Source organism: Photorhabdus sp. RM323S, assembly GCF_042879375.1.
Taxonomy (GTDB): domain Bacteria; phylum Pseudomonadota; class Gammaproteobacteria; order Enterobacterales; family Enterobacteriaceae; genus Photorhabdus; species Photorhabdus tasmaniensis.
In genome coordinates, this window is record NZ_JBHFKZ010000028.1 from 1 (window position 1) to 57671 (window position 57671).

Consider the following 57671-nt stretch of genomic DNA (forward strand, 5'->3'; position numbering starts at 1 on the left):
TTTTCTTTAGACACGACTCTATTCCTTAATATCGCTCCCTCGTTATATGAGGAGGGAGCTAAATCTAGATATTAAACCCGAAAAGCTTATTTAGCTTTACGAGCTTCGATAATAGCCTGAGCGACGTTGCTCGGCGCTTCATTGTACTTCAGGAACTCCATGGAGTAAGAAGCACGACCTTGGGTCTGAGAACGCAGATCAGTAGCATAACCAAACATTTCAGATAATGGTACCTGAGCACGTACGATTTTACCGGTAGCAAGATCTTCCATACCGTCGATCATACCACGGCGACGGTTCAGGTCACCGATAACGTCACCCATGTAGTCTTCTGGAGTTTCAACTTCAACTTTCATGATAGGTTCCAGCAGAACTGGTTTCGCTTTCATGAAGCCTTCTTTGAAGCCCATAGAACCTGCGATTTTGAACGCCATTTCAGAGGAGTCAACTTCGTGGTAAGAACCATCGAACACTGCTACTTTAACGTCAACAATCGGGTAACCGGCCAGAACACCATTCTTCATTTGTTCCTGAATACCCTTGTCTACAGCAGGGATATATTCTTTAGGAATAACACCACCAACGATTTCGTTAGCGAATTGGTAGCCTGGGCCACCTGCTTCCATTGGCTCAATACGCAGCCATACGTGACCAAACTGACCACGACCACCAGACTGACGAACAAATTTACCTTCTTGTTCAACAGTAGTACGGATGGTTTCACGGTAAGCAACCTGAGGTTTACCGACGTTCGCTTCAACTTTGAACTCACGACGCATACGGTCAACCAGAACGTCCAGGTGAAGCTCACCCATGCCCGCGATAATAGTCTGGCCGGATTCTTCATCGGTAGACACGCGGAATGATGGGTCTTCCTGAGCCAGACGACCTAAAGCGATACCCATTTTTTCTTGGTCGACTTTAGTTTTTGGCTCAATCGCAACAGAGATTACCGGCTCTGGGAATTCCATACGCTCCAGAATGATTGGAGAACTGATATCACACAGAGTATCACCAGTAGTCACGTCTTTCAGACCGATCGCAGCTGCGATGTCGCCTGCGCGAACTTCTTTGATTTCTTCACGCTTGTTAGCATGCATCTGAACGATACGGCCAAAACGCTCTTTTTTGTCTTTCACTGGGTTAAGAACGGTATCACCGGAATTAACCACGCCAGAGTAGACACGGAAGAAGGTCAAGTTACCAACGAATGGGTCAGTAGCGATTTTAAACGCCAGTGCCGAGAACGGTTCGTTATCGTCAGAATGACGCTCTGCCGGGGTATCTTTACCATCTGGCAGAAGACCTTTAATGGATTCAACGTCAGTTGGTGCTGGCAGGTACTCAATAACGGCATCCAGCATTGCCTGAACACCTTTGTTCTTAAATGCAGAACCACAGGTAACCAGGATGATTTCGTTAGTCATAACACGATGACGCAGACCCGCTTTGATCTCTTCTTCGGTCAGCTCTTCACCGCCGAGGTATTTTTCCATCAACTCTTCTGATGCTTCCGCAGCGGCTTCAACTAGGTTGTTACGCCATTCTTCAGCCAGATCTTGCATATCAGCTGGAATATCTTCATAAGTGAAGGTCGTTCCCTGATCTGCCTCGTTCCAGTTGATAGCTTTCATTTTCACCAGGTCAACAACACCGGTGAAAACATCTTCTGCACCAATTGCCAATTGCAGAGGAACTGGATTTGCAGCCAAACGGCTTTTGATCTGCTCAACAACGCGTAAGAAATTCGCTCCCATACGGTCCATTTTATTAACGAACGCGATACGTGGAACTTTATATTTATTCGCTTGACGCCATACGGTTTCAGACTGTGGCTGAACACCACCAACCGCACAGTAAACCATGACCGCACCGTCAAGGACACGCATAGAACGTTCTACTTCGATAGTGAAGTCAACGTGGCCTGGGGTGTCGATGATATTGATACGGTGCGCATCAAACTGCTTAGCCATACCTGACCAGAAAGCAGTTGTTGCTGCGGAGGTGATGGTAATACCACGCTCCTGCTCCTGTTCCATCCAGTCCATAGTAGCAGCGCCATCATGAACTTCACCGATCTTATGGTTTACACCAGTGTAGAACAGAATACGTTCGGTAGTGGTGGTTTTACCGGCGTCGATGTGTGCACTGATACCGATGTTACGGTAGCGTGCAATAGGTGTTGTACGAGCCATTTGATTCCTCTATTCCTAGGACGTTCAATTTAAATCTGGGTGGCAGAGCTGCCACCCAGGGCATCATCACTACAATGGAATTACCAACGGTAGTGTGCGAACGCCTTGTTAGCTTCTGCCATACGGTGAACGTCTTCACGTTTCTTAACAGCAGAGCCTTTATTCTCGGCTGCGTCAGATAGTTCGTTCGCCAGGCGCAGGGCCATAGACTTATCACCGCGTTTACGAGCAGCTTCAACGATCCAGCGCATTGCCAGAGCATTGCGACGAACCGGACGAACTTCAACTGGAACCTGATAAGTAGAACCACCAACACGACGGGATTTAACTTCCACGGTTGGACGCACGTTATCCAGTGCGAGTTCAAAGGCTTCCAGATGTTCTTTACCAGAACGCTGAGCCAGGGTCTCAAGCGCACTATATACAATTGCTTCCGCAGTAGATTTTTTACCATCTACCATCAGGATATTGACAAATTTGGCCAGTAATTCAGATCCGAACTTTGGATCTGGCAAAATTTTACGCTGACCAATTACACGACGACGTGGCATGGAAATACTCCGTTTCGAATTCAGGGTTGTCCAAAACTCTACGAGTTTATTTTGACATTAAAGTGAAAATGTTTGGCCTTACTTAACGGAGAACCATTAAGCCTTTGGCTTCTTCGCACCGTACTTGGAACGACCTTGTTTACGGTCTTTAACACCGGAACAGTCCAGTGCACCGCGCACAGTGTGGTAACGCACACCTGGCAAGTCTTTAACACGACCGCCACGGATCAAAATTACGGAGTGTTCCTGCAAGTTGTGGCCTTCACCACCGATGTAGGAAGAAACTTCGTAACCGTTAGTCAAACGCACACGACATACTTTACGCAGTGCGGAGTTTGGTTTTTTAGGGGTGGTGGTATATACGCGAGTACATACGCCACGCTTCTGTGGGCAAGCTTCCAGAGCAGGAACGTTGCTTTTTGCAACCTTCATGCTGCGGGGTTTGCGCACCAGCTGGTTAATAGTTGCCATTATTAAAAAAACTCCTGGTTTTTTTGCTTCGTAAACACGGATAAAATCTCTTGTCTGCCTTGACGGCAAAACACGAGGACGCGGAATTTTATGGCTGACTCGCCGGGGTGTCAAGAAATATACATTTTCTCTGACTACCAAGCGAATTGTTGATGGTGTTTTACCGTCAGGTTAACAAAGTCAGTATAGTCGATAACTTGCACTTTGTCCGAAATCCGACCTGCCAATCCCCGCGCCTCAATATCTTCTTTCAGAACATACAATGTAACGCCATGATCAATTAAAGCCGGAAGACAGTAATTACCATCAATGCTTGCCAATACACCATCCTGCATAAACAGTATGTCATCACCACTGGCAAGCAGATTGAATATCACCTTGAAATCACATTGATAAGGGGATCGGCCAACAGTATATAGCATATCATCGTCCTTCCAATCGCTCAGAATGTCAGCACCACATCATAGCCAGCCAGTTTTTCACGAATCGCTTTTGCGGATATCACTTGCGCATCCAGAATACAACTGCGGACTGCGCTTAACCCACGCATGATAAGGTCTTCCTGGCACAAATAATATTTTTCAATATCGTACAGAGGCAAGACCTTAAACGTAGCAATATAGTTTCTGGCGAGGATCCTATCAGGTTGCTGATCCGGCAGGAGTTGCAGCACACCATCAGAAATAAAAAATACACCAATCTCTTCTGTTAATGCCGAGGTTGCCAATAATGCATCCAAACCTTCTCTGCCACCAGAATCACCATGAGGTGCTTTTGTAAAGACAAAAGCAATTCTTTTCATTTTTGCCTCTCAGAATTGCACCACACGATCACAAGTCAACATGGCTTCAGCGAGAGTTCCCAATCCACTTAATTCAAACCCTTCAGCCAGGTTTGCAACAGGTAAATTCAATTCATTCGCCTGCTGCGTATCAAGGACACCACGGCGAAGAGCGGCGGCAATACAAATATGCATACCAAACCGATGCTCTGTTGCCATCATCTGCCACGCGTTAACCAAATTAAACTCATCACTGGCTGGCGTGGTCAAGTGATTACCGTTATAAACCCCTTCCCGATAAAAAAATACGGTATTCAGTTTATGTCCCATCGCAATCAAAGTTTGCGCGAATTGGTAAGCACTGCTGGCTTGCTGGGTGCCATACGCAGGCCCCGTTACCAGCAGACAATAAGACAGCGAAGACATTACCGTTCGGGCCCTAAGCATTCCCCATTTTTAAACTGGCGAATATAGAGGTAAACAGTATGTTTAGAAATATTTAAACGCTCAGCAACCTGATTAATAGCGTCTTTAATATCAAAAATGCCTTTCTCATAGAGATTCAGAACCACCTGCCTGTTCTTCGCATTATTAGATACATTGCGATCAACATTAACTTCCTCAATAGTATATTCCAGCGTTTGCGCAACCAAATCATCCACGGATGATGCAAAGTTTACATTTGTTGGTGCAACGTCATGGGTTTCCTCCGGAATAAATGTCTGAATTATTTCAGAGAAAGGGACATCAAGATTCATATTAATGCACAGGAGGCCGATCACTCTGCGATTCCGGTTGCGGATCGCAATAGTGACAGATTTCATCAATGAGCCGCTTTTCGCTCGGGTAAAATAGGCTTTGGATACACTACAGTCTTCATCTGTAATGTCATGTAACATACGCAACGCAAGATCAGTGATAGGTGAACCTATTTTACGACCTGTATGTTCTCCATTAGCTATTCTGACCGCTGAACATTTAAGATCTTCCAGTGAATGAAGGACAATCTCGCAATGCCCACCAATCAGCATAGCTAAGCCATCAACTGCGGCTTCATAAGATTTTAAAATTTCGCGATCCGTTTCAGTAAACGGTTGGTTTTCCAATAAATCGATATCATTGATATCACCAGATAATAACGGGTTAGACATTAAATACACCATCCTTCAAACGCAGAAAACGTCTTGCTAAAAACACAACGTGATAAACGTATAAAAATTTCTTGTGAAAATTCAACTATTGCAGCTTAACAGAGATCTCAGTCAAAGATCTTTTCATTCACATCAAATATTGACGTTAAAACCACATGACATCATCGTCAAGCCATAACGACTCAGACATTTGGCCTCTATCACAGCTTTCAGTAACAAAAAACCGTTGACAGAATCTCTACCAACGGTTTTATCCACATTCATCAAAGATACTTAGTGAATAGATTACTTAGCTTTGGTATCCGCTTTCACATCCAGCAGCTCAATATCAAACACTAATGTAGAGTTTGCAGGAATGCCTGGAACACCAGCCTTACCATAAGCCAACTCTGGTGGAATAACCAGTTTGATTTTTCCGCCTTTTTTCACATTTTGCAAACCTTCTGTCCAACCAGGGATAACGCCGTCCAGACGAATAGAAAGTGGTTCATTACGTTTATATGAACTGTCGAACTCTTTACCGTCAATCAATGCTCCCTTATAGTTTACGACGACAGTGTCACTCGCCGCAGGCTTTTTACCACTGCCTTCCTGTTCTATTTTATACAAAAGGCCGGTTTTGCTTTTAACGACGCCTTTTTCCTTGGCAAATGCCTCGCGATATTTAGCCCCTTTAGCTTCACTCTCGTTGGCTTCTTTTTCCATCTTGGCTTCAGCCGCAGACTTTACTTTGCCTTCAAATGCACGCAGCGTATTTTCAATTTCGCTGTCAGTCAGTTTGCTCTTGTTATTAAAAGCATCCTGCACACCCGCCAACAATTGATCTTTATCCAATGGGATACCCAGAGATTTCTGCTCTTTCAGGGTGTTTTCCATATAACGCCCTAAAGATGCGCCCAGAGCATAAGCATTTTGCTGATCTTCTGTTTTAAATGCGCTGTTCAATTCTGTACTGCTTTGATTATCTACTTTGGCAGCCAGCGCCTGAGAGGCATTGAAAGCCATTGCCAATGTTGTGGCAAGCAAAGTGATTTTAAACAATGATTTCATCTGTTTCTCCAATAGCTTTGGGGGATATTTACTGTCAGCAAAAGTTATGCAATCAAGCCACTATAACTGTCTACAGGAGCACAACACAATTATTTGCTGCCTTAGTGCCCCAAAACTGTTGAGACAACACAAATAAAAAGAGGTTTCATAATAATCGTATTTCGCAGAATATTCTGGGCATAATCGGTTACTCTAATTAACATGAGACGTCTAATACAGATAATACATAGTCTGGAAGGGGAGAAAAATCATGGATCTATCAGAGTTTGAACAGCGGCTTGAACACTTGGAAAGCCGAGCTGCTTTTCAGGAAATGACTATCGAAGAGTTGAATCAGGTGGTGACTGAACAGCAAATGGAAATGACGAAATTAAGAGAACATTTGCGGTTGATGACAGAACGATTGAAAGCCACTCAACCATCAATGGTCGCTTCACAGTCTGAAGAAACGCCACCGCCTCATTATTGATTTTTACTAAGTAAAAAGACAACCAATCACTATACACAGGGCAAGTAAGAGAAACCGGCTCTCCCAATCTTGCCCCGCTTTTTTAAATATTAAAGCCTGACAATCCGCTTTAATCTATCAATGGCAGCTACCACCACCGCAGCACCCATTCCCTTCATTATGGTGATGATGATGACCATCGTCATGGCCGTGACCACCACAGCAACCACCTTCGCCATGTTCGTGACCATGCGCGCCGTGAACATGACCATGAGCCAGCTCTTCTTCGGTTGCTTCGCGGATAGCAATAACTTCAACATTGAATTTCAAATTCTGACCAGCCAGCATATGGTTACCATCAACCACAACGTGCTCATCTTCAACCGCAGTGATTTCTACAGGTACCGGCCCCATGTCGGTGTCAGCCAAGAAACGCATACCCACTTCCAGTTCATCAACACCAACAAATACATCTTTTGGCACACGCTGAACCAAATTGTCATCATACTGACCATAGGCATCATCAGCCTGTACGCTGACATCAAAACTCTCACCAGCCTCACGGCCTTCCAGCGCTTTTTCCAAACCGCTAATCAATGAACCACGGCCATGCAGATAGTCCAACGGCGCACTCACCGGTGACTCATCAACTAAAACACCATCTTCTGTTCTTACTTGATAAGCCAGGCTGACTACCAAGTCTTTTGCTACTTTCATGACATCTCCTACCCGTGGGTCTAAAAATTTTTACCGATTGTAGCGGAATTCCAAGCCTCTGTACCCACCGGCATTAAAATTCACACAATTATTGTGGTGTAAAAATACCAATCACCTGCTCCTGTTTTCTCACATGAGAGGCGGCTTTTTCATCAGCTTGACGTTGTTGATGACCACAATGGACACATTCCACCACATCCACCTGATCTTCCCGCCACATTGCCAGTGTGTCCTGAGAATGACATTCAGGGCAGGCAGCACCAGCAATAAATCTTTTACGGCTTACTGTCATTGTTTGCTCCGCTACTATTCATATGTTCGTGTTCATTCCAACCATCCGGTTGGAGACGCTCATTCAGCATTTCCCGCTCAAACAACTCTTCCAGTTCCCGTCGCGCCTCTTTTATACGGGATATGTGAGCCACATCACCCTGTAACTGTGGCATCAATTCTCTCAGCATCCGCATATCCAACCGCTGAAAATGTTGTTTTGCACGATAAGCTTTATGTGGATGCATTCCCAATCCGACCAACGTCTTACGGCCCAATTCCAATGCGCTGGAGAAAGTTTCGCGGGTGAAATTTTCCACCCCATTCTGTAACAATTCATGCGCTTCCAGGCGTCCTCTGGCCCGCGCCATAATATGCAGATTCGGGAAATGTTTTTGACATAAATGAACGATCATCATGGTATCTTCCGGCTCATTACAGGTAATAACAATCGCTTTGGCTTTCTCCGCCCCTGCCGCACGCAGCAATTCCAATTCAACCGCATCACCATAATAAACTTTGTAGCCATAACGCCGCGTGGTACTCACAACACTGACATCACGCTCCAGTACCGTTATGTGGATTTTATTCACCATCAGAAGACGGCCTATTACCTGCCCAAACCGGCCAAAACCAACTAAAATCACCTGCGGATCATTATCTTCCACAAATGGCTGTTCTGCCGTCTCATCCGAGGCATTATAACGGCGCGCCAAAATAGCATCGATCAATTGCATCACAAGCGGTGTTGTCATCATTGAGATCGTCACCACAACCAGTAACAAAGCCATCTGTCCGCTATTGAGTACATTCTGGCTCAGTGCGGCAGAAAACAGAACAAAGGCAAATTCTCCGCCCTGGCTGAGAACACCGGAAAATTGCAAGCAGGATGAACCCCGCAAGCCCGCAGTCCATGCGATGAGATAAAGAACAACACCTTTCACAATGACCAAAGCCAGTACGCCGAGTAATACATCGGACAGATGTATCAATAGCACCCCCAGATTCAGGGACATCCCTACCGAAATAAAAAACAGTCCTAACAATAATCCCTTGAACGGTTCTATGGAGATTTCCAGTTCATGGCGATATTCACTATCTGCCAGCAATACCCCGGCGATAAAGGTTCCCAGTGCCATAGAAAAACCCAGCGCTTCCATAAACAATGCTGAACTGAGCACCACCAATAATGCCGCCGCCGTAAACACCTCACGCACGCCAGCTCTGACAACTAAACGAAACAACGGACGTAACAGATAACGGCCACCCAGCAACATAACGGCAAAGGCAGCTATTTTTAACACTATCCGGTACCAGTCACTGGATGCTGTTTCACCTGCCAGAAGTGGGATCAACGCCAAAGCCGGGATCACTGCCATATCCTGAAACAGCAAAACAGAGAAACCAAGCTGCCCGCCTTCATTGCGGTTCATGCCCTTCTCTTTCATCAGTTGCAGCGCCATTGCTGTTGAGGACATCGCCATCCCGATACCACCGATAACTGCCGCCTGCCACGAAAAATCTGTCAGATATAACAGCCCAGCCAGCACACCTGCGGTGAAAATAACCTGGGCCGCACCGACACCAAAAATCGATCGCCTGAGTTGCCAGAGTTTAGACGGGTTAAGTTCAAGACCGATGATAAACATCAGGAAAACGATCCCCAGCTCAGAGAAATGAAGAATATCATCAACATCTCTGATAAAGCTTAACCCCCACGGGCCAAGGACAATCCCGGCGAACAAATAACCTAATACTGCCCCAATCCTAAATTTCTGTGCGATAGGCACTGCCACCACAGCAGCAAATAAAAATAGTACCCCGGCGCTGAGTTGCGCTGAATGCTCCATAGCTATAGCCCTCCTAATGATAATGGCGATTTGAGCCACTCACGATAAGCATTAGCATGGATGGCAAGAAGTTCAGGTTTTTGACGACGTGCCCAATAAATAATTATCGGTGATAACCAATGCATACGGCACATGGATGCTGTCAGTTCAAAAGGGCGAAGAATCTCTTCCATTGGATAGCAGTTATAACCATCAGCCCGGAAAGCACCTTCTGGCTCTCCGGTTGTGATCACTGAACCCCAATATTTCCCCTGTAATGCAAACCCGGTGGCACCACTGGCAAACCCCCGTGTCAGTACGCGATCCATCCACTCCTTTAACAAAGCTGGACAACTGTAGGTATATAATGGATGTTGAAAGACAATCACCTGATGTTCACGAAGCAGTTGTTGCTCATGGTGAACATCAATAAAAAAATCTGGATAAGCTCGATATAAGTCGTGAACCGTAACATGCTCTAAATCCAGCACAGGTTGCAACAAAACGCGATTTGCTACTGAATCCTGTGGCTCAGGATGGGCATACAGCAGCAGGACTTTAGGCGGCTGTAACATCGTTCCCTCCTCAAGAACGTGTCAGGACACGTATTTTCCGTTACCATGCATACAAAGTGACAAAATCAGGGCGCTTATTGCCCCATTACTTTCTAATAATTTAACATACTCTATACAAACGACACCTATGATTGTTTTCTCTTCATTACAAATTCGTCGCGGAATCCGTGTCTTGCTGGATAATGCCAGCGCCACTATCAATCCCGGACAGAAAGTGGGTCTGGTAGGGAAAAATGGCTGTGGTAAATCTACCTTACTTGCACTATTAAAAAATGAACTTCAGGCTGAAGCAGGAACATTCACTTTTCCCGCTAACTGGGCGCTGGCTTGGGTGAATCAAGAAACACCGGCTCTGGAAATACCGGCTCTGGAATATGTCATTGATGGTGATAGTGAATTCCGTCAACTGGAACGGCAACTACAGTTAGCCAATGAAAAGAATGACGGTAATTTGATCGCTCATCTACACAACCAACTGGACACGATTCAAGCCTGGACCGTCCGCTCAAGAGCATCAAGTTTACTTCACGGTCTAGGCTTTTCTCAGGATCAACTGGATCAACCAGTACGTGCGTTTTCCGGTGGATGGCGTATGCGCCTCAATCTGGCGCAAGCCTTGCTCTGCCGTTCTGATTTGTTGTTACTTGACGAACCAACCAACCATCTTGATCTGGATGCGGTGATCTGGCTGGAAAAATGGCTAAAAAACTACCCCGGCACATTAATCCTCATCTCCCATGACCGGGATTTTCTGGACCCGATTGCCGATAAGATCCTTCATATCGAGCACCAATCCCTGTTTGAATACAGCGGCAACTACTCCTCTTTCGAACGTCAGCGTGCAACCAAACTGGCACAACAACAGGCGCTCTATAAAAGTCAGCAAGAGAAAGTGGCACATCTACAAAGCTATATTGACCGTTTCCGGGCCAAGGCCAGTAAAGCCAAACAAGCTCAGAGCCGTATCAAGATGCTAGAGCGGATGGAGTTGATAGCGCCTGCCCATGTTGATAACCCGTTCCATTTCAGTTTCCGCAAACCGGAGAGTCTGCCAAACCCACTGCTGAAAATGGAAAAAGTCAGCGCAGGCTATGGCGAGCGGACGGTTTTAGGTTCCATCAAACTGAATTTAGTGCCTGGCTCGCGCATTGGCTTGCTTGGCCGCAACGGCGCAGGTAAATCCACGTTAATAAAATTACTGGCTGGTGAACTGCAATCCCAGAGTGGAAACATCGAGTTAGCCAAAGGGATCAAACTGGGATATTTCGCCCAGCATCAATTGGAATATCTGCGTGCTGATGAATCACCATTACAGCATATAGCACGCCTTGCGCCACAGGAAACAGAGCAGCAACTCAGGGATTATCTGGGCGGTTTTGGTTTCAAAGGTGATCAAGTCACTGACCCAAGCGGGCGTTTCTCCGGGGGAGAAAAAGCACGTCTGGTTTTAGCATTGATGGTTTGGCAACGCCCTAATCTTCTGTTGCTTGATGAGCCAACCAACCACCTCGACTTGGATATGCGTCAGGCACTGACAGAAGCGCTGATCGATTTTGATGGTGCATTAGTTGTGGTTTCCCATGACAGGCATCTATTACGTTCGACAACCGATGAGTTGTATCTGGTTCACGATGGCCGGGTAGAATCTTTCAATGGCGATTTGGAAGATTATCAACAATGGCTGACAGATCAGCAGCGTCAACAAAATCAGCAATTACGTGAGAACAACGATAAGGAAAAAGAGTCTTCCGGCCAAAGTGCTCAGGAAAGAAAAGATCAAAAACGGCGTCAAGCTGACTTCCGTAACCAAACGCAGCCATTGCGCAAACAACTGACCAATCTGGAAAAACAGATGGAAAAGTTAGGTGATGAACTGACCACATTGGAAAAACAACTTTCTGACAGTACTCTCTACGATAGCAGCCGTAAAACCGAATTGGCTGAATATCTGCAAAAACAAGTTCAGACCAAATCAAAATTGGAAGAAACTGAATTAGTATGGATGGAGATTCAAGAACAACTTGAACAAATGACCCAAGAATTTAATGGGTAAATATTTTCATAAGTGAGACTTAATAAAAAATAAAGCGGCGGAAATAACCCGCTTTATTATCAATATAAAACTATCATATGAAATATTCACATTATTAACTAAACCACCAACCTTAACACCATCCAATATCAGCGTATTTTCATAGAATAATGAATCATCATATCACTAACATTTCATTTCTGGTGATCAATTTTCTTCTGATTGTATATTCCCACGCATTCGTCATAATCAATTTAATCTATAACAACATCTAAGATAAATAACATTTTTACTTTACAAATTGCGAGCTATTAATAAATTATTTTATAAATAAAACAATATTATATTTACTTCCCTCTACTCACATATTATAAACCATCGAAGAAAATAGTTCTGCGGCATTTATTAAATTATAATCTATCATTGGACTCCACAAGATACCAAAATCAATCTCTATATTGGTTTCTAAAACCTCAATTCCATCCCAATATTGGGATGGAATTGAACGAATAACCTTTTGCGGGACTAAAGAAAAGCCATTATATTTAATTATCAATTCAATCATTGCAATAATATCATTAGTCTTTAACATTAAATTCATACTATTATTATAAATAGAAAATGCGCTGATACCATTGGTAGAATCAATCGATATATCATTTTCATTAGCATTAATAAGCTGATGTAATGATGCTATTTTAGCATTTAATTCTGTTAAGCTCTGATCCCAATCACTGCCTTTTTTAAAAAGATAAACAAGTTTCTCAGTAAAAATCTTTTTCGGCGTAAGTGATGAAATTAATGGCAAAGGGACAATGGCGATATGTAATAAACCAGAGTTTAACAGACTCATTTGCTGCTCAAATGGCAAACCGGTAATTAGCACTAACGCAACTTTCTCCCGTCTACTTAAGAAAAGCTGCTCTTCCATTTTTCTGGAATCATAAATCGGGAAACAGGAGCTGGCATAAAGATAATGTGGGGAATCGTCTTTCAAATCATGGTGAACCTGAATCTTAAATTGCTCAAAATGACCCAGTAATTTCTGCGCATTCTCAAGTGTTTTTTGGCCGAAATCAGTCAACCTTGTACCATGTGGTCCTCTGGAAAACAGAAGAGTACCAAATAAAGCTTCTAGTGCATTAATTTTCTTGGTCAATGCAGGTTGCGAAATATGTAGTATTTGAGAAGCCTTATGATAATTAAGTGTTTCAGCTAAGACGATAAAAGCCTTGAGATTACGCATATCCATACTTTCACCATTCAGGTTTATTTTAAGTGCTTTCATTGCGTTACTATTTCAGTAATAAACTAAATCTCTATAACTTTAATTAATTAAATAGAGAGTAAACAACAACTATAAAATGATCAATTAATTTATGATAAAAACATTGGCAATATATATAACGATACTTTTAACAATAACTTACTCACGTTCTCTAGATGAATAGGTAAATAATAAAACTAAATAAAATCAGTTAGAAGATAATAGATACGCTAATTTTTATGGGTATTTCCATATCAACTTTTCTGAATTATGAAATATGTATTTCTAGCTATAACAAGATAAAGGTTTTTTCAAAAATCGTTATTGCTAAAATATAAAAAATCAATTATTTCGGTAAAATAATTAGCATTAGCCAAATTAAAAGATATAAATTAAAATCATTAATTTTCAATATGATAAATATAACATTCAAATGGAAAAATTTAATTTCATATATAAAAAACAATGAAAATATATATTTAACACACAATCAAGCCAATCTAAAACAGAATGTTCATTATAAAATGGAAATTTAAAAAATATAATTATCAATATTTACCAATAAACCACATAGCAAAAAAAATAACAAGAATACCAACCAAGGTTAAACTAAACCATATGTCTGGAAAAAAGATATTAGCTACAAATGCCCAAATGACAATAATCCCAAAAGGAATGACCTCCCACAAGAAATCCTTAAACCATATTAAAAAAAGATCCTTAAACCATTCCTTACTAAAAAATTTTTTACTCATATACTAATCGCACTCGATAAACAATAATAAAATGATACAGCATGAAAAAGTCCTTAAAAAATACAAATCTATATCCTAGGATCACATAACAGCAGGCACATCAGCCATATAGTATATAGGATGATAGAATTTATTAAAAATAAGCCAAAGCTAAGCATATAAATAAGATTCCAAAATGGTGCTACATCTTATACCACTCATAATTCTATGTATAACAATGGGTTGAAGAAGGTCATGTGTAGCAGAATTATGAAACGTTATTTACATGCTTAGCTTTTACGCTTATCATTTATACGTTTCTCACTTATATATGAAAAAATAAAAAGACAAATAAAAACAACAATAACACCAAACAATGCTAACCATCCCCATATATCTGGAAAAAAGACTACAGCCATCATTGACCAAACAAAAATAATTATTACAGGTATAGTTGACCACAAAAGATCCTTAAACCATATTAAAAAAAGATCCCTAAACCACTCTCGGCTAAAAAATTTTTTTACTTTATTCATGATTAATTATTCCAATAATCTCAGAAACAATATCATCTTCGCTACACTTTTTCCCAATAAGGCTAACACCCTTTGACAATACAGGTTCAAATATAAAATACAACATTTCCAATTTCAGGTTGTATAACGCCCAGTAAAAAGGTGGACATTCTCTTTTTAGTTTATCGGCTGATACAGTAGCTTTATCAAAGTAACCATATGCTTGAAAAGCAAATAAAGCACCATTTGCAAATTTTCGAATAGCGTTCCTTATAACAACATTACGAATTAAAGAAAGATATATAGCATCTGCTATCACAATAGATATAGAGTATTTTGTAGCTTTAGATGTTGATAAATTAGCAAAAAACTTTAATAACTTAAGATATATTATTTTTTTCGCTTCCTCATTCTGGTTCTTTAATAACTCGTCAGTAAATACCTTTGCCATTTCCTTTATGAAACTAAAATTCGTTCCGTTGACTATATTCCATATAGCCAAAATCATTCTCTTATCTTCACTATTTATTTTAGTATTTACATCTTCATAGCCATCAAAGAAATATGATGTTCTCCAAATTGCTCGCGTTGCCCCTCTCTCTATCAGATCTACTGTATCTTCTGTTACATCTTTTAGCTCACTACCTATCTCCTCTGCCTTTAGGGCTAACACTCGGTTGGCCTCTTGTGTCATTTTTATGTAATGTTCAATATAGTTTGCCATTTTTTATCTCCCTAAAAAATGAATTAGTCAAAAAGTGCCACACTAGTGTTTAACGGATGGAGTTTCTAGTTTAAGTGAAAGAATATGACCATCCGAAACTCTCATATTAATCAGATTAGCTTCAATTGACGACAACAGCTGAAAACATAGCATCATCACCAATGCCAGTTTCTCCTCTGAAACTAACAGACTATTCTCTAATGCATCATTGAGTTGTTGTAATAACTGCGCTCTATCGTCCATACGGCTAACCCCATTAATGATTGAAAATTCGAGTATAGCACCATTATATAAAAAACAGCCACATTGATCACTCAATAATCATATCGACGATGTAATAGTAAAGCTATATATAAAGAGTAGAGCTTCTAAGAGAAAAAATTTTCAAAGTGCCTATGTCATCATGACGAAGGCACTATCATTCAAACCTCCTAAAGAATTTCATAAAAGGGTAAATCCCTGATATCCAGATCCAATTTAACCTGACGAAGTTGGAATGAAAATGATAAGGATAGACCATTAAAACAAAAGTTACTTCATACAATAAGTAAATAAAGTGTTGACAAGATTCTTCAGGAAATAAATTCGGTATTGAACTATTATTTTTTTATATTTTAATGCTAAGGTTGTACTTCAACAGACTAAGGCATACAGCTTTAGGTTCTTTAAACAAAGAACTCATATGGTAATTATTTATGTCACATATCATTTATTTATCGCTAAATGGTAAGAAACAGGGTTTAATTTCTGCCGGTTGCTCAATACTAGATTCATCACCCAGTACAATTCCTCAAGCCAATAGATAAATCATCGCCATTATTAGCAATGGCAATCTCTTCAAACGAATTACTGAATGCGGTTTTCTTCTTTTATAGAATAAACCCTGCTGGACAATTAGAGCTTTTTTATGAGGTTAAATTAACAGAAACGAGTATCGTTGACGTTTCTTGCACCTATCCGCATTCGATAAATGATGCCGTATGAGAAAGTCCTTCTCAAATACAGATCCATAACCTGGAATCACGTAACAGCAGGCACATCAGCCTATAGTATATGGGATGATAGAATCTATTAATCACAAACTAAGTTAAGCATATATAAAGATATATGCTTAACAACGTTTACTAATAAACCACATAGCAATAAAAACAACAAGAATACCAACCAAGGTTAAACTAAACCATATGTCTGGAAAAAAGATATTAGCTACAAATGCCCAAATGACAATAATCCCAAAAGGAATGACCTCCCACAAAAGATCTTTAAGCCATATAAAAAAAAGCTCTTTGAACCACTCTTTGCTAAAAAGTTTCTTACTCATATCCGCACTCATATATTAATTAGTTTAATAATTGTAGGAACAATCGCATATTCACTATTTTTACCCCGATAGATACAGGATGACTATAAATCCATGTTCCAAAATCTCTCTATACGACTCATATTAATTACATAATTTAATGTCTTTTACATAGGTATTAGGCGACATCCAGGATATTCTTTCACATACCAAATAATGATTGTTCTTTAATTTATAACTCACATATAAAGATGTGGGAAAGCTTAAAAAAAATGAAATAATGGCTATCGAACCAAAATATTTATTAAAGCTATCATGATGTTTAGGATAACGACCAGTTATATTAACAAAAACAACTAAAAACATATAATATGAAACAAAAGGAAAAGAAAAAAATATCATAAAAACACTACTTGAAAATGTTATTTCATCATTTATTTTAACTAAAGAAATTAAATTCTCTCCTGTCAAAAAGAAAGTGAATGACGCTAAAATAAGAATATTAACGGCGATTGTTATATGAACAATCTTTCTTTTATTTTCCATAATCCCCTCAGTTATGAATAAATCAATTGAAATTAAACACAATAACATCAATTACAGAGTTTAATATCTTTTACATATTTATTCGGTGATGACCATGATATCTTCGGGCATATCAAATAATTTCCACTTTTCAGTTTGTAGTTCACATAAAAAGATGTAGGGAAACTTAAGAAAAATGCAACAATAGCTATCATACCAAGATAATTAACACAAGTATCGTGATACTTTGGAATACGAGCCGTCAAATTAAAATAAATAATAAAGCTCAAGAAATAGAAAACCAATGGGAAGAAAAAAAATGCAATTATCATCCCATTAGAAAAAAATATTATCTCAGCCATTGTCATCAATGAAAAAAAACTATCAACAACAACAAACACCCCCAAAGACATCAAAAACAATATAAAAATCGCCCCAATAATATTCATTATTTTTCTTTTATTATCCACAACCCTATCTCGCATATTAATTACATAGTTTAATGTCTTTTACATAGATATTATCGGACATCCAAGATATTCTTTCACATACCAAATAGCTATCACTCTTAAGTTTATAGTCCACATAGAAAGAGACAGGAAAACTCAAAAAAACTGCAACAACTGCTGTCTTTGCCAAGTCTACAGCAATATTACCTAAAAAATCAGCCAGCGTGTATTCGTCCTTAAAGATATATTCAACAGCTCTATAAGCTACAGAAAATAATATACAGAATTTCATTCCTTTAACTATTCCACTATTTATTCCCTGCTGGCCTATCCCCATGGATATCATCTTCATGTTAGAAGCACCATATCTTGACGCAGTAATAAACTTTCTAACCCCGGCATAACCTGAAATTTTAATATATTTTTCACCATTCTTGCCAACATACTCTGTGGCTTTAATTCCTAATCTTTTAAATTCTCTTACTACATTTGTAAAGCCAAAAGCATCACGTATATTACCTGCATAGGATGATATTGGATCAGCAACTGAAAACATTTTCTTCATCAATGGACTTTTGGGTTTTGGAGAATCAATATCCTCTAAAACACCTTTTCGCTTCTTCTAATGATAGCAGTGCAATATACGTTGTGTTCTCTCTTAACTGCTCTTCAAGACCAATAGCATCAAAGAACTCATGCTGGGGTTTTAATTGATTATCCCCAACATTACCTCTTAGGAAATCCCCTATATAACCTTCCAAAGAGGGGTTGTATTTTTTATATGTCATCGTGAAATTTCCTCTAATATTCTCAACATCAACAGTCGTCACATTAATGTTTAACAGGCGGCGTTTCCAATTTCAGCGAAAGAATACTACCATCTGAAACCTTCATATCGATCGCACTGGCTTGAGTTGACGACAACAACCGAAAACATAGCATCATCATCATTGCCAATTTTTCCTCTGGAATTAACGGACTATTCACTAATACATCCGTGAGCTGTTGTAATAACTGTTGTCTATCTCTATCGTCCATACGGCTAACCCCATTAATGATTGAAAATTCGAGTATAGCACCATTATATAAAAAATAGCCACATTGATCACTCAATAATCATATCGACGATGTAATAGTGAAGCTATATATAAAGAGTAGAGCTTCTAATATAAAAAATTTTAAAGTGCCTATGTCATCATGACGAAGGCACTATCATTCAAACCTCCTAAAGAATTTCATAAAAGGGTAAAGCCATGATATCCAGATCCGATTTAACCTGACGAAACTGGAATGAAAATGATAGGGATAGACGATTAAAAAAAAAGTTACTTCATACAATAAGTAAATAAAGTGTTAATAAGATTCTTCAGGAAATAAATTCGGTATTGAGCTATTAATTTTTTTATATTTTAATGCTAAGGTTGTACTTCAACAGCCTAAGGCATACAGCTTTAGGTTATTTAAACAAAGAACTTATATGGTAATTATTTATGTCACATATCATTTATTTATCGCTAAATGGTAAGAAACAGGGTTTAATTTCTGCCGGTTGTTCAACACTAGACTCTATAGGAAACCGATACCAGAAGGGGCACGAAGATCAAATACAGGTATTGAGTTTAAGTCATATGATGACTCGCGAACAAAATGTAGAGCATCACCCAGTACAATTCCTCAAGCCAATAGATAAATCATCGCCATTATTAGCAATGGCAATCTCTTCAAACGAGCTGCTGAATGCGGTTTTTCTCTTTTATAGAACAAACACCGCTGGGCAGTTAGAGCTTTTTTATGAGGTTAAATTAACAGAAGCGAGTATTGTTGACGTTTCTTGCACCTACCCGAATTCGATAAATAATAATGAAATGATGCCGTATGAGAAAATCCTTCTCAAATACAGATCCATAACCTGGAATCACATAACAGCAGGCACATCAGCCTATAGTATATGGGATGATAGAATTTATTGAAAACAAGCTAAGCATATGTAATATATATGCTTAGCATTTACGTTTCTCACTTATATAAAAAATAAAAATTTTCTCAAATCTATTCACAGCACTTTGTTCTATAACCGATAAAATACATTCACTCTACAAAGCTATCGCTTCTGTCGAAACACCGACCAGATTTGCACTTTATTACAAAGAAGAGTAAATAACTCTTTATCATTTTAAAAACATTCCCATTAGGAAAGCAATATGCAACTCAATCTCATTAATATGGTCACCGAAAGCCGTAATCCTGCCAGTACTTGTATTGATACTTTGCCAACCCTTGAAATGCTACGCATTATTAATAACGAAGATAAAAAAGTTGCATTGGCTGTTGAGCAAACGTTGCCACAAGTTGCTAAAACAGTAGATAAAATTGCCGAAGCATTTCGTCAAGGGGGACGTTTAATTTATATCGGTGCAGGTACATCAGGCCGGTTAGGGATTTTGGATGCCAGTGAATGTCCACCCACTTATGGCACCAGACCGGAACAGGTGGTTGGGTTGATTGCAGGAGGGCATCAAGCCATCTTGAGGGCCGTTGAAAATGCAGAAGATAACCGGCAATTAGGCAAAAATGATCTTCAAGCGCTAAACTTTAACTCTAAAGATGTATTGGTTGGTATTGCCGCCAGTGGTCGTACACCTTATGTATTGGGAGCCATGGAATACGCGAAATCAGTGGGTGCAACCGTCGCTTGCATCAGCTGTAACCCTGACAGCCCGATGGTACAAGCAGCCGATATTGCCATGACACCTGTCGTTGGGCCAGAAATCATCACCGGTTCATCACGTATGAAAGCCGGTACGGCACAAAAACTGATCCTGAATATGCTGACCACCGGTGCCATGATCCGTACCGGCAAAGTTTATGGCAATCTGATGGTGGATGTAGAAGCAACAAATGCCAAGCTGGTTGAAAGGCAGAAAAATATCGTCATGGCCGCCACAGAATGCAACCGTGAACAAGCGGAACAAGCACTGGCTGAATGTGATGGGCATTGTAAAACCGCCATTGTGATGATTCTGGCAGGAATAAATGCTCAACAGGCAAAGGCGTTACTGGAAAAGAATCACGGTTTTATTCACTCGGCAATCTCAACTATCCGGTAACGGTTTCCCTTCTGAGAAGGAGTCAATAACATGGCTAAAATTAATCAGGAAATGATCGTTCAAATTCTTAACGCTATCGGCAATGCCGGTAATGTAGCCCAATGTGGCAATTGTATGACTCGCCTGCGATTAACTCTGCACAATGATAGCAAAGTAGACAGAACAGGATTGAAGCAGATCCCTGGCGTATTAGGTGTTATTGAAAACGATAATCAGCTGCAAATCGTACTTGGACCGGGAAAAGCCCAGGCTGTGGCAGAGATTATGAATAAACTACTGGCATCTTCTGACCATACAGAACCACCAAAACAGAGCAGCGATGATTTAACCGATATTGCCTCTACCAATAAAAAACAGCTTAAAGAGAAGCAGGTTAGTGCCGTACATAAGTTTTTGGCAAAATTCGCAACTATTTTTACACCACTGATCCCCGGCTTTATTGCCGTTGGTCTGCTTTTAGGCTTTGCCACCTTACTTGAACAGATAGCCGTCCAAGGAGTTGAGCAGCCTAATGCCACGTTGATTGAAATTATCGGTTATATGAAAGTGTTCAGTAAGGGCATGTTCAGCTTCCTGAGTATTCTGATTGGCTATAACGCGCAAAAAGCCTTTGGCGGATCGGGCATCAACGGTGCGATTATCGCTTCGCTGTTTGTGCTCGGTTATAACCCAGATGCCACCAGCGGTTTTTACGCGGGTATTTCCACTTTCTTTGGTTACAGCATCGATCCACGCGGCAATATTATCGGCGTTCTAATCGCCGCCATTCTGGGTGCATGGGTAGAGCGGCAGGTGCGTAAAATCATTCCAGACAATTTGGATATGATCCTCACCTCAGCTGTGACTTTGCTGATCATGGGAGCGATCGCTTTTATTATTATCATGCCATTGGGAAGTTATCTGTTTAGCGGTATGTCATGGCTGTTCCTTCATCTTAATGGTAATCCTTTTGGTACTGCAATTCTGGCGGGATTGTTTCTACTCGCCGTCATGTTCGGTGTTCATCAAGGCTTTGTTCCGGTCTATTTTGCGTTAATGGATGCACAAGGCTTTAACTCGCTGTTCCCCATTCTTGCAATGGCAGGAGGCGGACAGGTTGGCGCAGCACTGGCACTGTATATCAAAGCTAAACAAGGCTCGCTGCTGCGCACTCAAATAAAAGGTGCCATTATCCCCGGCTTTCTCGGCATTGGGGAGCCGTTGATTTACGGAGTAACACTGCCACGAATCAAACCCTTTATCACTGCCTGTTTGGGCGGTGCCGCCGGGGGTTTCTTTATCGGTCTGGTCGCTTATTCAGGTTTGCCCGTTGGACTGAATACGGTTTTCGGCCCATCTGGATTGGTCGCACTGCCACTGATGACCTCCAACAGCGGTATTTTTATCGGAATGGCAGTGTACGCAGCCGGGCTGGTAGTTGCTTATCTCAGTGGTTTTGTATTGACTCTGCTGTTCGGCAGTAAAAATATTGATTTGACTTGATATTGCCGATTCGCACATTACCGGAAGTCAATGCTCGCAGCACAGCAGAACCACTGTCAAATTTGCGCCACTGAACATCAGCACCAAATTGCCAGGCAAAATCATCGTTATATTGGGCGACTTTTGCCGGCTTCTGGCGAAATTTGGTAAGCGATCGTCACTTAAAGAATGAATAAATATGCTTTATAACCAAAATGGAATTAATGAATTAAATTACCCAATCCAGATCAATGGCACACAAGTTGCAGTTAATATTCCCATCATAATATTGAAAATAAACCAGGCATTGCGACTACGGAGCAACGTTCCAATCAATGAACCAAAACCAGTCCACATGATGCTACTCAGGAAACTTATCAATATTGTTGCAACACTAATCATTGTGATGGAATAGAGATACTGTTCACCGGCAATACTGTAGCTGCCAACCGATCCCAATCCCATTAGCCAGGCTTTCGGATTCAAGAACTGTAGTAACCAGCCCTGGTACCACCGCACGGGCTTTATGACAGCGCTGCCTTTGGTATCCAAACGCCGGTAACTGGCTGTTGCTGTTTTCCATGCTAACCACAGTAAATAGAGGCTACCTGCTATTTTCATTATCGTGTGAATAGTAGGATAAACCAGCAGTAATGCTGCCACACCGAAAGCGGACAGATATAAAATCGTCTGCATTCCCAGAAGAATGCCAAATATCAACCCCAAAGAGCGGATAAAACCAAAGTTGGCGCCAGATGAGGTCAGCAACATGTTGTTTGGACCTGGGGTAATGGCAGAAATAAACAAAAAAGTTGTTAATGAAAAAATCAGGCTTGCTGTCATGAATGGTTCCTTTCATCCTGAATAATTGAGTTTCCCTTTCACAGAAAATATCAGTATGTTATTTACCATACAAGATAACTAATCATTTAACTCGAAACCATTATGTCCGATATCTTTCGTCCTCTAACCGGAGCCAGTAATCCGCATTTGCAGACATTACTCCCGCGTCTGGTGCGGCGGTATCCTGAACTGCAACCCTACTGGCAACGACTTAATCTGCCAGATAACGATTTTGTTGACCTGGCATGGAGTGAAGATCCAGCAACCGCAGCACATAAGCCACGGCTGATCCTGTTTCATGGTCTGGAAGGCAGTTTCCACAGCCCTTATGCCCACGGTTTGCTTCATATTTGTCAGAAAAAAGGCTGGCTTGGCGTTGTCATGCATTTCCGTGGATGCAGTGGTGAACCGAACCGTCAAAAACGTCTCTATCATTCTGGCGAAACAGGCGATGCCCGTTATTTTCTGAACTGGTTAAAACAGGCCTACGGTGATGTGCCAACCTCAGCCGTGGGTTATTCAGTCGGCGGTAATATGCTGGCCTGCTATTTGGCAGAAGAAAAAACAGATGCCCAAATCAATGCGGCCGTCATTGTTTCTGCCCCTCTGATGCTAGAAGCCTGTTCCAGCCGGATAGAAAAAGGATTTTCTCAGGTTTACGAGCGCTATTTGCTTAATAATCTGAAACGTAATGTTACCCGCAAATTGCTCCGCTACCCAGGTTCGCTGCCTATTAATCTGTCCCAAGTAAAAGGATTGAAACATATTCGGGAATTTGATGAAATTGTAACCGCAAAAATCCACTGTTTTAAAGATGCAGCGGACTACTACCGTCAGTGCAGCGCTCTGCCTCGCCTGCCTGACATTACGGTGCCACTGTTGATTATTCATGCCAAAGACGATCCCTTTATGGCGTCGGAAGTCGTCCCTGACCTCAACACGTTACCCAAAAATATTGAATACCAATTGACAGAATATGGTGGACATGTCGGCTTTGTCAGTGGTTCACTCAAAAAACCACAAATGTGGCTGGAACAACGCATTCCAGGCTGGCTGTCATCTTATCTGGAGCAACCGCAATGATTATTCCGTGGCAACAACTGGAAGCAGAAACTCTGCTAAATTTGATAGAGAGCTTTATCCTGCGGGAAGGTACTGACTATGGCGAACATGAAAAATCCCTTGAGCAAAAAGTCACTGACATTCGCCGTCAGTTGGAACGGGGGGATGTTATTCTGGTGTGGTCTGAACTGCATGAGAGCATCAATATTATGCCAAAAGAAATGTTCCATTCTTAACATTATGGAGTTTACTGCTTATGTCCGCCAAACATCCGATTATTGCGATTACCGGCTCCAGCGGTGCCGGAACAACAACGACCAGTTTAGCTTTTCGTAAGATTTTCCAGCAACTTAACATCAGCGCAGCACAGATAGAAGGGGACAGTTTCCACCGTTATACCCGCCCTGAAATGGACGCGGCAATCCGTAAAGCCAAGGAGCAAGGTAGACATATCAGTTATTTTGGCCCAGAAGCTAATGATTTTGGCATGCTGGAGAAAACCATGATTGACTATGGTGAAACCGGTGAAGGCCGTTGCCGTAAATACCTTCACACCTATGATGACGCGGTGCCTTACAATCAGCTTCCCGGTACATTTACGCCGTGGGAAGCCTTACCAAAGCAGACCGATGTGCTGTTTTATGAAGGCCTGCACGGTGGCGTAGTCACACCACAACATAATGTTGCCAGTCATGTCGATCTGCTGGTGGGGGTAGTACCGATCGTCAACCTTGAATGGATACAGAAACTTATCCGCGATACTGGAGAACGGGGACATTCACAGGAAGCCGTGATGGATTCCGTTGTTCGTTCTATGGATGATTATATTAACTACATTACTCCCCAATTTTCACGAACACATATCAACTTCCAACGCGTGCCGACAGTTGATACATCCAATCCCTTTTCAGCCAAAGCCATTCCATCACTGGATGAGAGTTTTATCGTCATCCGCTTCCGTGATCTTACTCAAATTGATTTCCCGTACCTTTTATCAATGTTACAAGGTTCATTTGTTTCAAGTATTAATACCATCGTAGTTCCCGGTGGAAAAATGGGGCTGGCAATGGAATTAATTATGACGCCATTGGTACAGCGATTACTGGAAGGGGAAAAGATTTGTTGATTAAAACCTGGGATAAATCCAGAAAACCCAGCGTTTGAATTCACTTCTTATATTATTCAGTTAAAAAAACAGGTAACTGATATTAGTTACCTGTCGTTATTTTTCAATCAGGAAATAATATCTTACTCTGTCTCTTTAATTTCAAAGCTGTGGGTAAGTTCAACTGATTTACCCAGCATCAACGAAACAGAACAATATTTCTCAGCAGAAAGCGTGACGGCGCGTTCAACCGCTTTCTCTGTTAAATCCTTGCCGGTAACAATAAAATGCAGATTAATAGAAGTAAACAAGCGTGGCGCCTCTTCACGACGGTGGGAAGTTAATTTCACTTCACAATCTTTTATGTCATATCTGCCTTTCTGCAAAATAGAAATAACATCAATCGTGCTGCAACCGCCAACTGCCATTAATACCATTTCCATTGGGCTTGGTGCCTTATCGCCAGCATTTCCATCCATCATTATCTGATGGCCTGAAGATGACTCCCCCAAAAGAGACAACCCTTCAACCCATTTTACCCGCGCTTGCATAAGTACCTCTTAAGTCATTTTTTGCATCAAAGCCTACTCTTTCAGTATTAAACTGGCAATCTAATGAGCGGTTTATTATGCTGAAACAATACAAGACAAGACAGAAACCTTTTCCTGTGTTAAAAACAGAAGCAGGTCTGGGTATATGTGGGTTAAGATCAATACTCAAGTTTCGAATTTCAGATAACCTATATAAAACCCTCACCTGTCGGTTTTTCAGCAAACTAATATGTTAAGCTAGTGTCTTTTAAGCCAGCCTGACGAGAAACTTTTAGGTTCTCGTGTTATTTAGGCAGCGATAACAACAGAGGATGAAGCGAATGGTTCTCGGCAAGCCACAAACAGACCCCACTCTTGAATGGTTTTTGTCACACTGCCATATTCATAAATATCCATCCAAAAGCACGCTTATTCATCAAGGCGAAAAAGCAGAGACGCTTTACTACATCGTAAAAGGTTCTGTTGCGGTTTTGATTAAAGATGAAGAAGGCAAAGAGATGATCCTCTCCTATTTAAACCAGGGAGATTTCATTGGCGAACTTGGATTATTTGAAGAAGGACAAGAGCGTACAGCCTGGGTACGGGCCAAAAGCGCCTGTGAAGTAGCGGAAATTTCCTATAAAAAATTCCGCCAACTGATTCAGGTAAACCCGGATATTTTAATGCGTTTATCTGCCCAAATGGCAAGCCGTTTGCAAACAACTTCTGAGAAAGTCGGTAACCTGGCTTTCCTGGATGTGACCGGCCGGATTGCTCAGACTTTACTGAATCTGGCGAAACAACCCGATGCAATGACTCACCCGGATGGAATGCAAATCAAAATCACTCGTCAGGAAATTGGTCAGATTGTTGGCTGTTCCCGTGAAACGGTTGGCCGTATTCTAAAAATGCTGGAAGACCAAAACCTGATCTCCGCACACGGCAAAACAATCGTTGTTTACGGTACCCGTTAACACCTAATTAATCAGCGCATTATCCTGCGCTGATTTCTCTTGTACTTACTTTACACCAACTGGCTAATTGCTTTCTCCAGCCGTTCCATTCCCCGGGTTATCTCTTCTTCACCGATAATCAACGAAGGCGTGAAACGCAGTACATCCCCCCCGGCACTCAACAACATCAGACCATTTTCAGCCGCCAGTTGCAGGATCTCTTTAGATTTCCCCTGATACGGCGCTTTTAGTTCCGCACCAATCAGCAACCCCTTGCCACGGATTTCACCAAATATCGAATATTGCTGATTGATATCGTTCAGAAAATTCACAATCAAATGATGGCGTTTTTCAACACCCTCCAAGACCTCTGGCGTATTGATAATGTCAAAAGCGATATTTGCCACCGCACAAGCCAACGGATTACCACCATAAGTTGTGCCGTGAGTTCCCAGCGCCATCACCGAAGCAATATTCGCTGTAGTCAGCATAGCGCTGACCGGGAAACCATTTCCCAATGCTTTCGCGGTGGTGATAATGTCCGGCACAACATCATAATACATATAAGAAAATAACTTGCCGGTACGCCCCATCCCACTTTGCACTTCATCAAATACCAGCAGTACCTGATGCTGATCGCAAAGCTCACGCAACCCATGAATAAATGCCGGTGTCGCCGGTGTGACGCCCCCTTCACCCTGAACAGGTTCTAATACAACAGCGCAAGTATGGTCATCCATGACTGCCTTGACTGCATCCAAGTCATTAAAAGGCACATGAATAATATCGGCGGGTTTTGGCCCAAAACCATCAGCGTATTTTGGTTGACCACCAACAGAGACTGTAAACAGGGTACGACCATGAAACCCCTGATGGAATGCGATAATTTTGGTTTTATAGGGATGGTAACGGGTAATGGCATAGTGACGCGCCAGCTTAAATGCGGCTTCATTCGCTTCCGCTCCGGAGTTGGCAAAAAATACCCGCTCCGCAAAAGTTGCATCAATCAGTTTCTGCGCGAGTATCAAAGCTGGTTCACTGGTGAAAATGTTACTGATATGCCAAAGTTTCTCTCCTTGCTGCTTTAGAACATCCACTAGCGCAGGATGGCAATGTCCCAAAGCCATAACAGCAATACCACCAGCAAAATCAATATACTCTTTCCCTTGCTGATCCCATACACGACTACCTTGCCCTTTCACCGGTATAAACTGTGCCGGTGAATAAATTGGCAACATGACTTGATCGTATGTATTTCTGTTTACTGCGGCACGCTCCATCATTTCCCCACCCGTTTTTTATATATACGCCATTCAAAAGTGAAATTATAATCATTGAATATGCATAAAAAATCAAAAATGGGCAAATGAAAAAGATGAATAATTGAAGAAATTATTGGTATCTGGTTAATATCTAAGGAAGTTACTCAGTAGCTGATGCCCTTGCTCACTGAGAATACTTTCAGGATGGAACTGCACACCTTCTAAGGGCAAAGTACGATGACGAATTCCCATGATCTCATCGACATTGCCGTTATGCTGACTCCATGCAGTAACTTCAAATACTGCTGGTAAAGTCTCTGCGGCAATCACCAATGAATGGTAACGGGTAACCGTTAATGGCCGGTTAAGCCCTTTGAACACACCTTGCTGATTATGATGAATAGCAGAAGTTTTCCCATGCATCACCTCCCTGGCTTTTACCACACTGGCACCGAATGCCTGCCCAATTGCCTGATGCCCAAGGCAAACACCAAGGATCGGCAATTTATCCGAAAAATGAGAAATCGCAGCCAGAGAAATGCCTGCTTCATTTGGGGTACATGGGCCTGGGGAAATAACCAGATGAGTCGGTGCCAATCGCTCAATATCTTCAAGCTGTAATTCATCATTGCGCTTGACTAAAACATCTGTTCCCAATTCACAAAAATATTGATATAAGTTATACGTAAAAGAATCATAGTTATCTATTATTAATAACATAGGAGTCTATCCTACCCATTTTTATCGCTGTATTTGTTGTCCTGCCAATCCTGCAATTTGTTTATCATGAACAACATGATTTCAGGTAAAACGGCCTAACGACAACGGGGCGGCTATCATAGCACATAAGCACTTGCAGCATAGTGTAACAAAATCAATGGCTACTTTTTCCTCCATCAACTTACTCTCATACCGCTACAAAACATAGGCTCTTTTTGATATTCAATAAGTAAGGTAATTGTTATGAAGACAAAACTGATTATAGCATCTCTTTTTTTGCTGTCCTTCCCCGCGCTGGCTGCAACTAAAGCTGCAAATATTTTCTTCCCAGAAAAAGGGGTTATTTGTGATAAAAAAGGAAAATACTGCGCTGATCAGCAAGGTTTATCGCTAAAACTCACCGAAAGGTATTTAGGAAAAAAAGCCTCGAAACATCTGAAAGAAGAGATTGGTGACGGGAAAGATATTGATCTTACATCTTACACTTTGAGTAATGGTGTTCACTGCGAGAGTAAAGAGAAGAAGTGCTACAAAAACAGATATTATCCACGAACCGAAGAAAATAAAGAATTCACCAAGAAGCTGTATGAATAACTGTAAAACGGGCCTGCATTAAATAAAGGCCCGAATTGTTAATCAGATGAAAATTCACCAAGAGACCAAACTGCCATAATCGCAGTTGATCATTAATGTCTCAGAAGAAAGTTAAGGAATAATCTTAGCAGATAGGATAACCACGGGTTTCACCGGCACATTCTGATAGGGGCCAACATTTTCAGTTTTTACTTGAGAAATTTTATCTACAACATCCATACCTTTTACGACCTTACCAAATACGGCATAGCCAAAGTCACGCTGACCATGATCAAGGAAAGCATTATCTGCTACGTTGATAAAGAATTGACTAGTAGCACTGTCTTTATCTGCGGTACGCGCCATAGAAATCGTTCCGCGTAAATTACGCAGCCCGTTATCCGCTTCATTTTTAATGGCTTCTTTAGTCGTTTTCTGCTGCAAATCTTTGGTAAAACCGCCCCCCTGAACCATAAATCCAGGGATTACCCGATGAAAAATTGTGTTGTTATAATAGCCCTCATTGACGTATTCAATAAAGTTTTTGGTTGTAATCGGCGCTTTCTGGCTATTTAATTCCAGTTCAATATTACCCTCTGTTGTCACCAGTTTCACATGGGTTTCACCCGCAGCCAGAGCCAGAGGTGCCATTGCGCTCAGAGAACATGCAGTTACAAGCGTTACTAAAATACGTTTAAACATTCTGGATTCCTATATATTAAGGTCAACAACACAAGCTGAAATCAATTCTAATAATCTCCTCAGCATAGTGCTCAATATTTACTTACATTTACGCTATCAATCGGTTGGTGCTTTGGATAAAAATTTATCCTCTCACAATAGATCAGATTTTATTTCACAAATAAGGCAGTAATTGACGGCAAAATAGCAAATTTGGCTTAACCCATCAGAAATAGGTCATTATTTTTAATCCTGTCAACCAACAGTGGCTATCGGTATAATCTCCTTTGGCATATATTCAGTGCATTTCTCAGGGAGATAATCATTTTGACCATCAAAAACCACAACTATCATATGACTCGTTTTATCATGAGCGCACCTGATATTCGCCATCTGCCTCAAGAACTGGGCATTGAAGTCGCATTCGCTGGTCGTTCAAACGCGGGTAAATCCAGCGCGCTAAATGCCCTGACGAAACAGAAAAGCCTCGCCCGTACCAGCAAAACACCTGGCCGAACACAACTCATCAATTTATTCGAAGTGGAAGAAGGAATTCACTTGGTTGACTTACCCGGTTACGGTTATGCCGAAGTACCAGAAGAGATGAAGCGTAAATGGCAAAAAGCATTGGGTGAATATCTGCAAAAACGTGAATGCCTGATTGGACTGGTAGTGTTGATGGATATCCGTCATCCACTGAAAGATCTTGATCAACAAATGATCCAATGGGCGGTAGCAATGCATGTATCGGTTATTGTGTTGCTGACTAAAGCCGATAAACTGGCATCTGGTGCCCGTAAAAGCCAGTTGAATAAAGTACGTGAAGAATTAGCCGCTCTCAATGGCGATATTCAAGTGGAATATTTCTCCGCCCCGAAAAAAATCGGCATCGATAAACTACAACAGAAACTGGACATGTGGTTCAGCCAACCAACCGCCCAAATTGAAAACAATAGCTAATACCGCCTTTTTTATTCCGACCCGTTAAATTCAAATGAAAAAATGCCCCAGTCAAAACTGACTGGGGCAGCTAATATTCAGCTATAAATCCGATTACGTGAAGTAAAAGGTCTGAAAGATAGAACATCTTACCTCTGTACCCTACGTTAGTCACTCTACCCTATTTTATTTCTCAGAAAAAGCCTTTTTGTAATTTATTTTCAATGACTATCTCGATTCAGCAGCGAGTTTTGATTGTTTTTACACCATTAAATGTAGTTTAATTACATATTTATGCGATCTAGATCTAATATGCATCGAACGGTGCAACAAGCTTGGGAAGATGAGAATACCAGAGCACATGGTAACTGTGATTAGCAGAACTATTAGACAATGTTGTTATTGTGAGTCGTTCAAAAAAAGGCTGAACCAAATACTTCGGCTCAACCTATCGCTTATCAATCTGGCATATCAGTGAGCCTGATCCCAATTGTCACCAATACCCACATCCACTTTCAGTGGAACATCAAGCGCCATACTTTTTTCCATCAATTCACGAACTTTCTGTTCTGTATATTCAAGTTGTGACTCATGAACCTCGAATACCAGTTCATCGTGAACTTGCATGATCATGCGAACTTTCGGCTCTTCACTGATAATCCAATCATCTACGGCAATCATCGCTTTTTTGATGATATCCGCCGCAGTTCCCTGCATCGGCGCGTTAATGGCTTCACGCTCAGCCGCCTTACGGCGCATACCATTGCGAGATTTGATATCTGGCAGATAAAGACGACGACCATCCAAGGTTTCAACGTAACCCTGCTCTTCTGCTTGCTGACGAGTGCGCTCCATATATGTCAATACGCCCGGATAACGTTCAAAATAGCGATCCATGTAGCGCTGTGCTTCACCGCGTGGAATACCTAACTGGCGGGAAAGACCAAATGCACTCATACCGTAGATCAAACCAAAGTTAATCGCTTTGGCGCTACGACGCTGTTCACTGGTGACTTGTTCCAGTGGCAAACCAAAGACTTCTGCCGCCGTTGCCCGGTGAATATCTTGCCCTTCGGCAAAAGCCTTCAACAGCCCTTGATCCTGAGATAAATGGGCCATAATCCGCAGCTCAATTTGGGAGTAGTCAGCAGCCATAATCCGGTAACCTTCGGGTGCTACAAATGCCTGACGAATACGGCGACCCTCGTCATTACGGACAGGAATATTTTGCAGATTGGGATCACGCGAAGAGAGACGTCCAGTCGCTGTTACCGCCTGATGATAAGAGGTATGAACCCGTTTGGTCAGCGGATGAACCATCTGTGGCAGTTTATCTGTGTAAGTGGATTTCAGTTTTGCCAAGCCACGATGCTCCAAAATCACTTTCGGCAACACATGGTTATCTGCTAACTCTTCCAACACTTCTTCATTGGTGGATGGTGCCCCGCCCGGCGTCTTTTTTATTACTGGCAGCTGCAATTTTTCAAACAATATCGCCTGTAGCTGTTTCGGCGAAGCTAGGTTGAAAGCCTCACCTGCCAGTTCATGAGCTTCTTTTTCCAATTCTCCCAGACGAGCAGTAATCTCTTTTGAGTGCTCAACCAGAATATTTGAATCAATCAGTACACCTGTACGCTCCATGCGGGAAAGCACCATGACCAGTGGCATTTCTGTTTTCAGGAATACTTTTTCCAGCGCCGGTACTTTCTCCAGTTGCGGCCACATAACCTGATGCAACAACAAAGTGACATCAGCATCTTCTGCGGCATACATTGCAGCCTGTTCCATCGGGACTTGATTAAAAGTGAGCTGATTTTTACCTTTACCAGCAATCTCTTCAAACGTCGTGGTCTTATGATTCAGATGACGTTCAGCCAGACTATCCATATCGTGCCGCCCCATGCCTGCAACGCTATTGAGCACATAAGATTCCAGCATAGTATCGTAAGCAATGCCTTGCAGCTCAATGCTATAGCGAGCCAGAACACCACGATCAAACTTAATATTTTGACCGATTTTCAGCAGGTTGCTATCTTCAAGCAGTGGTTTTAATGCCGCCAGTACTGCATCTCGGTCAAGCTGCTCTGGCGCATCCAGACAGTCATGTCCCAGTGGCAGATAAGCCGCGTCTCCGGCAGCTATTGCGAATGACATCCCCACCAAATTAGCTGTCAGGGTATCAAGGCTGTCAGTTTCAGTATCAAAAGCAAAAACCGGCGCTTTTTTCAGCTTCTCAACCCACTCATCAAGGCTTTTCTGATCAAGAATAGTCTGGTAATTATCAGAAGAAAGTGTTGCCGAAACAGATTTATCTTTAGCCGGAGATGATTCATCATTACCCGTGGATGTCGGTTTTTTGCCCTTGGCAACCAACCAATCACCATTTGCTACATCATTCAACCAGCGTTTAAATTCATAACGCGAGAACAATTCATGCAGTTTCTCTGTATCAGGCTCTTTGACTGACAAAGCAACACAGGTTTTATTCAACTCAACATCTGTTTTAATCGTTGCCAATTTATAGGAAAGATAAGCCACATCTTTATGTTGCTCCATCTTATCCGCCAGCGTTTTTGCACCACGGAAGCTCAACCCCGCAATTTTATCCAGATTGGCAAAGATATCGTCCATACCGCCAATTCCTTGCAACAATCCCAGTGCCGTTTTCTCCCCGACGCCAGGCACGCCTGGAATATTATCTGAAGAGTCGCCCATCAGTGCCAGAAAGTCGATGATCAGATTTGGCGATACACCATACTTATCAACCACTTCTTCCGGCCCCAAAATGGTATTATTCATTGTGTTGATAAGCGTGATATTTGGCGTTACCAGTTGCGCCATATCTTTATCACCAGTGCTGATAAGCACCGCACGACCCTCTTTCTCCGCCTGTAACGCCAGAGTCCCGATAACATCATCAGCTTCTACTCCCGAAACCACCAGCAGCGGCAATCCCATAGCTTCTACCATCTGATGTAACGGCTCTATTTGTGCACGCAGATCATCCGGCATAGGAGGACGATGAGACTTATATTCAGCAAACAATTCATCACGGAAAGTTTTACCTTTGGCATCGAATACGACCGCCACATGGCTCGGCTTGTACTGCATTACCAGACTACGCAGCATATTCAATACGCCATACATGGCTCCGGTCGGTTCTCCCGCGCTGTTAGTCAGCGGAGGAAAAGCATGATAAGCACGATAAAGGTATGAGGAACCATCAACCAAAATCAGGGGATTGTCTGCTATCTGAGCCATAAGTCTTCTTCATTATCTGTTACGGGTGTAATAAGGAGTAGGATGCCACAGCAAGAAGCAGGAAACGAATTTTGTGTGAATTTTCTTTGCTGAAACCAGCTCCAGATATTCACATCTTGCTATAAATTCTGTGGATAACTTTGTGTATAGATATTACGAGCTTCATTCCGGCATAGACAGTTGATAAAAAAAATTTATCAACGACGGGTAAAAATCAATGACTTATAATCCTAGTCATTAAACTGTCATATTACCTTATAGATCACAGAGTTGTGGATATAACCGGAGTTTGTCTTATAAAAAATTCTTTCTGGCACGCATTGTGCCAAAGCTTCTCACTCCGGCACATGCTCATGTTATTCTATTTCAATCGCCAACCTTACTTCTGCTTTAACAGGAAGTTAACAACGTTTGAATAGGATTTCGCATAGGTATCAGCAGAAGTTGCATCAATGCCGTTATTTCTCACCATATATTTGCCATTAACAAACATTGCTGGTACACCACGCAGTTGCAAGTCCTGAGCGGCTTTTTGCTGCTTAACAACTAAAGATTTCACAACAAAACTGTTCATTGCAGCATCATAATCTTCACCGGTTACTCCTGCTTTGATAAAGGTATTACGAATATCGGCCGGAGTATTAATAGTCTGTGTTTTCTGAAGGCCCTCAAACAGCAACGGAGTCACTTTATCTTCAACACCCATCGCCATCGCCACTGCCCAGGCCACAGTCAAATCTTTACCCAGTGGCCCCAGGAACTCCACATGATAACGAACAAAATTCGTTCCTTCCGGTAAATTTTGTTTCACAGTCTGCGGAACTTTAAAACTCTCTTCAAACTGATAGCAATGAGGACAATAGAATGAGAAGAATTCCAGCACCTGTGGCTGATTTACCACAGGTGATTTTAGTTCAACATACTGTGTTCCTTCGGTAAAACTGGCCGCAGAGGCACCAAATACCATCACCATTCCGACTAAAGCTAACCAAAACTTTTTCATAAATATCTCCATGATAAACATTAATACATTGGGTTAAGCTGCAAAGGGGGCTCTTGTAACAGCTTCATTTGCCCAGCAAAAAGTGACGTCTGTTTTAACCAAAAATCGGCATCTGTCATCCAAGGAAACGCTCTGGGAAAAGCAGGATCCTGCCAACGTCGGGCAACCCATGCCAAATAATAGACCATCCGCATAGCACGCAATGGTTCTATTAATGACAGCTCCCTTGGGTCAAAATCCGTAAACTCCCCATAGGATTCCAACAGAGTATCCAACTGTAATAACTGTTCTTGACGGGAGCCATGAAGCAACATCCATAAATCCTGAACTGCCGGGCCATTACGCGCATCATCAAGATCAACAAACCAAGTTCCGTCACGCCACAGGATATTACCTGGGTGGCAGTCACCATGAAGCCTCAATATTTGCCAATCATCGCGCCAATCTGATTCTACGGCGTTTATCAGATCATCCAATATAGCCAAAAATTGCACTTTCTGTGCTGAAGGAACTAACTTACATGTAGCCAAAAACTGTCGTGGCTGGTGCAGATACTCACTTAACCCGATAGTTGGGCGAGAGGTGAATTGTTGCCGACGACCAATCTGATGAATTCTACCTAACAAGCGCCCTACATCTTCTAACTGAAAGAGATTATCGGATTCATATTGGCGGCCCCCGATACTTGGGAAAACGGCAAAAAAGAAATCCTTAAAAGTCAGTAAGGTTTGCTGATCAAACACCAGAGGCGCGGCCACCGGCAAATCAGCCTGTTGCAGCATTAGGGAAAAATCATGCTCTTCCTGAATCTGTTGCCGATCCCAGCGCTGTGGCCGGTAAAATTTCACGACATAACGTTTACGATCTTCATCTGTAAACTGATAAACACGGTTCTCATAACTGTTTAATTCTGTCAGCCCGGAATCTATGTACAGTCCGGTCTGCACCAATGCATCCATAATCAAATCCGGTGTTAATTCCCGGAAATTAAAAGCAGACTGGTTTGTTAGCACATTCTATTCTCTTGATTAATCTGTAATAACGCCACGGGCGCACAATAACGCAGTTTTAAAATCTGCTTCGTGAACCTTTTTCAGCCCCGGAATTTCCCTTGTTACCCCTGCGCCACATATTTTCAATGTGATAAACAAAAGTCTATACAAATTAACAGGGATAGCCACTCAGAGAAAGAATTGCTCTGTCAATAAGCGTAAAGATTGTTATTTTATCAGCGAGTTATCCGATAATCTTATCTGAAAAGCGTTTGATGAAGCCCAAATAACCAAACTAAAAAAGGTTATATTAGCGGACAATAACCGTCTTAGTTGATAGATTGAACATTATGCAACCAAAAATAAGCGGTGCGATCCTCGCAGGAGGCCGTGCTACCCGCATGAGTGGTCATGATAAAGGGCTGATTCTCTTACATAAGATACCGCTGTACCAGCGTATTGCGAATAAACTGTTGCCACAGGTAGATGAATTAATCATCAACGCCAACCGTAATCTGGATATTTACCGACAAAGTTGTGATCAAGTTGTTCCTGATTTAACACCAGACTTCTCTGGACCCCTGTCTGGAATGCTGGCAACCCTAAAATCAGCCAGCCACGATTGGGTTGTGTTTGTTCCTTGTGATGTACCGGGCTTTCCCCCTGATTTAGTCACTCGTTTATGGCAGGGCAAGCAGCAGGCATTAGCCGCCTATGCAGATGATGGCAATCGCGCTCACCCTACTCTCGCTCTACTGCACTGTAGTCTGTTCTGTCAATTGGAAAATTATCTGGCTGATGGTGATCGCAAACTGATGCTGTTTATGCACAAGATTGGCGCAATAGCTGTTCAGTTTGACGATAATCCAGCTGCTTTTACCAATCTGAACACACCAGGGGATTGCCGGAATTGGGAATATATGCAGGAGACCAGAAAATGAGTACAAGACCTCTTCCACTACTTGGCATCACGGCATACAGCGGTACAGGAAAAACTACGCTTCTCAAAAAAGTGATCCCATTATTGCGCCAACGGCAAATCCGGGTTGGTCTGATAAAACACACTCATCACGATATGGATGTAGATAAACCGGGCAAAGACAGTTATGAACTGCGCAAAGCTGGCGCAGAACAAACGCTGGTCGCCAGCCAGCAGCGCTGGGCATTAATGACAGAAACGCCAGATTCGCAGGAATTAGATTTGAGCTATCTTGCCAGTCGCTTTGATCCAGATTCACTGGATCTGATTCTGGTCGAGGGCTTTAAGAACGAACCAATCAATAAGATCATGCTATACCGCCGTATTCTTAACCACCCATTAAGCGACCTCATTGATCAATATGTGATTGCTGTTGCCAGTGATGAAAAACTGGAAACTACTTTGCCACACTTGAATATCAATCAGCCTGAACAAGTGGCTGATTTTATTGTGGAATGGTTACAAAATCAGTAACATTCCCATGCTGGATAAATTCATCAAACATCACCTGGATGCTTGTTTCTGCCCGCAGAGGCTTGTGTCAGACTCGTTAGATACGAGCAGAAAACCAAAAACAGCCACTTAATGAGAAAATGACCGATGGTACTCTTTTCTGGATCAGGCTCTGACCACTGCACCAGCCACCAAACGCCCCTGATGGAATGTTGCCTGACGGGCCGGCAGACGTGCCACCGCCTCGGCTGAACAACTGGCTGCTACCAGAACAAAGTCAGCCTTATCACCCACTTGCGGCCAAATGCGCTGGCCTTGGTCATTAAGTGGCAATACACCGCCTGTAGCAATAACCATAGCGCGGGAAAGATGAAATTCATCTGAACCACGATACAATTGCGCATACAAATTAGCCTTTTCCAACATGTCACCAGTGCCGAATGGCGACCAGTGATCGATCACGCTGTCAGTACCCGTCATGATGAACACCCCTTTGGCTCTGAGTTGCGGTAATGGCATCATCAGGCTACCGATCGGGACTATGGAGGCGATAGTGATTTGCTGCTCCGCTAAACGGGAAGCGGTTTCTGCCAATGAGCCCTCGTTCAACGTGGTCAAGGCGAAAGCGTGGCTGATAGTGACCTTACCTCGCAAGGCGGGTGTTTTCTCCACCGTATCAATCATGTAATTGATAGCAGCAACGCCCTCAGGGCCTACCTCATGTAGATGAATATCCACACCAACGTTATTATCGAGCGCGATCTGGAACATAGTATCCAGTGATTTTTCCATCGCAGCATCTACATTAGTAGGATCCAGCCCACCAACGTATTGCACGCCCATCTGTATCGCCTCGCGCATCAACCCTTCCACTTTGGAATGCAGCAAACCATGCTGCGGGAAGGCAACGATTTCACAAGTGAAATCATCACGGTGATTTTCCAAAGCATACTGTAAATGTTCCAGGCTTTTCAGACCACTAACCGGATCGATATTGCAATGGCTGCGTGCTACCGTACTGCCTTTAGATTGCAACAGGCCAATCAGGCTTTCTGCCCGCTGCTGTGAAGTGGGTAGCAATTTGGGGATCAGAGTCTGCTCCAGGGCAATCATATCCATGATGGTTTTACCCTGGCGAGGCCTCGGTGCCTGCCATGGGCCACTGTAGAAAGTCTTATCCAAATGGATGTGCATATCACGGAAGGCGGGCAACAGCAACTGCTCCCGTGCCTGATAGCATGGTTGATTCGTGTTAAGCGGCGTACCGGAAGCATGGATGGCAACGATCCTGCCATCTTTGATTTCCAACGTATATAATGCAGTACGGGTGCCGATCACCGTATCGGCGTCATATTCAAATCCCTCTTCCAACAGCACATCACTTAGATAGTAATGACGATCAGTAAGAGTAGTCTGAATCTGTGATACCTCGGATCCGACAGTTGACGGCACCGCCTGTGCGATCCCTCCAGTCAGGGAAATCGCCGCGCAAACGGTGGTGAGCTTACCTGTTTGACTAAGAAAAGCCCTACGGCTTTGTTGTTGCAGTTTTTCCATATTCAATCCCTTTTATTTGATCCACCTCAAAAAAAGCAGCTAAATCTAGCTTTCTGAGGAATATTGACTAGTATTTAGTTCATTGTTTAATGCGTTCATAAATTGAAATATGACATCCATTGAATCAGTGTTTCGGATGGATAGTGCTGTGTCAATGGAACCGGTAATTCGGGCGTGTTCTACCAACTCATCGTCGATGATCTTGTTAAAATTTAAGCAAAAAGTAGCACCTCCCCGCCCCCTTTAAGCAAAAGGCCGGATAGAACCGGCCTTTAACGTATTTTCCAGAATAGAAAAGATGTATAGGTGGATTTTCGACAATATTATTACCGCATCGTTACAAACTCTTCCGCCGCAGTTGGATGAATTGCAACCGTGTTATCAAAATCTTTCTTAGTTGCTCCCATCTTCAATGCAACAGCGAAACCTTGCAGCATTTCATCCATTCCGAAACCAATACCATGAATGCCAACAATCTTCTCTTCCGGCCCGACACACACCAGTTTCATTCGACATGGCTGACGATGTTGAGTGACAGCGGTATACATCGCAGTAAAAGAAGATTGATAAATTTTCACCTGATCTTCACCAAATTGCTCTTTTGCCTGAGGTTCAGTCAGACCGACAGTACCAATCGGCGGATGGCTAAATACGACAGTTGGAATATTAGTGTAATCCAGATATTCTTCCGACTTATTATTAAACAAGCGATCGGACAAACGACGACCTGCTGCAACCGCAACAGGTGTTAATTCTACCGCACCAGTGTTATCACCTACTGCATAAATACCTTTCATATTGGTATTCTGGTATTTATCAACCTTGATGTAGCCTTTTTCGTTCAGCTCAACACCGGTTACAGACAGATTCAGATTATCCGTTGCCGGTTCACGGCCAATAGCCCAGATCAAAGTATCAACGGTTTGTTCTTTGCCATTTTGCAGTTGCAAAGTCAGACTGCCATCCACATTTTTAATCACTGCTTTCGGCACAGATTCAGTATGCAAAGCGGGTCCTTCGATACTGATAATTTCCAATAACGTTTCAACAATCATCGGATCAAAAGAGCGCAACGGTGCATGTTGGCGGACAAACAGATGGGTTTCACTGCCAAGCGCATGTAATACACCAGCAATCTCCACCGCAATATAACCCGCACCAACAACCGCAACCCGTTTTGGCATCTCTCCCAGTTCAAAAAAACCATCAGAATCAATACCATATTCCGCACCTGGTACATCAGGACGGACAGGGCGCCCACCCGTTGCAATCAAAATATGATCTGCGGTTATTTTCTCTCCATTCACTTCAACGGTGTGTGCATCAACAAAATGGGCGAAACCTTGGATAACATCAACTTTATTATTACCCAAACCACGTTCATAAGATTGATGGATACGATCAATATAAGCAGTACGACTAGCAACCAGTGTCTTCCAGTCAAAGCGGTTGACGGTAGTATCAAAGCCGTAATCCGGCCCGTACTGATGGATAGATTCAGCAATTTGCGCCGCATGCCACATCACCTTTTTCGGCACACATCCCACATTAACGCAAGTTCCCCCCAATGCTTTAGCCTCAATCAGGGCACATTTCTGTCCATACATAGCCGCACGGTTAATTGATGCAATACCACCGCTGCCACCACCAATTGCTATATAGTTGTAATGCTTGCTCATTTGGATCGTTTCCATCTAATCAGTGTAAAAGGTCAATACCCGAAAGCCTATTATGGCAAAAAGTATCAATTAGTTGTGATGGTTCTGGCTCTCACTGCCATTGCTGAAAGTTATTCTGGTGCAATCCATTTAACCAATGTGTGGCCTGTTCCTTCCGGCACCAGAACCTTGTGTAACCACGGCAACACCGATTTCATCTGCTGTTCCAACTTCCAGGGGGGATTAATTACGATCATGCCAGAGGCGGTCATCCCTCGTTGATCACTATCAGGCCGGACAGCCAGCTCAATTTGCAAAATATGACGAATACCAGTTGCTTCCAGATCTCTAACCAGACGTTTGATCTGCTGGCGTAATACCACCGGATACCACAACGCATAAACACCTGTGGCGAAACGCTTATAACCTTCCTGAATTGCTTGAACAACCGCCTGATAATCAGATTTCAGCTCATAAGGAGGATCAATAAGGATAAATCCACGGCGACTCTGTGGTGGCAATTGTGATTTTAATTGCTGATAACCATCTTCACGTACAACCCTGGAACGGTTATCACGGGAGAATTCATTACGTAATAAAGGGTAGTCACTCGAATGCAGTTCAGTCAGATTGAACTTATCATCTTGCCGCAATAAATGGCGGGCAATTAAAGGCGATCCTGGATAATAACGTAAATTACTACTCTGATTCAGTGCGGTTACTGCACTCATATAGGCTTTCAATTCTTGTGGTAGATCCTCACGCTGCCAGACGCGGGCAATGCCCTCCAGATACTCTCCAGTACGTTCAGCACGTTCACCACTGAGTTGATAGCGACCAGCACCAGCATGAGTATCCAAATAGAGAAAAGGTTTTTCTTTTTCTTTAAGAGATTCAATGATCAGGCTTTGTACAGTGTGTTTCAGTACATCGGCATGATTACCGGCGTGAAAGCTGTGACGATAACTTAACATTAGGTTTTAGATCCCAGAGCAGAGAATAGATTACTTGCCAGTATGGAATACCTGACAACTAAAAACCCATCCCAGTAGGTGGGACAGATGGTAAGACACCATTATAGCCCCATTAGCAATAAAAATGGCAGGATCATGAATACCAAACCCAGAAGATCAATCTTGTCATATTCGTTAAAATTTAGGATAAGTAAAATATTCTATCAGGACTAAATATGATATTTAAGAACACGATACTACCTGTCTTCTCACTACCAATCATAAGCAATGCTTACACACGACAAACAAGCAGAAGTTGTGAAATTAAAAAAACAATGCATTAAACAATTGCCTGAATATGTAATATTCTATAGTGATATTTATCAAATCAGCCGTTTAAAATAGTCACAGAGAAACGTTAACATCCGCTACAACCAAGAAAACGGCTAAAATAAAAGCAAAAAAATGGCTGAGTGTTATCGGAAGCATTTAGTAATATCGTTAAATAGTACGTGTAAAAAATAGATTAAATAAAAAGAAGAAAAGAAGAAAATAAACTGAAAGAAATTGAAGGTAGTTATTAACAATCCTTAATTTTAATAAAACAACTAAGTTTTTCAGCCAATGAAAAGATATTCCATTGGCTGAATAATGATATTACCTATCAGGCAACAATAGGTGCGCGCCAATCATCTGCGCCAGAAGTACCTGCGGTTGTATGTTCCCAGTTAATCTTACGATAAGACAGAGAAACACGAACCAACTGAGTAAATTCAGATTTTGTTGAATCCTGACAATGCGGCATTTTGCAATCAATGTCGATAATAGTGGCATCTTCCAACTGAGTTGTGAAGAAATGCTCTTGTTTCCCTTCAACAGAAGTGCGGTACCATTTCAATTCCACATTCGTCAGCATTTCACCAGAAGCCAATGCGTTATAAAGCAATGGAACCGATTTATTTAATGCAACTGTGAAACGGAATGGTTTATGAGCACGCTGACCAGAAGGCTGACCTGATTGAGGATCAGTTGGTACGGTAACTACATGATCAAATGCCTGAACCAGCATCTCATCTTCGTGCCCCTGAACATAAATATTACCCACTGATTCAGCAGTGAATGAGCCAGCAGTAATATTACCTTGGGTTTTTCCAGTGATGGAAATATAACATGGAGTTGGCATGAAAATATCCTTTAAGAAATTGTGTCAACATATTTAAGGTAGCGCTCATATTAATTTCAATAGTAACTATTTCATTTTGAAAAAAATCACTTACAAATGTATGGACGCTGAAATGAATAATAAATACCAAACAGCTCATTTCAAAATAAAATCTAAATTGCAAAATTGTTTGCCCATCACTGACAAACATAAATATTACAATTAGCACCATTACTATATAATAATGTTATTTTTTAACAAAAAACAGAATAATAAACTGATGACAATAATTCCTCTTAGTGGAAAAATCACATATCAACATGAAATATAAAGGTTTAAATAAAGTCAAGAAAAATTGTTTCTTGGTCAATTTAAAATTGACAAATTAGATCAAAAAATCAAAATCACTCACCTAATTAATAACGAAGTAATATTTACAATATGAAATTAATTCCAAAATGTAAACAGGAATACATCTGGAAACACTTTGTTACACAATGAAACAAAAAATCACAAAAAATTTATAAATACCCAGAAAAATAGCTGCTAATATTACTATATTGGGGGAGCTGATAAAGAAATGATTTAAGGAAAGATCAAAGCGTAAATTATTGCAAAACATAATAAAATCATCAAAAGGCCGAATAGAGGAGTATATCTTCCTATGTTTTATCTTTACAATAAAAAAACAAAATGCGACACTCTGCTTTGCAGAGCTGTCTATATTGATGCTATTGCTCGATGCGTAAGAATATTCTGAATCCGTATTTATCTATAATACTCATACAAATCGGTTTACTACCCAATTCAATGCAGTGAATCCTCCGTTTCTTTAAACCAGGAAGGGATTTTATGTTATCCGTCACATATAGGTAGGTATCAGGGCAACTCTCTCATCAATATTGTTGTCAATAATTCCTAATTGCCAAATTGTATTACCCGAAGGATTTTAATATGAGTAAAAATAGCCCAGGTAGTGTAGCGCCGAAGGAAAGGATTAATATCAAATACGTTCCTAATACCGGTGATCAGGTAGCTGAAATTGAATTACCACTTAATTTACTTATTGTTGGTGATATCAAAGGGACGAAAGAAGATACGCCAATTGAAGAACGTCAAGCTGTTTCTGTGCACAAAAATAACTTTAATTCCGTGATGAATGAAGCAAACATCAATCTCACATTTAGCGTCCCTAATCGTCTCAATGATGATAGTGGAGATGACCTGCCAATTAACCTGGAAATAAAATCACTAAACGATTTTTCACCCGATAACGTAGCCAAGAAGGTTCCTGAATTAAATAAACTTTTGGAACTACGTGAAGCACTTGTCGCACTCAAAGGGCCGTTAGGAAATATTCCGGCGTTCCGCACCCGTTTACAAGAATTACTGGGTGATGAAAAAGTCCGCGAACAACTTCTAAAAGAACTTGAAATCGTCAATCAAAAGTAATTGACTGAAAAGGAGTTTTTAACATGTCCTTACATGAAGAGAGCAGTACAACATTAGCCCCAGGGTCTACCACCTCTTTGCTTGACGAAATTATGTCTCAAGCAAGAATGACGCCGGAAAATGACGGCTACCATATAGCAAAACAAGGTGTTGCGGCTTTCATCAGCAGCATCTTGGATACAGGTTCTAACGAAGAACCTATCAACAAGCTCGTCGTTGACAGAATGATCGTTGAACTTGATAACACACTGAGCACTCAAGTTGATGAAATCATGCACGCCAAAGAGTTCCAGGAGCTGGAATCATCATGGCGTTCACTGAAATTATTGGTTGATCGCACAGATTTCCGTGAAAACATCAAAATCAACATCATCCATGCCACCAAAGAAGAATTACTGGAAGATTTTGAATTCTCACCAGAAATCATCCAGTCAGGCTTATATAAGCATGTTTACTCAACGGGTTATGGTCAGTTTGGTGGTGAACCGGTTGCCGCAGTCATCGGTAACTATGCATTTAGCAATAGCTCACCCGATATCAAACTGATGCAATACGTCAGCGCGGTTGGTGCGATGGCTCATGCGCCATTCCTCTCCTCTGTCGCACCTGATTTCTTTGGCATCAGCAGTTTTACAGAACTGCCAGCAATTAAAGATCTGAAATCTGTCTTCGAAGGCCCAGCTCACACCAAATGGCGTGCTCTGCGCGAATCTGAGGATTCACGTTATCTTGGCTTGACAACACCACGATTCCTGTTGCGTCTGCCATATTCAACCATTGAAAACCCAATTAAAAACTTTAATTATCAGGAAGATGTCAGCAAAGATCACGAGCATTTCCTGTGGGGTAACACCGCGTATCTGCTGGCATCCTGCCTGACTGACAGCTTCGCCAAATATCGCTGGTGCCCGAACATTATCGGCCCGCAAAGTGGTGGTACTGTCAGCGATCTACCCGTTCACCTGTTCGAAGCAATGGGACAAATCCAGGCCAAGATCCCAACAGAAGTTCTGGTTACTGATCGCCGTGAATTCGAATTAGCTGAAGAAGGTTTTATCACCCTGACAATGCGTAAAGGCAGCGATAACGCCGCATTCTTCTCTGCCAACTCAGTTCAAAAGCCAAAAGTATTCCCGAATACCCGCGAAGGGAAAATGGCTGAAACCAACTACAAACTGGGTACTCAGCTGCCCTATATGTTCATCATCAACCGCCTTGCACACTACATCAAAGTATTGCAACGCGAGCAAATTGGCTCCTGGAAAGAGCGTCAGGATCTGGAGCGTGAACTGAACACCTGGCTGAAACAGTACATCGCCGATCAGGAAAATCCACCAACAGATGTCCGCAGCCGTCGCCCGCTGCGTTCCGCCCAAATTCAGGTTTTGGATGTGGAAGGCGATCCAGGCTGGTATCAGGTGGCAATGCAAGTTCGCCCTCATTTCAAATACATGGGAGCTAGCTTTGAGTTGTCACTAGTAGGGCGTTTGGATAAGGAGTAATTAGTCATGGCTGCGCTGTACAGTTGGAATAGAGAAGGCTCTGCCAGCTTGTTTGAGCGTATTCAGGGGAAGAACTCTGGTTCTTCCCGCCAGTCAAGAATGCGTGAGCTACTCAACTCCATCAGACGGCACCTGAATAATGTTCTCAATACCCATCCTGGAGCTTGTCAGAGTGCGGTAGATCTTGGCGTTATTGATCTCAATGACGCCACAACCACCGCAACTGACTTTAAGCAAAGTATTGAACAGGCAATAGAGCATTGCATTAGAAATTATGAACCAAGAATATCGTCAGTCTCTGTCAGTGCAGTCCACGATGATAGTGACCCGCTGCTGTTGAGTTTTCACATCAGTGCCAAAGTATCCCTGGATGATATTCGTGACGTCGTTGAATTTAACATTCAACTAGATAACAACCGGCGTTATTGCCTAGAGCGGACTCAATAAATATGTCACTTGAAAAATACTTCAGAGAGGAATTGGATTACCTGAGACAATTGGGGAAACAAGCCGCAATTGAACATCCTCACCTCGCTTCATTTCTGTCTGAACAAGGCTCTGACCCGGATGTTGAGCGTCTGTTAGAAGGATTTGCATTCCTTGCCGGTAATTTACGGGCAAAAATTGATGATCAGTTCCCCGAACTGACTCATGGGTTACTGCATATGTTATGGCCAAATTATCTGCGGCCAACACCTAGCATGACGATTATCCAGTACACACCCGATGAAAGTGTCGTCACACAAGCCACACAGGTTAAGCGCGGTTCTCAAATCCAGAGTCGTCTGCTGGCAAATAATGATGATGACGAAGATGATAACAATATTTACTCAAGCAGTACCGACCCAAATGAAGCAGAAAAAGACAACCGCTGTACTTTCACTTTATGCCGTGATGTCTGGCTGTTCCCAATGTCGATCCGGGACATTTCTGTCAATAACAGCAATGAGCAAGGTGTTATTGGTCTAAACTTTACCTCAAAGAGAGAACTCAGCTTACAAGAGCTGCAACTTGATAAGCTGCGTTTTTATCTGAGCGGCGATGATTACAGCAGTACACAGCTCTATTTTTGGCTCAGTTACTACCTTAAAGACGCAAAACTTATCGTAGGCGATACCACCATTTCATTGCCGGATTTTGATGTCGTTCCGGTTGGTTTTAACCGGGAAGATGCCCTGTTGCCTTACCCAAAAAATTCTTATATGGGTTATCGCATCTTACAGGAATACTTTTGCTTTTCTGAAGGGTTTCTGTTTTTTGATATCACGGGTTTCCCCAAGTTACCGGCGAACCTTAAAGCCAGTGATTTTACGCTGAACCTCTATTTTTCAGAAGCACTTCCACCGGAAGTTAAAATCCGTCAGGATACTTTCCGGCTGCATTGTGTACCGGCAATCAACCTCTTCCCAATGGATAGCGAAGCTATCCTATTGGATGGCAGCAAGGCGGAATATCCATTGAAAGCCAGCTACAGCCATCCTGATTGCTACGACATTTTTTCCGTCGATAAAGTAGAAAGCAATCTGCTTGGCCCCGATGGTAAACCCGACTTCACGCGCGGTAGTGAGCGGAACTATGTACCATTTGAAAGTTTTCATCATCAAATCGAGCACGAAAGTGAACTCAACACCCGCTATTTCCGTATCAAGGTCAAAGAATCCCCGTTCCGTAAAGGGCTTGAACACTATCTCTCTTTCGTACGTGGCGATGCATCGCAGTTACTGGAACTAGAAAGGCATGAAAATGTCTCTATCAAACTGACCTGTACCAACCGCGAACTGCCACTGCAACTACGGGTGGGTGACATTAATTACGCTTCACTGGGCAGCCCATCATTTGCGTCATTTCGTAATATAACCCGCCCATCTGTTCCACTTTATCCATTGATGAGCGGCAAATATCACTGGTCCCTAATTTCAAATATGTCACTGAATTATATGACATTACTGAATAAGGACTCCCTGAAACAGGTACTGAGTACCTACGATCTTCCCAGCATACATAATAGGCAGTCATCACGGTCATCAAAAAAACGGCTGAACGCGATTGAACGGATTGAAACGAAACCAATAGACCGCCTGTTTAAAGGACTTCCTGTACGTGGTTCAGAATCGACATTGTATATCCGACAACAGGCTTTCAGTTCTGAAGGTGAGCTCTATATGTTCGGCACCATACTGTCACGTTTCCTTGCATTATATGCCAGCATTAATTCCTTCCACATGCTGAAGGTGATCAATTTAGATAATCAGGAATGTTATCAATGGCCGGTACAAATAGGTCAACACGCGTTGATGTAACAGGTAAAGACTCGACAGAAAATCGAGTACTGGATGTATCAAAATACAACTTTTATCAATTGGTTGAATTACTCAACCAATTGGCGGTAGCGTGGGAAAAAACAGGGCAAACCGATCGCCCTGACCGGGAAGCAATTAGTTTTAAATCCAGTGCCAGCCTGGCTTTTGCTACCAGAGATATTGTCTCTGTGAAACGTACCGAACAAGGTCGTTTCAAGGTGGAAGTCTCTTTTCTTGGATTACATGGTAGCCAGTCACCTATGCCTGGTTACTACCTTGATTCACTGGCATGGGAGGAAGCTCAAAACGAAAACCGACTGACTGATTTTTTGAATATTTTCAATCATCGTTCAATCGTCATGCTTTATCAGATTTGGCGGAAATATCGCTATTACATCTGCTTTGACAAAAACGGAATGGACGATTTTTCTCAACGTATGTTCTCTCTAGTTGGTCTCGGTAGTGATGTGAATCGTGCTCATTTAAATATCAATCACAGCAAGATGCTAGCCTATGCCGGGATGCTAGCCAGTCCGAGCCGATCGCCGGAAGTGATACGCAGCCTGGTTTCACACTGCTTTGATCTACAAGATGTGACTGTGCATGGTTGGCAATTAAGGAAAGTCACTATTCCGTTATCACAGCAAAACCGCTTGGGTCAACAGCTAACAGCAGATGGTGAGAAAAAGAAGAAAATGTCCATATTGAGCGAAAACTTCACCATCGGTTCATGGGTAAAAGGCTACAACAGCAAATTTATGTTATGTATCAATGAACTCTCCCGTGAACACTTTCTGTCATTTCTCCCGGATGGTAAAAATTTCTTGCCACTAGTGATGTTTATCTGTTTTGTCCTGCGTGATCAATTGGCTTGGGATCTACGTCTTGGACTGGCTGAAAACCAGGCAGGCGGCATGGTACTTGGCACGAAACAAAACAATAACCTGGGGTGGACCAGCTTTCTGGGCGAGCCGGAAAAGAAACCCTTTGTCACAATTTCAGTTAGCGGATAAAGACGATGGAAAAACAACAACCAACCCTTTCATTACGCGTGATCAACAGCGATCAACTGGAAAGCGGCAAATCTGCCAGTTGCTTGTTCTCCGCTCAAGGCGGCACCGTCGGCAGCAGCGAGGGCCATCTTTGGTCTGTTCAGGATCAGAAAGGCAATATCAATCCATCACAATTTACTATCCAATGGCGTGATGGCGCATTCTGCCTGCAAATGATCGCTGGGCCTCTATTTGTGAATCAGTCACCGCTAACCTCGGACACCGGCTTCATCCGATTGCAACAAGGAGATGAAATTACTGTCGGTAAATTGGTGATCAAAAGCCATATCAGTTTTTCCGACGCAGATCGGATTGATCCCATGATGGTATCACCGGAATCGCTTGTCTCCAGCTATAGCAATCCACTGGACGCCATGATGGAAAAAGACCCAGTCCAAGATACCACTTACACCGATCATCGTTCTTTGGCACCAACGATTAACCACGATTTCAGCCATGATCCCCTTAAGGTTCTTGACAGCGAAAATCTGACTACACTGGACCAAACCCCGGTGAGTAACGAAATAAACCAGAGCCTGCAACAAGGCCATTACAACACCCCATTATTCTTCTCTCCCCTCTCAGACAACAGAGGCAATGCTATGGATCGGGATTTTGTTGATTTACCGAGTATCTCTTCACCTTTAAGTGAACAGTATCAGAACATGGAACAGCAGCATGTCGCTATCACACCATTGATGCGGGGGTTGAGCGCACACTTACCTTTGCATAACAGCCAACAGGCTAACGACTTTCTGGAAGAAATGGGTAAAACCATGAAAGCAGCGATTGAAGGCTTACTGGCATTGCAACGTGCACAACATGGTCTGCGTGACAAGCAACTACGCCCTATCGAAGATAACCCACTGCGGCTCAATATGGATTACGACACCACCATGCAGGTGATGTTCGCGGATCAAAAAAGCCCGGTACATCTCTCTGCACCGTCAGCCATCGCTGAAAGCCTGCACAACCTGCAACTGCACTATCAGGCTAACCGGATTGCGATCACTACCGCATTGAACACCATGCTGGATGCTTTCTCACCGGAACACCTGCTCAACCGTTTTGCCCAATACCGTCGCAGTAATGAGACACAGGAAAAAGACGCAACCTGGGCATGGGAAATGTACACCAGCTATTACCGTGAACTGGCTTCCAGCCGTCAGCAGGGATTCGAAAAACTGTTTAGTGAAGTCTATGAACAGGCTTATGACCGCGCTCTGCGTCAGGGTTTAGAGGATAGCCAGTAATGAAACGCTCCGGCGGTAATACCTCATGGTTCAGTAATCATACCTTATGGTTTGTATTGCTGGCAGCGCTGATATTAAGCGGTTGCAGCAGTGCATGGCAGGCGACGAAGAAAGTCGGACAGGTTGTCTGGGATCCATCGACCCCGGTCGGTCAACCTGCGGAGCTACCTTCCACCGCAGCGATCACTTTGCTGGCAGAGCCTGATATCAATCCCAACAAAAATGGCGAACCCACGCCGGTTGAAATGCATCTGATCTATCTCAGTGAAGATTCCCGCCTGCTTGCCGCTGATTATGATCAGCTTGAGAGCGACAAACTGGATAAAGCGCTGGGGAAAAATTACATCGACCATCAGGATTACACCTTATTGCCGGGGCAGTACAAACCGTTGCCAGTCATCCCGCTGGAAAAAAATAGCCGTTATATCGGCGTTATTGTCCGTTATGCCGATATCAATCAATCCGAATGGAAAAAAGTGATCAAAGTAAAAGACACAGGGCAGCAATACCACATCTTGGTACACATCAGAGCGAACGAAGTTGAACTTAGAAAAGAGGAGCAATAATTATGTCAGGTAAAAATCGGGTGATTTGGCGCGAAGGATTATTTATCAAGCCACAACACTTCCAACAACAGCAAAAACATAATGACTATCTGGCTCATAGCCGTCTAACGACCTTTATCAATCACTATTACGGTTTCAGTTCCTTAACTATCGACAAGGATCTTCTCGCTCTGGGACGCATCGGCATCATTGAGGCCAGAGGTATCATGCCGGATGGTACCATATTCTCTATTCCGCACCAGGATGCTATTCCTCAACCGCTTGATATAGCAGATATTAGCGGGACAGACAGCAGAAATATCTACCTGACGCTACCCATGACCAGCGATACCCTCAATGAAATCTCCCATGCGGAATCCGATCAGGCCGGGGCTGTACGCTACCGTGAACATATGGATGATGTCCGCGACCTGCACACAGATGGCGGTGATATCAGCCAGCTCATGCTGGCACAACTGACACCGGTTTTAAAACAGGGCTCAGAGGATCTCAGTGCGTTCTCCTTGCTGCCGATATGCCGGATCAAAGAAAGGCTTACGGACGGAGCCATCACTCTTGATAAGAACTTCATCCCAACCTGTACTGCCGTTAATGTGTCCACACGCTTGAAACGCTATATGAATGAAATAGGAGGGGCACTGGCAGAACGGGCTGAATCCCTTGCAAAGAGAATTGGTCTGCCAGGTCAACAAGGTGTCGCTGATGTGTCTGAATTTATGATGCTCCAGTTAATTAACCGAATTCATCCGTGGTTTGCCCATTACTCCAAACAGCCCCTTCTCCATCCACAAGATTTTTTCACTCAAGTCCTCCAAACTTGGGCTGAATTAAGAACATTTACGGATAAATCCCGCCTAGCCGATAATATACCAGACTACGATCATAACGATCTGACCGAAACATTCCTAAGTATCATGCATAATATGCGCCGAGAAATGGGTGTCGTCCTGATACCACGGGCTGTTTCCTTACCATTACAAAACCAAGGAAATGGCTTCCGGATAGCGACTATCCATGATCCCGATCTGTTGCACAAAGCAGATTTCATTCTGGCTGTCCGCGCACAAATGCCACAGGAGCAATTACGCCGACAGTTTGTTCAGCAAATCAAAGTCACATCACAGGAAAAAATCCGCGATATGGTTAGCGTCCAGCTACCGGGCGTCTCTATAGAGGCTCTTTCTGCCGCCCCGCGTCAGTTGCCTTACCACGCCGGCTACACCTATTTCCGTTTTGATCAACAAGGTACGGCATGGAAAGAGATTCTGAAAGGCTCTTCTATCGCCTTCCATGTCTCGGGGGATTTCCCTGGATTAGACATGCAATTCTGGGCAGTCAGCAGTGGAATTGACTAATGAAAACCGAAGCCATTAATGACAATCCGGCTCCAACGCCGGAACTCACTGATATTGTTCTGCATCGTCAGTATCAGTTACCGCTGCGTGGAGAAAGCCTGAATCCGATGATTGACGCTGCCACACCGCTGCTTGGCATGGTGATGCGAATGAAAGACATGGGTGATCAGCCGCTGCCGGATCAACTTTACCAACAGGTTGTGACTGATATTCAGGCAATCGAACAATTTCTGCAAACCAAAGGTTATGAACCGGGCGCGATTGTCTCTTTCCGCTACATGCTCTGTACCTTCATTGACGAAACCGCACTGGGGCATGGCTGGAACAGTAAAAATGAGTGGTTACAACAATCACTGCTGGTGAGATTTCACAATGAAACCTGGGGGGGTGAAAAAGTCTTTCAGTTACTGGAACGTTTAATGGGTGAACCTAAGCGCTATCAGCATCTGCTGGAATTTATTTATCTCTGCTTCTGCCTTGGTTACCGTGGCCGCTACAAAGTGGCTTCGCAGAAAGGTGATGATTTTGAACATTTATTCCGCCGGTTACATCAACAACTGCACACACTGCGGGGCGAAGCGCCAGCAACCATTCTGCACAGTAACGCTAACGAGCGTGATGGCCGCTACCGATTGGGTAAACGTCTGACCATCAAACACCTGTTCTGGAGCGGCACTGCGCTGCTCGTCGTGGTTTATGGCTTCTATGCTGTCCGGCTGCACAGCCAGACCGAGAACATCTTACAACAGCTAAATAATTTACTGCGCTAGGAAAGAACCGATGATCCAGATTGATCTACCCACATTAGTTAACCGCTTAAATCCGATGACCCGGCACGCTTTGGAAACGGCGGCAGCACAGTGTGTCAGTCAGCAGCAACCCGAGATCACTGTTTCTCAGCTACTGCTGCAAATGATCAACACACCTCTCAGTGATATCAGAGCGATCTTCAGTCAAGCCGAGGTGGACAGTGAATTGCTGAAAGAGCAGCTTGATCAAATGATCCCTCACCATCAAACGATGGTTCAAGCCTACCCCAACTTTTCCCCGATGCTGGTGGAGTGGTTACAGGATAGTTGGCTGTTAGCATCAACCGAAATGCAGCATCAGGAATTACGCAGCGGTGTCATGCTGATGACATTGCTGTTCAGCCCATCACGTTACCTGACACCACAATCCGCACGTCTTCTATCGGGAATAAACCGCGAATTACTGCGGCAAAACTTCGCACAATGGACCGCCGGCTCAGCCGAACAACCTGTTGTGGAGAACGATAAAAACGGACAAGGCAAAACCGCCGCCAACAGTGACAGCCTGCTCGCTCGTTTTACTCAGAATATGACAGAACAGGCCCGTCAGGGAAAACTCGATCCGGTGCTGTGCCGTGACACCGAAATCGACCTGATGATCGATATTCTCTGCCGTCGCCGTAAAAACAACCCAATTGTGGTGGGTGAAGCGGGCGTGGGTAAAAGCGCGCTGATTGAAGGGCTGGCTTTGCGCATTATCGACAACCAGGTGCCGGAAAAACTGCGCAACAGTGAACTGATGACACTTGATCTGGGCGCGTTACAGGCCGGAGCGGCGGTAAAAGGTGAATTTGAAAAACGTTTCAAAGGCATCATGAATGAAATCAGCCAGTCATCCGTACCAATTATTCTGTTCATTGATGAAGCCCACACACTGATTGGCGCAGGCAATCAACAGGGCGGGCTGGATATCGCCAACCTGCTAAAACCCGCCTTGGCTCGTGGTGAATTGAAAACTATCGCAGCAACCACTTGGGGCGAATACAAAAAATATTTCGAAAAAGACGCAGCCCTCTCCCGCCGTTTCCAATTGGTCAAAGTAGCCGAACCGACAGCGGAAGAAGCCACGATTATTATGCGTGGCCTGCGGGCAATCTATGAACAGGCTCATGGCGTATTGATCGATGACGAAGCGCTGAAAGCCTCTGCGATATTAAGTGACCGTTACCTCTGCGGTCGCCAGCTACCGGACAAAGCGATTGATGTACTGGATACCGCTTGTGCGCGTGTTGCCATCAACCTGACCGCTCCTCCACGTCAGATTTCCGCACTGAAAAACCAGCTCCACCAACAGAAAATGGAATCGGATGTGCTGGCAAGGGAACAACGGATGGGGTTGAACCAACATACTGCCAGACTGGATGAACTACAGCAGCAACAACAAGAAACAACAGAAAAACTGACTGAACTGGAAGCCAGTTGGCAGCAACAACAGCAACTAGTTCAGCAAATTATTGAACTGCGTCGTCAGCTGTTAACGGATGAAACAATCGAAGAAACAACCGATAAAACAGAAGAGCTGATTACTAAACTGACTGAACTTAATCAACAGCTGGAGCTATTACAGCAACAACAAACACTGGTTTCTCCTCATGTGAATAAAAACCAGATTGCGGCGGTTATCGCTGAATGGACTGGCGTACCACTTAATCGTCTTTCACAAAGTGAACTCTCTGTTGTCACTGAACTGCCAATCCATCTGGGACAAAGCATCAAGGGGCAGGATCTCGCCATCAAATGCCTGCATCAACATCTGCTGACCGCCAGAGCCGACCTACGTCGCCCCGGTCGCCCACTGGGCGCTTTTCTGCTGGTAGGTCCAAGCGGTGTTGGTAAAACGGAAACCGTTTTGCAAATTGCAGAATTAATGTTTGGTGGCCGTCAATACCTGACCACCATCAATATGTCCGAATTTCAGGAAAAACACACTGTTTCCCGCTTGATTGGCTCACCTCCGGGCTATGTGGGATATGGCGAAGGGGGCGTACTCACCGAAGCTATTCGCCAAAAACCTTACTCTGTCGTCCTGCTTGATGAAGTGGAAAAGGCCCATCCTGACGTACTGAACCTGTTCTATCAGGCATTCGACAAAGGCGAACTGGCCGATGGTGAAGGCCGAGTGATTGATTGCAAAAACGCGGTCTTCTTCCTCACCTCCAACCTGGGCTATCAAACCATTGTTGATAACGCTGATAAACCGGAAGAGATGAACGACCTGCTCTACCCTGAACTGGCGGCTTTCTTCAAACCGGCACTACTGGCACGAATGGAAGTGGTGCCTTATCTGCCGTTAGGATATGACACCCTGAAAACCATTATCCAGGGCAAACTGGTTCGCCTCGATAACCTATTAGGTCAACGTTTCAATGCCGAAGTCACCATCAGTGACGACGTTATTGAAGAGATACTGCAACGAGCAACCCGCGCTGAAAACGGTGCACGCATGTTGGAATCGATCATTGATGGCGCTTTGTTGCCGCCACTATCCCTGCTGCTATTGCAAAAAATGGCCTCAGGAAAACAGATCAGTACCATCCAGCTAACCGTTGATGCACATGAATTCAACGCGGTGGTTGAGGAGATACAATGAAACAACGGCTGAAAAGCGCATTAGCGTTATTGGAAAATGACTCTATCGAGCAACTGGTTCACCACTTTCTTCAAGTGAATCACCAACGCCAGCGTTTTGACGCCTTGTTGGTCTCTCTGCTTAACGTGAATGAAAACCGCCTTGAATGCTATCGGCTGCCAGCGCCAAACCAAATAAGCGCTCTGCAACTGGATGTCAATATTGGCGATATCAACCACCCATTGGTACAAATTCTGTACAAAGGCACCCCCACAACCTGGGGATCACTCAATCAAGGAGTGCGGGTAGACAATCAAAACTTTCGCACCTTTGTCGAAGAGCTTCCCCACCGCTGTGGTCTACATGCCATTCCGCTGTTTAACTGTAACGGAAAGGCGTGTGGTGTCATTGCTGTTTTCGCCGAAGATGTCGGTCGTTTTGCTGACGATAACAACATGTTTTACATCTACGGCTATGTCATGCAGCACCGGCTGAAAAGATTGCAGGAATTAGAACAGCTGCGTGAACAACTGCGCCAGATCCGCCAGGTCTTTCAGACTCAGCGCCAAAAAGAAAAACAGCTTGATGAATTATTGGCTTCATTGAGTAGCACAACAGAAAACAAAACATCAGCCAGCATCTCTCACGATTACAGCAAGATTGACAACCTGCCTGAGGCAATCGAAGAGTTCGAATGTGCGGTACTGATACAACGCCAGCATATCTACGGCAACAACACCAAACAAATTGCGGAAAGCTTGGGAATTGCTCCCCGTACACTGACTTACAAACTGGCGAAATACAGGTGTAAATTATGAGCTTCTTGCTACTTGTTAGTTCATTAATCGCATCTCTGACGGGCACACCTGATATTCCACCTACTCAGGAGGCCACAACAGAGCCGCCACTATCGGCCTTACTGCAATGTCGTTCAGAACCTTCACCGCTGATCAGACTCGATTGCTATGATCGCCTATTGGATAAAGTGGATAAGATTGCCGTTATTCCGTTAGAAAAAACCGGTCCGGCCTGGAGACAGGCAATGGAACAGGAAATGAAACGCACTGACCATTCAACCGGTTTTATCACGACCCAATCCACGGGAATACCGACCCGCGTCATACTCACCACGCCCGCGATCGGTGTTTTGCCACCACGGCCGGTACTGATGCTGAGTTGTATCGATAACATCACCCGGATACAGGTCGCGCTGGCTAAACCCCAAGACAGTGGCACGGTGATGATTTCGACTGACATAACCCAATTCAGCGCCGACTGGTTCTTACGCGAAAATGGCTATCTGCTAGAATCCAGCCGTGGGCTACCCGGCATTGAACAACTTAAACGACTGATGACAGGCCACACTTTGACTATCAAAACTGACAACGGCAGTCAGATAACATTCAACATTTCTCAACTGGAACAGGCGGTGAAACCTTTACGCACCGCCTGTCGTTGGTGATCCCATGGATATCAGGAAACAATTTGACTGGCAGGGACTCCTGCTAACCCCCCTATCGGATGAACTAATTGGCAAAGAGCTGGATGAAAACGAACCTGCTTGGGAATATATTGACGGGGAAATGGTTAAGCTGGGATCACTGGCCCATTCCACCCTTGACATTGAAGAGATCCAGCGTCAGGCGTTGCAACTGTTCAGCGAAAAAAGCAAAGATTTCAGGCTGATGGTTCACTTGTTGCGCACATTGCAACACAGCAGCAATCCCGCTGAACTGATACTGGCAATGGAGCTGCTGGCCGATTACATCCAGCATTACTGGCAAACAGCCTGGCCACAAAAACCTCTGCTCAAACGTCGTCTGGCACAACAGGTCATCAAACGTTTTGATTCTGCTCAGACCGGCTTCTGCGAACAGGCTGATGAGACTCAGCGCGAAGAGGCACAAGGCGCACTGGCTCATCTAGCACAATGCTGGCATACCGATGAACCCGCACTGGCTAAAGAGATCGACCA

General features: G+C 43.1%; 61 protein-coding genes and 3 pseudogenes (1 of these 64 running past the window's edge). 27 read left to right on the top strand and 37 right to left on the bottom strand.

What is annotated here, in order from left to right:
* Positions 1–86: 86 nt before the first annotated feature.
* From fusA to fkpA, 8 genes are all read right to left on the bottom strand, one after another.
* Complete coding sequence (fusA, locus tag ACGF7G_RS12675; RefSeq protein WP_387465916.1) at positions 87–2195, bottom strand: elongation factor G; 2109 nt, start codon at positions 2193–2195, stop codon at positions 87–89.
* A gap of 80 nt (positions 2196–2275) precedes the next feature.
* The gene (gene rpsG / locus ACGF7G_RS12680) at positions 2276–2746 is read right to left on the bottom strand and encodes a 30S ribosomal protein S7 (RefSeq protein ID WP_023044363.1); all 471 of its coding nucleotides are present in this window, start codon (positions 2744–2746) and stop codon (positions 2276–2278) included.
* 96 nt (positions 2747–2842) lie between these two features.
* Complete coding sequence (gene rpsL / locus ACGF7G_RS12685) at positions 2843–3217, bottom strand: 30S ribosomal protein S12 (protein WP_021322890.1); 375 nt, start codon at positions 3215–3217, stop codon at positions 2843–2845.
* 134 nt (positions 3218–3351) lie between these two features.
* Complete coding sequence (gene tusB, locus ACGF7G_RS12690; RefSeq protein ID WP_133814333.1) at positions 3352–3639, bottom strand: sulfurtransferase complex subunit TusB; 288 nt, start codon at positions 3637–3639, stop codon at positions 3352–3354.
* Between the two features lie 20 nt (positions 3640–3659).
* Complete coding sequence (gene tusC, locus ACGF7G_RS12695) at positions 3660–4019, bottom strand: sulfurtransferase complex subunit TusC (RefSeq protein WP_387465919.1); 360 nt, start codon at positions 4017–4019, stop codon at positions 3660–3662.
* A gap of 9 nt (positions 4020–4028) precedes the next feature.
* Complete coding sequence (gene tusD, locus ACGF7G_RS12700; RefSeq protein WP_387465921.1) at positions 4029–4424, bottom strand: sulfurtransferase complex subunit TusD; 396 nt, start codon at positions 4422–4424, stop codon at positions 4029–4031.
* On the bottom strand, positions 4424–5149 hold the full coding sequence (locus ACGF7G_RS12705) for a transcriptional regulator (protein ID WP_133814330.1): 726 nt from the start codon (positions 5147–5149) through the stop codon (positions 4424–4426). The genes tusD and ACGF7G_RS12705 overlap by 1 nt, the downstream gene beginning before the upstream one ends.
* 285 nt (positions 5150–5434) lie before the next feature.
* Positions 5435–6199 carry an FKBP-type peptidyl-prolyl cis-trans isomerase gene (fkpA, locus tag ACGF7G_RS12710; RefSeq protein WP_387465923.1) on the bottom strand — a complete coding sequence of 255 codons (765 nt, stop codon included), beginning with the start codon at positions 6197–6199 and terminating at the stop codon, positions 5435–5437.
* A gap of 250 nt (positions 6200–6449) precedes the next feature.
* On the opposite strand from fkpA, the gene ACGF7G_RS12715 reads away from it, so the two are divergent.
* The gene (locus ACGF7G_RS12715) at positions 6450–6668 is read left to right on the top strand and encodes a protein SlyX (RefSeq protein WP_133814328.1); all 219 of its coding nucleotides are present in this window, start codon (positions 6450–6452) and stop codon (positions 6666–6668) included.
* Between the two features lie 117 nt (positions 6669–6785).
* Here ACGF7G_RS12715 and slyD read toward each other — a convergent pair whose 3' ends face one another.
* The 4 genes from slyD to kefG all read right to left on the bottom strand — a co-directional run bounded on the left by slyD (position 6786) and on the right by kefG (position 10038).
* On the bottom strand, positions 6786–7364 hold the full coding sequence (gene slyD / locus ACGF7G_RS12720; RefSeq protein ID WP_133814327.1) for a peptidylprolyl isomerase: 579 nt from the start codon (positions 7362–7364) through the stop codon (positions 6786–6788).
* Positions 7365–7452: 88 nt separating this feature from the next.
* Positions 7453–7656 carry a YheV family putative zinc ribbon protein gene (locus ACGF7G_RS12725; RefSeq protein WP_387465926.1) on the bottom strand — a complete coding sequence of 68 codons (204 nt, stop codon included), beginning with the start codon at positions 7654–7656 and terminating at the stop codon, positions 7453–7455.
* Positions 7640–9484 (bottom strand): glutathione-regulated potassium-efflux system protein KefB, encoded by a 1845-nt coding sequence (kefB, locus tag ACGF7G_RS12730; protein WP_387465928.1) that lies wholly within the window; start codon positions 9482–9484, stop codon positions 7640–7642. Before kefB ends, ACGF7G_RS12725 begins: the two co-directional genes overlap by 17 nt.
* A 2-nt stretch (positions 9485–9486) precedes the next feature.
* Positions 9487–10038 carry a glutathione-regulated potassium-efflux system ancillary protein KefG gene (gene kefG, locus ACGF7G_RS12735; protein WP_387465930.1) on the bottom strand — a complete coding sequence of 184 codons (552 nt, stop codon included), beginning with the start codon at positions 10036–10038 and terminating at the stop codon, positions 9487–9489.
* A gap of 127 nt (positions 10039–10165) precedes the next feature.
* Here kefG and ACGF7G_RS12740 point away from each other — a divergent pair, with 127 nt between their 5' ends.
* Complete coding sequence (locus ACGF7G_RS12740; RefSeq protein WP_387465932.1) at positions 10166–12091, top strand: ABC transporter ATP-binding protein; 1926 nt, start codon at positions 10166–10168, stop codon at positions 12089–12091.
* A gap of 340 nt (positions 12092–12431) precedes the next feature.
* Here ACGF7G_RS12740 and ACGF7G_RS12745 read toward each other — a convergent pair whose 3' ends face one another.
* The 5 genes from ACGF7G_RS12745 to ACGF7G_RS12765 form a co-directional block, all read right to left on the bottom strand.
* Positions 12432–13358, bottom strand: a complete 927-nt coding sequence (locus ACGF7G_RS12745) for a LysR family transcriptional regulator (protein ID WP_387465934.1) — start codon at positions 13356–13358, stop codon at positions 12432–12434.
* A 527-nt stretch (positions 13359–13885) separates the two neighbouring features.
* Positions 13886–14092, bottom strand: a complete 207-nt coding sequence (locus ACGF7G_RS12750) for a hypothetical protein (protein WP_133814316.1) — start codon at positions 14090–14092, stop codon at positions 13886–13888.
* A 269-nt stretch (positions 14093–14361) separates the two neighbouring features.
* Positions 14362–14607 carry a hypothetical protein gene (locus ACGF7G_RS12755; RefSeq protein WP_387465936.1) on the bottom strand — a complete coding sequence of 82 codons (246 nt, stop codon included), beginning with the start codon at positions 14605–14607 and terminating at the stop codon, positions 14362–14364.
* Entirely contained in the window at positions 14600–15310 is a 711-nt protein-coding gene (locus tag ACGF7G_RS12760) for a hypothetical protein (protein ID WP_387465938.1), read from the bottom strand. Before ACGF7G_RS12760 ends, ACGF7G_RS12755 begins: the two co-directional genes overlap by 8 nt.
* A 42-nt stretch (positions 15311–15352) precedes the next feature.
* Positions 15353–15553, bottom strand: a complete 201-nt coding sequence (locus ACGF7G_RS12765) for a hypothetical protein (protein WP_133814314.1) — start codon at positions 15551–15553, stop codon at positions 15353–15355.
* A 452-nt stretch (positions 15554–16005) separates the two neighbouring features.
* On the opposite strand from ACGF7G_RS12765, the pseudogene tssD reads away from it, so the two are divergent.
* Positions 16006–16385 (top strand): annotated as a pseudogene (gene tssD, locus ACGF7G_RS12770) (type VI secretion system tube protein TssD).
* Between the two features lie 36 nt (positions 16386–16421).
* Here the strand turns inward: tssD and ACGF7G_RS12775 are convergent.
* The 6 genes from ACGF7G_RS12775 to ACGF7G_RS12800 all read right to left on the bottom strand — a co-directional run bounded on the left by ACGF7G_RS12775 (position 16422) and on the right by ACGF7G_RS12800 (position 18622).
* The gene (locus tag ACGF7G_RS12775; protein ID WP_133814313.1) at positions 16422–16631 is read right to left on the bottom strand and encodes a hypothetical protein; all 210 of its coding nucleotides are present in this window, start codon (positions 16629–16631) and stop codon (positions 16422–16424) included.
* 123 nt (positions 16632–16754) lie between these two features.
* Complete coding sequence (locus ACGF7G_RS12780; RefSeq protein ID WP_387465939.1) at positions 16755–17156, bottom strand: DUF1240 domain-containing protein; 402 nt, start codon at positions 17154–17156, stop codon at positions 16755–16757.
* Between the two features lie 47 nt (positions 17157–17203).
* A complete protein-coding gene (locus ACGF7G_RS12785) occupies positions 17204–17584 on the bottom strand; it encodes a DUF1240 domain-containing protein (protein ID WP_387465940.1) in 381 nt (126 codons plus the stop codon).
* A gap of 37 nt (positions 17585–17621) precedes the next feature.
* A complete protein-coding gene (locus tag ACGF7G_RS12790) occupies positions 17622–18140 on the bottom strand; it encodes a DUF1240 domain-containing protein (protein WP_387465999.1) in 519 nt (172 codons plus the stop codon).
* A gap of 34 nt (positions 18141–18174) precedes the next feature.
* Entirely contained in the window at positions 18175–18372 is a 198-nt protein-coding gene (locus ACGF7G_RS12795; protein ID WP_387465942.1) for a hypothetical protein, read from the bottom strand.
* A 43-nt stretch (positions 18373–18415) separates the two neighbouring features.
* Entirely contained in the window at positions 18416–18622 is a 207-nt protein-coding gene (locus ACGF7G_RS12800) for a hypothetical protein (RefSeq protein WP_133814309.1), read from the bottom strand.
* 452 nt (positions 18623–19074) lie between these two features.
* Here ACGF7G_RS12800 and ACGF7G_RS12805 point away from each other — a divergent pair, with 452 nt between their 5' ends.
* From ACGF7G_RS12805 to murP, 3 genes are all read left to right on the top strand, one after another.
* Entirely contained in the window at positions 19075–19554 is a 480-nt protein-coding gene (locus tag ACGF7G_RS12805) for an Hcp family type VI secretion system effector (protein ID WP_387465944.1), read from the top strand.
* 231 nt (positions 19555–19785) lie between these two features.
* The gene (murQ, locus tag ACGF7G_RS12810) at positions 19786–20691 is read left to right on the top strand and encodes an N-acetylmuramic acid 6-phosphate etherase (protein ID WP_387465946.1); all 906 of its coding nucleotides are present in this window, start codon (positions 19786–19788) and stop codon (positions 20689–20691) included.
* Positions 20692–20721: 30 nt separating this feature from the next.
* The gene (gene murP, locus ACGF7G_RS12815; protein WP_387465948.1) at positions 20722–22173 is read left to right on the top strand and encodes a PTS N-acetylmuramic acid transporter subunit IIBC; all 1452 of its coding nucleotides are present in this window, start codon (positions 20722–20724) and stop codon (positions 22171–22173) included.
* On the opposite strand, the pseudogene tauA reads toward murP, so the two are convergent.
* Positions 22163–22334 (bottom strand): annotated as a pseudogene (gene tauA, locus ACGF7G_RS12820) (taurine ABC transporter substrate-binding protein); the annotation flags it as partial. The gene murP and the pseudogene tauA sit on opposite strands and share 11 nt — an antisense overlap.
* 52 nt (positions 22335–22386) lie before the next feature.
* Positions 22387–22995, bottom strand: a complete 609-nt coding sequence (locus ACGF7G_RS12825) for a LysE family translocator (protein WP_387465950.1) — start codon at positions 22993–22995, stop codon at positions 22387–22389.
* Positions 22996–23097: 102 nt separating this feature from the next.
* On the opposite strand from ACGF7G_RS12825, the gene ACGF7G_RS12830 reads away from it, so the two are divergent.
* The 3 genes from ACGF7G_RS12830 to ACGF7G_RS12840 are packed head-to-tail and all read left to right on the top strand — an operon-like array spanning position 23098 to position 25183.
* On the top strand, positions 23098–24078 hold the full coding sequence (locus ACGF7G_RS12830; protein WP_387465952.1) for a hydrolase: 981 nt from the start codon (positions 23098–23100) through the stop codon (positions 24076–24078).
* The gene (locus ACGF7G_RS12835; RefSeq protein WP_387465953.1) at positions 24075–24293 is read left to right on the top strand and encodes a YheU family protein; all 219 of its coding nucleotides are present in this window, start codon (positions 24075–24077) and stop codon (positions 24291–24293) included. Before ACGF7G_RS12830 ends, ACGF7G_RS12835 begins: the two co-directional genes overlap by 4 nt.
* Before the next feature lie 20 nt (positions 24294–24313).
* A complete protein-coding gene (locus ACGF7G_RS12840; RefSeq protein WP_036845952.1) occupies positions 24314–25183 on the top strand; it encodes a phosphoribulokinase in 870 nt (289 codons plus the stop codon).
* 122 nt (positions 25184–25305) lie between these two features.
* On the opposite strand, the gene ACGF7G_RS12845 is transcribed toward ACGF7G_RS12840, so the two are convergent.
* The gene (locus ACGF7G_RS12845) at positions 25306–25713 is read right to left on the bottom strand and encodes an OsmC family protein (RefSeq protein WP_387465955.1); all 408 of its coding nucleotides are present in this window, start codon (positions 25711–25713) and stop codon (positions 25306–25308) included.
* A 320-nt stretch (positions 25714–26033) separates the two neighbouring features.
* Here ACGF7G_RS12845 and crp point away from each other — a divergent pair, with 320 nt between their 5' ends.
* Positions 26034–26666, top strand: coding sequence for a cAMP-activated global transcriptional regulator CRP (crp, locus tag ACGF7G_RS12850; protein ID WP_004240730.1), 633 nt, complete (start codon positions 26034–26036; stop codon positions 26664–26666).
* 50 nt (positions 26667–26716) lie between these two features.
* Here the strand turns inward: crp and ACGF7G_RS12855 are convergent, their stop codons facing one another.
* Both ACGF7G_RS12855 and ACGF7G_RS12860 read right to left on the bottom strand, forming a co-directional pair.
* Positions 26717–27928, bottom strand: coding sequence for an aspartate aminotransferase family protein (locus ACGF7G_RS12855; RefSeq protein WP_387465958.1), 1212 nt, complete (start codon positions 27926–27928; stop codon positions 26717–26719).
* A 123-nt stretch (positions 27929–28051) separates the two neighbouring features.
* Complete coding sequence (locus tag ACGF7G_RS12860) at positions 28052–28627, bottom strand: aminodeoxychorismate synthase component II (RefSeq protein WP_133814299.1); 576 nt, start codon at positions 28625–28627, stop codon at positions 28052–28054.
* 243 nt (positions 28628–28870) lie between these two features.
* On the opposite strand from ACGF7G_RS12860, the gene ACGF7G_RS12865 reads away from it, so the two are divergent.
* The gene (locus tag ACGF7G_RS12865) at positions 28871–29221 is read left to right on the top strand and encodes a YcgJ family protein (protein ID WP_387465960.1); all 351 of its coding nucleotides are present in this window, start codon (positions 28871–28873) and stop codon (positions 29219–29221) included.
* A 111-nt stretch (positions 29222–29332) separates the two neighbouring features.
* Here ACGF7G_RS12865 and ppiA read toward each other — a convergent pair whose 3' ends face one another.
* Positions 29333–29902 (bottom strand): peptidylprolyl isomerase A, encoded by a 570-nt coding sequence (ppiA, locus tag ACGF7G_RS12870; protein ID WP_387465962.1) that lies wholly within the window; start codon positions 29900–29902, stop codon positions 29333–29335.
* A gap of 306 nt (positions 29903–30208) precedes the next feature.
* Here ppiA and yihA point away from each other — a divergent pair, with 306 nt between their 5' ends.
* Entirely contained in the window at positions 30209–30841 is a 633-nt protein-coding gene (gene yihA, locus ACGF7G_RS12875) for a ribosome biogenesis GTP-binding protein YihA/YsxC (RefSeq protein WP_387465963.1), read from the top strand.
* Between the two features lie 450 nt (positions 30842–31291).
* On the opposite strand, the gene polA is transcribed toward yihA, so the two are convergent.
* The 4 genes and pseudogenes from polA to ACGF7G_RS12895 form a co-directional block, all read right to left on the bottom strand.
* The gene (gene polA, locus ACGF7G_RS12880; RefSeq protein WP_387465964.1) at positions 31292–34081 is read right to left on the bottom strand and encodes a DNA polymerase I; all 2790 of its coding nucleotides are present in this window, start codon (positions 34079–34081) and stop codon (positions 31292–31294) included.
* A 379-nt stretch (positions 34082–34460) separates the two neighbouring features.
* A complete protein-coding gene (dsbA, locus tag ACGF7G_RS12885; RefSeq protein ID WP_387465966.1) occupies positions 34461–35084 on the bottom strand; it encodes a thiol:disulfide interchange protein DsbA in 624 nt (207 codons plus the stop codon).
* Between the two features lie 20 nt (positions 35085–35104).
* The gene (locus ACGF7G_RS12890; protein ID WP_387465968.1) at positions 35105–36097 is read right to left on the bottom strand and encodes a serine/threonine protein kinase; all 993 of its coding nucleotides are present in this window, start codon (positions 36095–36097) and stop codon (positions 35105–35107) included.
* Positions 36098–36112: 15 nt separating this feature from the next.
* Positions 36113–36238, bottom strand: a pseudogene (locus ACGF7G_RS12895) (DUF1040 family protein); the annotation flags it as partial.
* Between the two features lie 188 nt (positions 36239–36426).
* Here ACGF7G_RS12895 and mobA point away from each other — a divergent pair.
* Entirely contained in the window at positions 36427–37017 is a 591-nt protein-coding gene (gene mobA, locus ACGF7G_RS12900) for a molybdenum cofactor guanylyltransferase MobA (RefSeq protein WP_207627404.1), read from the top strand.
* Positions 37014–37529: a molybdopterin-guanine dinucleotide biosynthesis protein MobB gene (gene mobB / locus ACGF7G_RS12905; protein WP_133814291.1), complete on the top strand. Its 516-nt coding sequence runs from the start codon at positions 37014–37016 to the stop codon at positions 37527–37529. Before mobA ends, mobB begins: the two co-directional genes overlap by 4 nt.
* A gap of 144 nt (positions 37530–37673) precedes the next feature.
* Here the strand turns inward: mobB and ACGF7G_RS12910 are convergent, their stop codons facing one another.
* The 4 genes from ACGF7G_RS12910 to ACGF7G_RS12925 form a co-directional block, all read right to left on the bottom strand.
* Positions 37674–39065: an amidohydrolase family protein gene (locus tag ACGF7G_RS12910; RefSeq protein ID WP_387465972.1), complete on the bottom strand. Its 1392-nt coding sequence runs from the start codon at positions 39063–39065 to the stop codon at positions 37674–37676.
* Between the two features lie 326 nt (positions 39066–39391).
* A complete protein-coding gene (gene gorA, locus ACGF7G_RS12915; RefSeq protein ID WP_387465973.1) occupies positions 39392–40744 on the bottom strand; it encodes a glutathione-disulfide reductase in 1353 nt (450 codons plus the stop codon).
* A 110-nt stretch (positions 40745–40854) separates the two neighbouring features.
* Positions 40855–41697 carry a 23S rRNA (adenine(2030)-N(6))-methyltransferase RlmJ gene (locus ACGF7G_RS12920; RefSeq protein ID WP_387465975.1) on the bottom strand — a complete coding sequence of 281 codons (843 nt, stop codon included), beginning with the start codon at positions 41695–41697 and terminating at the stop codon, positions 40855–40857.
* Positions 41698–42340: 643 nt separating this feature from the next.
* Entirely contained in the window at positions 42341–42859 is a 519-nt protein-coding gene (locus ACGF7G_RS12925; RefSeq protein ID WP_021323277.1) for an Hcp family type VI secretion system effector, read from the bottom strand.
* A gap of 933 nt (positions 42860–43792) precedes the next feature.
* Between ACGF7G_RS12925 and tssB the strand changes: the two genes are divergently transcribed.
* The 13 genes in view from tssB to tssA are tightly spaced (at most 23 nt apart) and all read left to right on the top strand, a layout consistent with a single transcriptional unit that may run on beyond the window.
* Positions 43793–44290 carry a type VI secretion system contractile sheath small subunit gene (tssB, locus tag ACGF7G_RS12930; protein ID WP_133814287.1) on the top strand — a complete coding sequence of 166 codons (498 nt, stop codon included), beginning with the start codon at positions 43793–43795 and terminating at the stop codon, positions 44288–44290.
* 23 nt (positions 44291–44313) lie between these two features.
* Positions 44314–45792 carry a type VI secretion system contractile sheath large subunit gene (tssC, locus tag ACGF7G_RS12935; RefSeq protein ID WP_387465978.1) on the top strand — a complete coding sequence of 493 codons (1479 nt, stop codon included), beginning with the start codon at positions 44314–44316 and terminating at the stop codon, positions 45790–45792.
* Positions 45793–45798: 6 nt separating this feature from the next.
* Entirely contained in the window at positions 45799–46239 is a 441-nt protein-coding gene (gene tssE / locus ACGF7G_RS12940) for a type VI secretion system baseplate subunit TssE (protein ID WP_387465980.1), read from the top strand.
* Between the two features lie 2 nt (positions 46240–46241).
* On the top strand, positions 46242–48092 hold the full coding sequence (tssF, locus tag ACGF7G_RS12945; RefSeq protein WP_387465982.1) for a type VI secretion system baseplate subunit TssF: 1851 nt from the start codon (positions 46242–46244) through the stop codon (positions 48090–48092).
* Entirely contained in the window at positions 48056–49105 is a 1050-nt protein-coding gene (gene tssG / locus ACGF7G_RS12950; RefSeq protein ID WP_133814283.1) for a type VI secretion system baseplate subunit TssG, read from the top strand. Before tssF ends, tssG begins: the two co-directional genes overlap by 37 nt.
* A 5-nt stretch (positions 49106–49110) precedes the next feature.
* Positions 49111–50397, top strand: coding sequence for a type VI secretion system-associated FHA domain protein TagH (gene tagH, locus ACGF7G_RS12955; protein WP_387465984.1), 1287 nt, complete (start codon positions 49111–49113; stop codon positions 50395–50397).
* Positions 50397–50963: a type VI secretion system lipoprotein TssJ gene (gene tssJ, locus ACGF7G_RS12960; protein ID WP_133814281.1), complete on the top strand. Its 567-nt coding sequence runs from the start codon at positions 50397–50399 to the stop codon at positions 50961–50963. The genes tagH and tssJ overlap by 1 nt, the downstream gene beginning before the upstream one ends.
* 2 nt (positions 50964–50965) lie before the next feature.
* Complete coding sequence (gene tssK, locus ACGF7G_RS12965) at positions 50966–52318, top strand: type VI secretion system baseplate subunit TssK (protein WP_387465986.1); 1353 nt, start codon at positions 50966–50968, stop codon at positions 52316–52318.
* Entirely contained in the window at positions 52318–53088 is a 771-nt protein-coding gene (icmH, locus tag ACGF7G_RS12970; RefSeq protein ID WP_387465988.1) for a type IVB secretion system protein IcmH/DotU, read from the top strand. Before tssK ends, icmH begins: the two co-directional genes overlap by 1 nt.
* Before the next feature lie 10 nt (positions 53089–53098).
* Positions 53099–55717, top strand: a complete 2619-nt coding sequence (tssH, locus tag ACGF7G_RS12975; protein ID WP_387465990.1) for a type VI secretion system ATPase TssH — start codon at positions 53099–53101, stop codon at positions 55715–55717.
* The gene (locus tag ACGF7G_RS12980) at positions 55714–56514 is read left to right on the top strand and encodes a helix-turn-helix domain-containing protein (protein WP_387465992.1); all 801 of its coding nucleotides are present in this window, start codon (positions 55714–55716) and stop codon (positions 56512–56514) included. Before tssH ends, ACGF7G_RS12980 begins: the two co-directional genes overlap by 4 nt.
* Positions 56511–57158 carry a type VI secretion system-associated protein VasI gene (gene vasI / locus ACGF7G_RS12985; RefSeq protein WP_133814276.1) on the top strand — a complete coding sequence of 216 codons (648 nt, stop codon included), beginning with the start codon at positions 56511–56513 and terminating at the stop codon, positions 57156–57158. The genes ACGF7G_RS12980 and vasI overlap by 4 nt, the downstream gene beginning before the upstream one ends.
* Before the next feature lie 4 nt (positions 57159–57162).
* Positions 57163–57671, top strand: the beginning of a protein-coding gene (gene tssA / locus ACGF7G_RS12990) for a type VI secretion system protein TssA (RefSeq protein WP_387465995.1). 919 nt of this gene lie beyond the right edge of the window; 509 of the gene's 1428 nt are visible here — the first part of the coding sequence; it begins with the start codon at positions 57163–57165; its stop codon lies beyond the right edge, outside the window.

Excerpts from the sequence above, each read along its gene's own strand:
- fusA (WP_387465916.1), bottom strand. The coding sequence starts at position 2,195 with ATGGCTCGTACAACACCTATTGCACGCTACCGTAACATCGGTATCAGT.
- rpsG (WP_023044363.1), bottom strand. The coding sequence starts at position 2,746 with ATGCCACGTCGTCGTGTAATTGGTCAGCGTAAAATTTTGCCAGATCCA.
- rpsL (WP_021322890.1), bottom strand. The coding sequence starts at position 3,217 with ATGGCAACTATTAACCAGCTGGTGCGCAAACCCCGCAGCATGAAGGTT.
- tusB (WP_133814333.1), bottom strand. The coding sequence starts at position 3,639 with ATGCTATATACTGTTGGCCGATCCCCTTATCAATGTGATTTCAAGGTG.
- tusC (WP_387465919.1), bottom strand. The coding sequence starts at position 4,019 with ATGAAAAGAATTGCTTTTGTCTTTACAAAAGCACCTCATGGTGATTCT.
- tusD (WP_387465921.1), bottom strand. The coding sequence starts at position 4,424 with ATGTCTTCGCTGTCTTATTGTCTGCTGGTAACGGGGCCTGCGTATGGC.
- ACGF7G_RS12705 (WP_133814330.1), bottom strand. The coding sequence starts at position 5,149 with ATGTCTAACCCGTTATTATCTGGTGATATCAATGATATCGATTTATTG.
- fkpA (WP_387465923.1), bottom strand. The coding sequence starts at position 6,199 with ATGAAATCATTGTTTAAAATCACTTTGCTTGCCACAACATTGGCAATG.
- ACGF7G_RS12715 (WP_133814328.1), top strand. The coding sequence starts at position 6,450 with ATGGATCTATCAGAGTTTGAACAGCGGCTTGAACACTTGGAAAGCCGA.
- slyD (WP_133814327.1), bottom strand. The coding sequence starts at position 7,364 with ATGAAAGTAGCAAAAGACTTGGTAGTCAGCCTGGCTTATCAAGTAAGA.
- ACGF7G_RS12725 (WP_387465926.1), bottom strand. The coding sequence starts at position 7,656 with ATGACAGTAAGCCGTAAAAGATTTATTGCTGGTGCTGCCTGCCCTGAA.
- kefB (WP_387465928.1), bottom strand. The coding sequence starts at position 9,484 with ATGGAGCATTCAGCGCAACTCAGCGCCGGGGTACTATTTTTATTTGCT.
- kefG (WP_387465930.1), bottom strand. The coding sequence starts at position 10,038 with ATGTTACAGCCGCCTAAAGTCCTGCTGCTGTATGCCCATCCTGAGCCA.
- ACGF7G_RS12740 (WP_387465932.1), top strand. The coding sequence starts at position 10,166 with ATGATTGTTTTCTCTTCATTACAAATTCGTCGCGGAATCCGTGTCTTG.
- ACGF7G_RS12745 (WP_387465934.1), bottom strand. The coding sequence starts at position 13,358 with ATGAAAGCACTTAAAATAAACCTGAATGGTGAAAGTATGGATATGCGT.
- ACGF7G_RS12750 (WP_133814316.1), bottom strand. The coding sequence starts at position 14,092 with ATGAGTAAAAAATTTTTTAGTAAGGAATGGTTTAAGGATCTTTTTTTA.
- ACGF7G_RS12755 (WP_387465936.1), bottom strand. The coding sequence starts at position 14,607 with ATGAATAAAGTAAAAAAATTTTTTAGCCGAGAGTGGTTTAGGGATCTT.
- ACGF7G_RS12760 (WP_387465938.1), bottom strand. The coding sequence starts at position 15,310 with ATGGCAAACTATATTGAACATTACATAAAAATGACACAAGAGGCCAAC.
- ACGF7G_RS12765 (WP_133814314.1), bottom strand. The coding sequence starts at position 15,553 with ATGGACGATAGAGCGCAGTTATTACAACAACTCAATGATGCATTAGAG.
- ACGF7G_RS12775 (WP_133814313.1), bottom strand. The coding sequence starts at position 16,631 with ATGAGTAAGAAACTTTTTAGCAAAGAGTGGTTCAAAGAGCTTTTTTTT.
- ACGF7G_RS12780 (WP_387465939.1), bottom strand. The coding sequence starts at position 17,156 with ATGGAAAATAAAAGAAAGATTGTTCATATAACAATCGCCGTTAATATT.
- ACGF7G_RS12785 (WP_387465940.1), bottom strand. The coding sequence starts at position 17,584 with ATGAATATTATTGGGGCGATTTTTATATTGTTTTTGATGTCTTTGGGG.
- ACGF7G_RS12790 (WP_387465999.1), bottom strand. The coding sequence starts at position 18,140 with ATGTTTTCAGTTGCTGATCCAATATCATCCTATGCAGGTAATATACGT.
- ACGF7G_RS12795 (WP_387465942.1), bottom strand. The coding sequence starts at position 18,372 with ATGACATATAAAAAATACAACCCCTCTTTGGAAGGTTATATAGGGGAT.
- ACGF7G_RS12800 (WP_133814309.1), bottom strand. The coding sequence starts at position 18,622 with ATGGACGATAGAGATAGACAACAGTTATTACAACAGCTCACGGATGTA.
- ACGF7G_RS12805 (WP_387465944.1), top strand. The coding sequence starts at position 19,075 with ATGTCACATATCATTTATTTATCGCTAAATGGTAAGAAACAGGGTTTA.
- murQ (WP_387465946.1), top strand. The coding sequence starts at position 19,786 with ATGCAACTCAATCTCATTAATATGGTCACCGAAAGCCGTAATCCTGCC.
- murP (WP_387465948.1), top strand. The coding sequence starts at position 20,722 with ATGGCTAAAATTAATCAGGAAATGATCGTTCAAATTCTTAACGCTATC.
- ACGF7G_RS12825 (WP_387465950.1), bottom strand. The coding sequence starts at position 22,995 with ATGACAGCAAGCCTGATTTTTTCATTAACAACTTTTTTGTTTATTTCT.
- ACGF7G_RS12830 (WP_387465952.1), top strand. The coding sequence starts at position 23,098 with ATGTCCGATATCTTTCGTCCTCTAACCGGAGCCAGTAATCCGCATTTG.
- ACGF7G_RS12835 (WP_387465953.1), top strand. The coding sequence starts at position 24,075 with ATGATTATTCCGTGGCAACAACTGGAAGCAGAAACTCTGCTAAATTTG.
- ACGF7G_RS12840 (WP_036845952.1), top strand. The coding sequence starts at position 24,314 with ATGTCCGCCAAACATCCGATTATTGCGATTACCGGCTCCAGCGGTGCC.
- ACGF7G_RS12845 (WP_387465955.1), bottom strand. The coding sequence starts at position 25,713 with ATGCAAGCGCGGGTAAAATGGGTTGAAGGGTTGTCTCTTTTGGGGGAG.
- crp (WP_004240730.1), top strand. The coding sequence starts at position 26,034 with ATGGTTCTCGGCAAGCCACAAACAGACCCCACTCTTGAATGGTTTTTG.
- ACGF7G_RS12855 (WP_387465958.1), bottom strand. The coding sequence starts at position 27,928 with ATGATGGAGCGTGCCGCAGTAAACAGAAATACATACGATCAAGTCATG.
- ACGF7G_RS12860 (WP_133814299.1), bottom strand. The coding sequence starts at position 28,627 with ATGTTATTAATAATAGATAACTATGATTCTTTTACGTATAACTTATAT.
- ACGF7G_RS12865 (WP_387465960.1), top strand. The coding sequence starts at position 28,871 with ATGAAGACAAAACTGATTATAGCATCTCTTTTTTTGCTGTCCTTCCCC.
- ppiA (WP_387465962.1), bottom strand. The coding sequence starts at position 29,902 with ATGTTTAAACGTATTTTAGTAACGCTTGTAACTGCATGTTCTCTGAGC.
- polA (WP_387465964.1), bottom strand. The coding sequence starts at position 34,081 with ATGGCTCAGATAGCAGACAATCCCCTGATTTTGGTTGATGGTTCCTCA.
- dsbA (WP_387465966.1), bottom strand. The coding sequence starts at position 35,084 with ATGAAAAAGTTTTGGTTAGCTTTAGTCGGAATGGTGATGGTATTTGGT.
- mobA (WP_207627404.1), top strand. The coding sequence starts at position 36,427 with ATGCAACCAAAAATAAGCGGTGCGATCCTCGCAGGAGGCCGTGCTACC.
- mobB (WP_133814291.1), top strand. The coding sequence starts at position 37,014 with ATGAGTACAAGACCTCTTCCACTACTTGGCATCACGGCATACAGCGGT.
- ACGF7G_RS12910 (WP_387465972.1), bottom strand. The coding sequence starts at position 39,065 with ATGGAAAAACTGCAACAACAAAGCCGTAGGGCTTTTCTTAGTCAAACA.
- gorA (WP_387465973.1), bottom strand. The coding sequence starts at position 40,744 with ATGAGCAAGCATTACAACTATATAGCAATTGGTGGTGGCAGCGGTGGT.
- ACGF7G_RS12920 (WP_387465975.1), bottom strand. The coding sequence starts at position 41,697 with ATGTTAAGTTATCGTCACAGCTTTCACGCCGGTAATCATGCCGATGTA.
- ACGF7G_RS12925 (WP_021323277.1), bottom strand. The coding sequence starts at position 42,859 with ATGCCAACTCCATGTTATATTTCCATCACTGGAAAAACCCAAGGTAAT.
- tssB (WP_133814287.1), top strand. The coding sequence starts at position 43,793 with ATGAGTAAAAATAGCCCAGGTAGTGTAGCGCCGAAGGAAAGGATTAAT.
- tssC (WP_387465978.1), top strand. The coding sequence starts at position 44,314 with ATGTCCTTACATGAAGAGAGCAGTACAACATTAGCCCCAGGGTCTACC.
- tssE (WP_387465980.1), top strand. The coding sequence starts at position 45,799 with ATGGCTGCGCTGTACAGTTGGAATAGAGAAGGCTCTGCCAGCTTGTTT.
- tssF (WP_387465982.1), top strand. The coding sequence starts at position 46,242 with ATGTCACTTGAAAAATACTTCAGAGAGGAATTGGATTACCTGAGACAA.
- tssG (WP_133814283.1), top strand. The coding sequence starts at position 48,056 with ATGGCCGGTACAAATAGGTCAACACGCGTTGATGTAACAGGTAAAGAC.
- tagH (WP_387465984.1), top strand. The coding sequence starts at position 49,111 with ATGGAAAAACAACAACCAACCCTTTCATTACGCGTGATCAACAGCGAT.
- tssJ (WP_133814281.1), top strand. The coding sequence starts at position 50,397 with ATGAAACGCTCCGGCGGTAATACCTCATGGTTCAGTAATCATACCTTA.
- tssK (WP_387465986.1), top strand. The coding sequence starts at position 50,966 with ATGTCAGGTAAAAATCGGGTGATTTGGCGCGAAGGATTATTTATCAAG.
- icmH (WP_387465988.1), top strand. The coding sequence starts at position 52,318 with ATGAAAACCGAAGCCATTAATGACAATCCGGCTCCAACGCCGGAACTC.
- tssH (WP_387465990.1), top strand. The coding sequence starts at position 53,099 with ATGATCCAGATTGATCTACCCACATTAGTTAACCGCTTAAATCCGATG.
- ACGF7G_RS12980 (WP_387465992.1), top strand. The coding sequence starts at position 55,714 with ATGAAACAACGGCTGAAAAGCGCATTAGCGTTATTGGAAAATGACTCT.
- vasI (WP_133814276.1), top strand. The coding sequence starts at position 56,511 with ATGAGCTTCTTGCTACTTGTTAGTTCATTAATCGCATCTCTGACGGGC.